The organism is Pseudomonas sp. MYb327 (assembly GCF_040438925.1).
Taxonomy (GTDB): domain Bacteria; phylum Pseudomonadota; class Gammaproteobacteria; order Pseudomonadales; family Pseudomonadaceae; genus Aquipseudomonas.
In genome coordinates, this window is the sequence record NZ_CP159258.1 from 4,528,870 (window position 1) to 4,585,946 (window position 57,077).

General features: G+C 60.2%; 51 protein-coding genes and 3 pseudogenes (2 of these 54 only partly in view). 39 read left to right on the forward strand and 15 right to left on the reverse strand.

What is annotated here, in order from left to right:
- From ABVN21_RS20440 to ABVN21_RS20470, 7 genes are all read left to right on the forward strand, one after another.
- Positions 1-719: the 3' portion of a DUF3426 domain-containing protein gene (locus tag ABVN21_RS20440; RefSeq protein ID WP_339554240.1), read on the forward strand. The gene continues 538 nt to the left of window position 1, outside the view; only the last 719 of its 1,257 coding nucleotides appear in the window; the start codon falls outside the window, past its left edge; its stop codon occupies positions 717-719.
- A 185-nt stretch (positions 720-904) separates the two neighbouring features.
- Entirely contained in the window at positions 905-1,915 is a 1,011-nt protein-coding gene (gene dusB, locus ABVN21_RS20445) for a tRNA dihydrouridine synthase DusB (RefSeq protein ID WP_034149713.1), read from the forward strand.
- Positions 1,912-2,232 (forward strand): DNA-binding transcriptional regulator Fis, encoded by a 321-nt coding sequence (fis, locus tag ABVN21_RS20450; RefSeq protein WP_015093301.1) that lies wholly within the window; start codon positions 1,912-1,914, stop codon positions 2,230-2,232. The genes dusB and fis overlap by 4 nt, the downstream gene beginning before the upstream one ends.
- A gap of 81 nt (positions 2,233-2,313) precedes the next feature.
- On the forward strand, positions 2,314-3,921 hold the full coding sequence (gene purH, locus ABVN21_RS20455) for a bifunctional phosphoribosylaminoimidazolecarboxamide formyltransferase/IMP cyclohydrolase (RefSeq protein WP_339554241.1): 1,608 nt from the start codon (positions 2,314-2,316) through the stop codon (positions 3,919-3,921).
- 153 nt (positions 3,922-4,074) lie between these two features.
- Entirely contained in the window at positions 4,075-5,370 is a 1,296-nt protein-coding gene (gene purD, locus ABVN21_RS20460; RefSeq protein WP_339554242.1) for a phosphoribosylamine--glycine ligase, read from the forward strand.
- Positions 5,371-5,468: 98 nt separating this feature from the next.
- Entirely contained in the window at positions 5,469-8,246 is a 2,778-nt protein-coding gene (locus ABVN21_RS20465) for a response regulator (protein WP_339554243.1), read from the forward strand.
- 63 nt (positions 8,247-8,309) lie between these two features.
- The gene (locus ABVN21_RS20470; protein WP_034149709.1) at positions 8,310-8,906 is read left to right on the forward strand and encodes a MarC family protein; all 597 of its coding nucleotides are present in this window, start codon (positions 8,310-8,312) and stop codon (positions 8,904-8,906) included.
- 53 nt (positions 8,907-8,959) lie between these two features.
- Here the strand turns inward: ABVN21_RS20470 and ABVN21_RS20475 are convergent, their stop codons facing one another.
- The 6 genes from ABVN21_RS20475 to ABVN21_RS20500 all read right to left on the reverse strand — a co-directional run bounded on the left by ABVN21_RS20475 (position 8,960) and on the right by ABVN21_RS20500 (position 15,354).
- Complete coding sequence (locus ABVN21_RS20475) at positions 8,960-9,751, reverse strand: hypothetical protein (protein WP_339554244.1); 792 nt, start codon at positions 9,749-9,751, stop codon at positions 8,960-8,962.
- 345 nt (positions 9,752-10,096) lie between these two features.
- Complete coding sequence (gene cobJ, locus ABVN21_RS20480; protein WP_339554245.1) at positions 10,097-11,800, reverse strand: precorrin-3B C(17)-methyltransferase; 1,704 nt, start codon at positions 11,798-11,800, stop codon at positions 10,097-10,099.
- Complete coding sequence (locus tag ABVN21_RS20485) at positions 11,800-12,531, reverse strand: precorrin-2 C(20)-methyltransferase (RefSeq protein ID WP_339554337.1); 732 nt, start codon at positions 12,529-12,531, stop codon at positions 11,800-11,802. Before ABVN21_RS20485 ends, cobJ begins: the two co-directional genes overlap by 1 nt.
- The gene (locus ABVN21_RS20490) at positions 12,531-13,157 is read right to left on the reverse strand and encodes a precorrin-8X methylmutase (RefSeq protein ID WP_339554246.1); all 627 of its coding nucleotides are present in this window, start codon (positions 13,155-13,157) and stop codon (positions 12,531-12,533) included. Before ABVN21_RS20490 ends, ABVN21_RS20485 begins: the two co-directional genes overlap by 1 nt.
- A complete protein-coding gene (cobG, locus tag ABVN21_RS20495) occupies positions 13,150-14,472 on the reverse strand; it encodes a precorrin-3B synthase (protein WP_339554247.1) in 1,323 nt (440 codons plus the stop codon). The genes ABVN21_RS20490 and cobG overlap by 8 nt, the downstream gene beginning before the upstream one ends.
- Before the next feature lie 129 nt (positions 14,473-14,601).
- Complete coding sequence (locus tag ABVN21_RS20500; protein WP_339554248.1) at positions 14,602-15,354, reverse strand: hypothetical protein; 753 nt, start codon at positions 15,352-15,354, stop codon at positions 14,602-14,604.
- A 159-nt stretch (positions 15,355-15,513) separates the two neighbouring features.
- On the opposite strand from ABVN21_RS20500, the gene cbiE reads away from it, so the two are divergent.
- From cbiE to ABVN21_RS20620, 24 genes and pseudogenes are all read left to right on the forward strand, one after another.
- Positions 15,514-16,725: a precorrin-6y C5,15-methyltransferase (decarboxylating) subunit CbiE gene (gene cbiE / locus ABVN21_RS20505; RefSeq protein ID WP_339554249.1), complete on the forward strand. Its 1,212-nt coding sequence runs from the start codon at positions 15,514-15,516 to the stop codon at positions 16,723-16,725.
- Positions 16,718-17,815, forward strand: a complete 1,098-nt coding sequence (locus tag ABVN21_RS20510; RefSeq protein ID WP_339554250.1) for a cobalt-precorrin-5B (C(1))-methyltransferase — start codon at positions 16,718-16,720, stop codon at positions 17,813-17,815. Before cbiE ends, ABVN21_RS20510 begins: the two co-directional genes overlap by 8 nt.
- Positions 17,812-18,540, forward strand: coding sequence for a cobalt-precorrin-6A reductase (locus ABVN21_RS20515; protein ID WP_339554251.1), 729 nt, complete (start codon positions 17,812-17,814; stop codon positions 18,538-18,540). Before ABVN21_RS20510 ends, ABVN21_RS20515 begins: the two co-directional genes overlap by 4 nt.
- 24 nt (positions 18,541-18,564) lie before the next feature.
- A pseudogene (locus ABVN21_RS20520) lies at positions 18,565-18,699 on the forward strand (addiction module antidote protein); the annotation flags it as partial.
- 98 nt (positions 18,700-18,797) lie between these two features.
- Positions 18,798-19,196 carry a DUF2946 domain-containing protein gene (locus tag ABVN21_RS20525; RefSeq protein WP_339554252.1) on the forward strand — a complete coding sequence of 133 codons (399 nt, stop codon included), beginning with the start codon at positions 18,798-18,800 and terminating at the stop codon, positions 19,194-19,196.
- 48 nt (positions 19,197-19,244) lie between these two features.
- Entirely contained in the window at positions 19,245-19,724 is a 480-nt protein-coding gene (locus ABVN21_RS20530; protein WP_339554253.1) for a copper chaperone PCu(A)C, read from the forward strand.
- 21 nt (positions 19,725-19,745) lie between these two features.
- Positions 19,746-20,198 carry a DUF2946 domain-containing protein gene (locus ABVN21_RS20535; protein WP_339554254.1) on the forward strand — a complete coding sequence of 151 codons (453 nt, stop codon included), beginning with the start codon at positions 19,746-19,748 and terminating at the stop codon, positions 20,196-20,198.
- Between the two features lie 83 nt (positions 20,199-20,281).
- On the forward strand, positions 20,282-22,387 hold the full coding sequence (locus ABVN21_RS20540; protein ID WP_339554255.1) for a TonB-dependent copper receptor: 2,106 nt from the start codon (positions 20,282-20,284) through the stop codon (positions 22,385-22,387).
- 109 nt (positions 22,388-22,496) lie between these two features.
- A complete protein-coding gene (locus ABVN21_RS20545; protein WP_339554256.1) occupies positions 22,497-23,876 on the forward strand; it encodes a PepSY domain-containing protein in 1,380 nt (459 codons plus the stop codon).
- A gap of 166 nt (positions 23,877-24,042) precedes the next feature.
- Entirely contained in the window at positions 24,043-24,831 is a 789-nt protein-coding gene (locus ABVN21_RS20550) for an ABC transporter ATP-binding protein (protein ID WP_339554257.1), read from the forward strand.
- The gene (locus ABVN21_RS20555) at positions 24,828-25,778 is read left to right on the forward strand and encodes an ABC transporter substrate-binding protein (protein ID WP_339554258.1); all 951 of its coding nucleotides are present in this window, start codon (positions 24,828-24,830) and stop codon (positions 25,776-25,778) included. The genes ABVN21_RS20550 and ABVN21_RS20555 overlap by 4 nt, the downstream gene beginning before the upstream one ends.
- On the forward strand, positions 25,775-26,785 hold the full coding sequence (locus tag ABVN21_RS20560) for an iron ABC transporter permease (protein ID WP_339554259.1): 1,011 nt from the start codon (positions 25,775-25,777) through the stop codon (positions 26,783-26,785). Before ABVN21_RS20555 ends, ABVN21_RS20560 begins: the two co-directional genes overlap by 4 nt.
- Positions 26,786-27,012: 227 nt before the next feature.
- Entirely contained in the window at positions 27,013-28,278 is a 1,266-nt protein-coding gene (urtA, locus tag ABVN21_RS20565) for an urea ABC transporter substrate-binding protein (protein ID WP_339554260.1), read from the forward strand.
- 124 nt (positions 28,279-28,402) lie between these two features.
- Positions 28,403-29,905 carry an urea ABC transporter permease subunit UrtB gene (urtB, locus tag ABVN21_RS20570; protein WP_339554261.1) on the forward strand — a complete coding sequence of 501 codons (1,503 nt, stop codon included), beginning with the start codon at positions 28,403-28,405 and terminating at the stop codon, positions 29,903-29,905.
- The gene (gene urtC, locus ABVN21_RS20575) at positions 29,905-30,984 is read left to right on the forward strand and encodes an urea ABC transporter permease subunit UrtC (RefSeq protein ID WP_339554262.1); all 1,080 of its coding nucleotides are present in this window, start codon (positions 29,905-29,907) and stop codon (positions 30,982-30,984) included. Before urtB ends, urtC begins: the two co-directional genes overlap by 1 nt.
- Positions 30,985-30,994: 10 nt before the next feature.
- On the forward strand, positions 30,995-31,867 hold the full coding sequence (gene urtD / locus ABVN21_RS20580) for an urea ABC transporter ATP-binding protein UrtD (protein WP_339554263.1): 873 nt from the start codon (positions 30,995-30,997) through the stop codon (positions 31,865-31,867).
- A 130-nt stretch (positions 31,868-31,997) separates the two neighbouring features.
- Positions 31,998-32,696, forward strand: a complete 699-nt coding sequence (urtE, locus tag ABVN21_RS20585; RefSeq protein WP_339554264.1) for an urea ABC transporter ATP-binding subunit UrtE — start codon at positions 31,998-32,000, stop codon at positions 32,694-32,696.
- A gap of 30 nt (positions 32,697-32,726) precedes the next feature.
- Positions 32,727-33,563: an urease accessory protein UreD gene (locus ABVN21_RS20590; RefSeq protein ID WP_339554265.1), complete on the forward strand. Its 837-nt coding sequence runs from the start codon at positions 32,727-32,729 to the stop codon at positions 33,561-33,563.
- Between the two features lie 155 nt (positions 33,564-33,718).
- Entirely contained in the window at positions 33,719-34,021 is a 303-nt protein-coding gene (gene ureA / locus ABVN21_RS20595; protein ID WP_007907366.1) for an urease subunit gamma, read from the forward strand.
- A gap of 9 nt (positions 34,022-34,030) precedes the next feature.
- Positions 34,031-34,564, forward strand: a complete 534-nt coding sequence (locus tag ABVN21_RS20600; protein ID WP_339554266.1) for an N-acetyltransferase family protein — start codon at positions 34,031-34,033, stop codon at positions 34,562-34,564.
- A gap of 4 nt (positions 34,565-34,568) precedes the next feature.
- Positions 34,569-35,102, forward strand: coding sequence for a GNAT family N-acetyltransferase (locus ABVN21_RS20605; RefSeq protein ID WP_339554267.1), 534 nt, complete (start codon positions 34,569-34,571; stop codon positions 35,100-35,102).
- On the forward strand, positions 35,102-35,407 hold the full coding sequence (locus ABVN21_RS20610; RefSeq protein ID WP_339554268.1) for an urease subunit beta: 306 nt from the start codon (positions 35,102-35,104) through the stop codon (positions 35,405-35,407). The genes ABVN21_RS20605 and ABVN21_RS20610 overlap by 1 nt, the downstream gene beginning before the upstream one ends.
- Positions 35,408-35,573: 166 nt before the next feature.
- Entirely contained in the window at positions 35,574-37,274 is a 1,701-nt protein-coding gene (gene ureC / locus ABVN21_RS20615) for an urease subunit alpha (protein WP_339554269.1), read from the forward strand.
- A 218-nt stretch (positions 37,275-37,492) separates the two neighbouring features.
- Positions 37,493-37,867, forward strand: a complete 375-nt coding sequence (locus ABVN21_RS20620; protein WP_339554338.1) for a DUF6124 family protein — start codon at positions 37,493-37,495, stop codon at positions 37,865-37,867.
- A gap of 149 nt (positions 37,868-38,016) precedes the next feature.
- Here the strand turns inward: ABVN21_RS20620 and ABVN21_RS20625 are convergent, their stop codons facing one another.
- The gene (locus ABVN21_RS20625; RefSeq protein ID WP_339554270.1) at positions 38,017-43,269 is read right to left on the reverse strand and encodes a DUF6543 domain-containing protein; all 5,253 of its coding nucleotides are present in this window, start codon (positions 43,267-43,269) and stop codon (positions 38,017-38,019) included.
- Positions 43,270-43,518: 249 nt separating this feature from the next.
- On the opposite strand from ABVN21_RS20625, the gene ABVN21_RS20630 reads away from it, so the two are divergent.
- Positions 43,519-44,646, forward strand: a complete 1,128-nt coding sequence (locus ABVN21_RS20630; protein WP_339554271.1) for a HAMP domain-containing sensor histidine kinase — start codon at positions 43,519-43,521, stop codon at positions 44,644-44,646.
- A gap of 94 nt (positions 44,647-44,740) precedes the next feature.
- Here the strand turns inward: ABVN21_RS20630 and ABVN21_RS20635 are convergent, their stop codons facing one another.
- Positions 44,741-45,046 carry a chaperone modulator CbpM gene (locus tag ABVN21_RS20635; protein ID WP_339554272.1) on the reverse strand — a complete coding sequence of 102 codons (306 nt, stop codon included), beginning with the start codon at positions 45,044-45,046 and terminating at the stop codon, positions 44,741-44,743.
- Between the two features lie 23 nt (positions 45,047-45,069).
- Positions 45,070-46,014, reverse strand: a complete 945-nt coding sequence (locus ABVN21_RS20640; protein ID WP_339554273.1) for a DnaJ C-terminal domain-containing protein — start codon at positions 46,012-46,014, stop codon at positions 45,070-45,072.
- Between the two features lie 297 nt (positions 46,015-46,311).
- On the opposite strand from ABVN21_RS20640, the gene ABVN21_RS20645 reads away from it, so the two are divergent.
- On the forward strand, positions 46,312-47,586 hold the full coding sequence (locus ABVN21_RS20645) for an Hsp70 family protein (protein WP_339554274.1): 1,275 nt from the start codon (positions 46,312-46,314) through the stop codon (positions 47,584-47,586).
- Positions 47,587-47,657: 71 nt separating this feature from the next.
- Here ABVN21_RS20645 and ABVN21_RS20650 read toward each other — a convergent pair whose 3' ends face one another.
- From ABVN21_RS20650 to ABVN21_RS20660, 3 genes are all read right to left on the reverse strand, one after another.
- Positions 47,658-48,671: a hypothetical protein gene (locus tag ABVN21_RS20650; protein ID WP_339554275.1), complete on the reverse strand. Its 1,014-nt coding sequence runs from the start codon at positions 48,669-48,671 to the stop codon at positions 47,658-47,660.
- A gap of 188 nt (positions 48,672-48,859) precedes the next feature.
- A complete protein-coding gene (locus ABVN21_RS20655; RefSeq protein ID WP_339554276.1) occupies positions 48,860-49,168 on the reverse strand; it encodes a PsiF family protein in 309 nt (102 codons plus the stop codon).
- A gap of 64 nt (positions 49,169-49,232) precedes the next feature.
- Positions 49,233-50,027: a helix-turn-helix transcriptional regulator gene (locus tag ABVN21_RS20660; protein ID WP_339554277.1), complete on the reverse strand. Its 795-nt coding sequence runs from the start codon at positions 50,025-50,027 to the stop codon at positions 49,233-49,235.
- A 97-nt stretch (positions 50,028-50,124) separates the two neighbouring features.
- On the opposite strand from ABVN21_RS20660, the gene ABVN21_RS20665 reads away from it, so the two are divergent.
- Positions 50,125-51,000, forward strand: coding sequence for a DMT family transporter (locus tag ABVN21_RS20665; protein WP_339554278.1), 876 nt, complete (start codon positions 50,125-50,127; stop codon positions 50,998-51,000).
- 44 nt (positions 51,001-51,044) lie between these two features.
- Here the strand turns inward: ABVN21_RS20665 and ABVN21_RS20670 are convergent, their stop codons facing one another.
- Together ABVN21_RS20670 and ABVN21_RS20675 are read right to left on the reverse strand one after the other, a co-directional pair.
- Positions 51,045-51,935: a triacylglycerol lipase gene (locus ABVN21_RS20670; RefSeq protein ID WP_339554279.1), complete on the reverse strand. Its 891-nt coding sequence runs from the start codon at positions 51,933-51,935 to the stop codon at positions 51,045-51,047.
- Between the two features lie 80 nt (positions 51,936-52,015).
- Positions 52,016-52,099: pseudogene (locus ABVN21_RS20675) on the reverse strand (FMN-dependent NADH-azoreductase); the annotation flags it as partial.
- Between the two features lie 32 nt (positions 52,100-52,131).
- On the opposite strand from ABVN21_RS20675, the pseudogene ABVN21_RS20680 reads away from it, so the two are divergent.
- Positions 52,132-52,230, forward strand: a pseudogene (locus ABVN21_RS20680) (LysR family transcriptional regulator); the annotation flags it as partial.
- Between the two features lie 99 nt (positions 52,231-52,329).
- On the opposite strand, the gene ABVN21_RS20685 reads toward ABVN21_RS20680, so the two are convergent.
- Positions 52,330-54,405: an AsmA family protein gene (locus ABVN21_RS20685; protein ID WP_339554280.1), complete on the reverse strand. Its 2,076-nt coding sequence runs from the start codon at positions 54,403-54,405 to the stop codon at positions 52,330-52,332.
- A 385-nt stretch (positions 54,406-54,790) separates the two neighbouring features.
- Here ABVN21_RS20685 and ABVN21_RS20690 point away from each other — a divergent pair, with 385 nt between their 5' ends.
- The 4 genes from ABVN21_RS20690 to ABVN21_RS20705 all read left to right on the forward strand — a co-directional run.
- Positions 54,791-55,129, forward strand: a complete 339-nt coding sequence (locus tag ABVN21_RS20690; protein ID WP_339554281.1) for a hypothetical protein — start codon at positions 54,791-54,793, stop codon at positions 55,127-55,129.
- 174 nt (positions 55,130-55,303) lie between these two features.
- Positions 55,304-55,936 (forward strand): TetR family transcriptional regulator, encoded by a 633-nt coding sequence (locus ABVN21_RS20695; protein ID WP_034149662.1) that lies wholly within the window; start codon positions 55,304-55,306, stop codon positions 55,934-55,936.
- A gap of 252 nt (positions 55,937-56,188) precedes the next feature.
- On the forward strand, positions 56,189-56,689 hold the full coding sequence (gene ureE, locus ABVN21_RS20700; RefSeq protein ID WP_339554282.1) for an urease accessory protein UreE: 501 nt from the start codon (positions 56,189-56,191) through the stop codon (positions 56,687-56,689).
- Positions 56,686-57,077, forward strand: the 5' portion of a protein-coding gene (locus tag ABVN21_RS20705; protein ID WP_339554283.1) for an urease accessory protein UreF. Its footprint extends 283 nt past the window's final position; 392 of the gene's 675 nt are visible here — the first part of the coding sequence; it begins with the start codon at positions 56,686-56,688; the stop codon falls past the right edge of the window. The genes ureE and ABVN21_RS20705 overlap by 4 nt, the downstream gene beginning before the upstream one ends.

Here is a 57,077-nt window from a genome sequence, read left to right on the forward strand (position 1 = left end):
CCATCGAGCTGGACGACGAAGAACAGCCGCCACAACTGCGTCTGCACGACCCGCTCGACACGCCACTTGCTCATGAACGTTTGTCGGCAACGACTGCCGATGAGATCGACGACGACCTGCCTTCGGTCGAGCCCTTGCGCAAACGGCGCGAACGCAACGAACCCGGCGTTCGCGCTGACGTATTGCAGGACCTGACCGACGATCCGCTGCAACTCGACTGGCAAAGACGCCGCTCGCCATGGGCCCGCCGGCTTTTCTGGCTGCTGTTGGTCCTGCTCGGCGCCGGTGCTCTGGCCGGTCAATACGTGGCATACCACTTCGACGAACTGGCGCGACAAGACCAATACCGCCCGTGGTTCCAGCAGCTTTGCCCGCAAATCGGCTGCACCGTGCCCTCTAAAGTCGACATCGCGAAAATCAAAAGCAGCAACCTGGTGGTCCGCAGCCATCCGGAATTCAGCGGTGCGCTGGTGGTCGACGCGATCATCTACAACCGCGCGCCCTTCTCCCAGCCGTTCCCGCTCCTGGAATTGCGCTTCGCCGACCTCAATGGCCATCTGATTGCCAGCCGCCGCTTCAAGCCCGGCGAGTATCTCAACGGCGACCTCGAAGGCATGGTGGAAATGCCGCCGCAAACGCCGATCCACATTGCACTGGATATTCTCGATCCAGGCGCCAAAGCCGTGAACTACAGCCTGAGCTTCCACTCTCCCGAGTGAAACGGTTCACCGCTCCTGCATCGACGACGGCTTTCTGGCCTCGTCCGCTCGAACCAAACCGCTGGCGATAACAGAATAACTGTTCAGATTTTGTTCAATTCAGCCTTTATCCAGTCATCGAGAGCGGGTATCATGCCAACCCTTTTTCGAACTCTCATGATCCGGCCCCACAACAGGGAAGTCCTATGTCGGCGGTACGCATCGGTCCATACACATTACACAACGGCTTGATTCTCGCCCCGATGGCGGGCGTCACCGACCAACCCTTTCGTCAGCTGTGCAAGCGATTGGGCGCGGGGCTAGTAGTCTCGGAAATGGTCACCAGCGACATGAGTTTGTGGAATACCCGCAAATCGCGCATGCGCATGATCCACGAAGGTGATCCCGAGCCGCGCTCGGTACAGATCGCCGGTGGTGACGCGCAGATGCTGGCGGATGCGGCCCGGGCCAACGTAGAACTGGGCGCGCAGATTATTGATATCAACATGGGCTGTCCGGCGAAGAAGGTCTGCAACAAGGCTGCAGGCTCCGCACTGTTGAAGGATGAAGCACTGGTCACCGAGATCCTGCAAGCCGTCGTGGCTGCGGTTGATGTGCCGGTGACCCTGAAGATCCGTACCGGCTGGGACCGGGACAACAAGAATGGTTTGACGGTGGCGAAGATCGCCGAACAGGCAGGCATTACGGCGTTGGCGGTCCATGGCCGCACCCGTGCCGATCTGTACACCGGTGAAGCCGAGTACGACACCATTGCCGCGATCAAGCAGGCGGTGTCGATGCCGGTCTTCGCCAATGGCGACATCGATTCGCCAGAAAAGGCCCGATACGTGCTCGACGCGACCGGTGCCGACGGCCTGCTGGTTGGCCGGGCTGCCCAGGGGCGGCCATGGATTTTTCGCGAGATCGACCATTTCCTGCGTACCGGCGAGAAACTCCCGGCGCTGGATTTGATCGAGGTGGAACGCATTCTGCTAGAGCATCTGGCTGCGCTGCACGCCTTTTATGGAGACGTGATGGGCGTACGCATTGCTCGAAAGCATGTGGGCTGGTATCTCGCAACCTTGCCGGGCGCCAGGGAGTTTCGCGCCCACTTCAATCGTTTGGAAGATACGGAAGCACAATGCGCCAACGTTCGGGGCTTCTTTGCCGGGCGTTACAAGAGCCTGACAGGGGACGGAGAGTGGGTGGCCGCATGACGATGATGACCGAGACTTTAGTGAGTGGAACAACACCCGTGAGCGACAACGTAAATTTGAAACAGCACCTCAATACCCCGAGCGAAGAAGGTCAGACCCTTCGCGGGAGTGTCGAGAAGGCGCTGCACAATTATTTCGCCCACCTTGAGGGCGCGGCCGTCACGGATGTGTACAACCTGGTGCTCTCCGAAGTCGAGGCTCCCCTGCTCGAATGCGTGATGAACTACGTCAAGGGCAACCAGACCAAGGCCAGCGAGATGCTCGGACTGAACCGGGGCACGCTGCGCAAGAAACTCAAGCAGTACGATTTGCTGTAAGCATTCAATCAAACCAGAAAGGCGCCCGCGTAAAACCGGTCGCCTTTTTTGCTGACTCCTTTGCTTTTGATGGAAATTGAAATGACCGACCAGACTACCCGCCTGCCGATCCGCCGCGCCTTGATCAGCGTTTCCGACAAGACCGGGATCCTTGAATTCGCCAAAGAACTTGAAGCCCTTGGCGTCGAGATCCTCTCCACTGGCGGGACGTTCAAGCTGCTGCAGGACAACGGCGTTGCCGCCGTGGAAGTCGCGGATTACACCGGTTTCGCGGAAATGATGGACGGTCGGGTGAAAACCCTGCATCCGAAAATCCACGGCGGGATCCTCGGTCGTCGCGGTATCGACGACGCCATCATGAACGAGCACGGCATCAAGCCGATCGATCTGGTTGCGGTCAACCTGTACCCGTTCGAAGCCACCATCAACAAGCCAGGCTGCGACCTGCCGACCGCCATCGAGAACATCGACATCGGCGGCCCGACCATGGTTCGTTCGGCAGCCAAGAACCACAAAGATGTGGCCATCGTGGTCAACGCCAGCGATTACGCCAGCGTCCTCGAAAACCTGAAAGCCGGCGGCCTGACCTACGCTCAGCGTTTCGACCTGATGCTCAAGGCCTTCGAACACACCGCCGCCTACGACGGCATGATCGCCAACTACATGGGCACCGTGAATCAGGCAGCTGACACCCTCAGCACCGAAGGTCGCAGCGAATTCCCGCGCACCTTCAACAGCCAGTTCATCAAGGCCCAGGAAATGCGCTACGGCGAGAACCCGCACCAGAGCGCGGCGTTCTACGTGGAAGCCAAGCCAGCCGAAGTGGGTATCGCCACCGCGACCCAGCTGCAAGGCAAAGAGCTTTCCTACAACAACGTGGCCGACACCGACGCCGCGCTGGAATGCGTGAAGAGCTTCGTCAAACCGGCCTGCGTGATCGTCAAGCACGCCAACCCGTGCGGGGTGGCCGTGAGCCCGGACACTGAGGGCGGCATCCGCAAGGCCTACGACCTGGCCTACGCCACCGACACCGAATCCGCCTTCGGCGGCATTATCGCCTTCAACCGCGAACTGGATGCTGAAACCGCCAAGGCCATCGTCGAGCGCCAGTTCGTCGAAGTGATCATCGCCCCGTCGGTCAGCGAAGAAGCCCGCGCCATCGTCGCCGCCAAAGCCAACGTGCGCCTGCTGGCCTGCGGTGAGTGGTCCGCTGACCGCGCCGCTGCCTGGGACTACAAGCGCGTCAACGGTGGCCTGCTGGTGCAGAGCCGCGACATCGGCATGATCAGCGCCGATGACCTGAAAGTCGTGACCAAACGCGCTCCGACCGAACAGGAAATCCACGACCTGATCTTCGCCTGGAAAGTCGCCAAGTACGTCAAGTCCAACGCCATCGTCTACGCCAAGAACCGCCAGACCATCGGTGTCGGCGCCGGTCAGATGAGCCGCGTGAATTCGGCGCGTATCGCTGCGATCAAGGCTGAACATGCTGGCTTGCAGGTAGCCGGTTCGGTGATGGCTTCCGACGCATTCTTTCCGTTCCGCGACGGCCTGGACAATGCGGCCAAGGCGGGCGTGACTGCCGTGATCCAACCGGGTGGTTCGATGCGTGATGCTGAAGTGATTGCTGCGGCCGACGAAGCAGGCATTGCCATGGTCTTCACCGGCATGCGTCACTTCCGTCACTAAGCACACGGTCCACTGTAGGAGCTGGCTTGCCAGCGATAGCCTCCCCTCGGTCTAACTGACAAACCGAGTTGCCTGCATCGCTGGCAAGCCAGCTCCTACAGAAAAGCGCCCCTACGGTGCTCAACAGAATTAGCGTCATCCGAGGTTTTTGAAATGAATGTTTTGATCATTGGCAGCGGTGGGCGTGAACACGCCCTGGCCTGGAAAGTGGCTCAGGATCCGCGAGTGCAAAAAGTTTTCGTGGCTCCGGGCAATGCCGGCACCGCCATCGAAGCCAAGTGCGAGAACGTCGCCATCGATGTACTGGCCCTTGAGCAACTGGCGGATTTTGCCGAGAAAAACGTTTCCCTGACCATCGTTGGTCCGGAAGTGCCACTGGTCGCCGGCGTCGTTGACCTGTTCCGCTCCCGTGGTCTGGATTGCTTTGGTCCGACGGCTGGCGCTGCTCAGCTGGAAGGTTCTAAAGCTTTCACCAAGGATTTCCTGGCACGCCACAAGATCCCGACCGCCGACTACCAGAATTTCACCGAGATTGAGCCGGCCCTGGCTTACCTGCGTGAAAAAGGCGCGCCGATCGTGATCAAGGCCGATGGCCTGGCCGCCGGTAAAGGCGTGATCGTTGCCATGACCCTGGCCGAAGCCGAAGACGCCGTACGCGACATGCTGGCGGGCAATGCCTTCGGCGACGCCGGTTCGCGCGTGGTCATCGAAGAGTTCCTGGACGGCGAAGAAGCCAGCTTCATCGTCATGGTCGACGGCAAGAATGTCTTGCCGATGGCCACCAGCCAGGACCACAAACGTGTCGGCGACGGCGACACCGGCCCGAACACTGGCGGCATGGGTGCCTATTCCCCGGCTCCGGTGGTCACCAACGAAGTACACCAGCGCGTCATGGATCTGGTGATCTGGCCGACCGTGCGCGGCATGGCCGAAGAAGGCAATGTCTACACCGGTTTCCTGTATGCCGGTCTGATGATCGACAAGGCTGGTAACCCAAAAGTCATCGAATTCAACTGCCGTTTCGGCGACCCTGAGACCCAACCCGTGATGCTGCGCTTGCAGTCGAGCCTGGTGCTCCTGGTCGAAGCCGCCCTGGCGCAGGCGCTGGACAAAGTTGAAGCGCAATGGGATCCACGCCCGAGCGTCGGCATCGTCCTGGCCGCTGGCGGCTATCCTGGTGACTACGCCAAAGGCGCGGCCATCAACGGTCTGGATGACGCCGCGGCACTGGAAGGCAAAGTCTTCCACGCCGGCACTGCACTCAAGGACGGTCAAGTCGTGACGGCCGGTGGTCGGGTGCTGTGCGCCACTGCCATGGGCGTCAGCGTCGATGCCGCGCAACAGCAGGCTTACAAACTGGCGGCCAAAATTGATTGGGAAGGCTGTTTCTATCGCAAGGACATTGGCTACCGCGCCATTGCCCGCGAACGTGGCGAAAGTCAGGAATAAGGTAATCATTCCGACAGGCAAGGGTCTCGACCCTTGCCTGACTATTCCGGCGCCGCGCATAGTTATATTCTGGCATTAACCTACGAAGGGATTTCGCCGTGCGCTGGCTCAGGATTGCCATAAGTTTAACCGTCACATTGCTGACCTTGCTCTGCATGCTCCCGGCCCAGGCCGCGCAAGGCAGTGGCTGGGCGGTATTGCTCGACGAACAGGGCGACCTGCAACTGAGCGACATCCGCTCCGCTCGCTACACCAATCAATTCAGCCCCATCGAACTCGACCGGCTTACCGCCGCCGAGCCCGATGGAGCGCTGTGGGTACGTTTTCGCCTCGCACCCGGCAAGCATGAACAGTTGCTGAGCGTGTTCGCACCCGACCTGTTGCATTTCAATATGTATGTGCTGGACGGCGACAAGCTGATCGAGCAGTCCAAAACCGGCAATCAGCAGCCCATGGTTGACCGCCCCCTGCCCAGCAGCGACTTCATGGTGCCGTTGCCGCAGAGCGACAAACCCCTCGACGTTTACTTGCGGCTGGTATCCGAACACCAGTTACGGCCTTACATCACCCTGCAACCAGCCGTCATGGTCGCGGCCAATCAGCATCAGGCACTGATCTACGGCCTGCTTCTGGGCTGCATCGGCATGCTGATCCTGCACAACCTCATCCGTTACGCCTACTCGCGCTCGCGCAGCAGTATGTGGCTGGCGGCGGCTGAAGGCTGCCTGATGCTCAGCTTGGTGCTGTTGCTGAACCTGGCAGGCCCCTGGCTGCCGGACTGGCAAGCCGTGCAAACACCGGGCGCCTATCTCGCCTTGTTGCTGACGGCACCCTGCGGCCTGATGTTCGCCCTGCGCTTCTTCGCGCCTCTTGGCCCGCACCCGCTGAACAGACTGATACAAGTCGACATCCTGCTGATCATGATCTGCAGTCTGTTACTGCTGTTCGTCAACACGCTGCCGCTGAACATCATTACCTACGCACTGGTCGCCCTTGCGGGACTGACGATGCTGTTCGTCAGCGCCTTTCACTGGCAAAAAGGCTATCGCCCGGCACGACTGTTCGTGGCAGCAATGGTGGTATTCAATCTCGGGACGCTGATCATCCTGCCGGCCCTGCTGGGGCTGACGCTGATTGAACCGCACGACCTGATAACCACGCTACTGGCGTTCATTTGCATCAGCGGCCTGCTGATGGGCATCGCCCTGAGCGAGCGCCAACGCAGCATCGCCGAAGACCGTTTCAGCATCAGTCGCGACCTGGCAGCCAGCAACGCCGAGATCAACGCCAAGGCCGAATTCCTGGCGAAGATCAGCCATGAAATACGCACCCCGATGAACGGCGTGCTGGGCATGACCGAGCTGCTGCTGGGCACGCCTCTTTCAGTCAAGCAGCGCGACTATGTGCAAACCATCCATAGCGCCGGCAACGAACTGCTGACACTGATCAACGAAATTCTCGACATCTCCAAGCTCGAATCCGGGCAGATCGAACTGGACGATGTGCAGTTCGATCTCAATGCGTTGATCGAAGACTGCCTGAGTATTTTCCGCGCCAAGGCCGAGCAGCAGAATGTCGAGCTGATCAGCTTCATCCAGCCGCAAGTACCGCGAGTCATCAGTGGCGACCCGACACGCCTGCGCCAGACGTTACTGAGCCTGCTGGAAAACGCCCTGAAGAAAACCGACGAAGGCGAAATCCTCATCGTCGTCGCGCTCGATGAACGCAGTGCCAAACCGCGCCTGCGCATCGCCGTGCAGGACAGCGGTGAGCCCATGGACGCCGAGGAGCGCGATGCGCTGATGCACGCTGAACTGCACAGCAAACACTTCCTGTCCGCGAACCGGTTGGGCGGCAATCTGGGGCTGGTGATCGCTCGTCAACTGATCCGCTTGATGCAAGGTGAATTCGGTATCAAGAGTGGCAACAATCAGGGCAGCACCTTGTGGCTGACCTTGCCGCTAGATCCTGATCGTCTCGAACACCCGACCTCCGACCTCGATGGTCCGTTGCAGGGCGCACGGGTGTTGGTGGTGGACGATAACGACACCTGTCGCAAGGTGCTGGTGCAACAGTGCAGCGCCTGGGGCCTTAACGTCAGCGCCGTGCCGTCCGGCAAGGAAGCCCTGGCGTTGCTGCGCACCAAGGCGCACCTGCGCGACTACTTCGACGTAGTCCTGCTGGACCAGAACATGCCCGGCATGACCGGCATGCAGCTGGCGGCCAAGATCAAGGAAGACCCGAGCCTGAACCACGACATCCTGCTGATCATGCTCACCGGCATCAGCAACGCGCCGAGCAAGATCATCGCGCGAAACTCGGGGATCAAGCGCATCCTCGCCAAGCCAGTCGCCGGCTACACGCTCAAGACTACCCTCGCCGACGAGTTGACCCAGCGCAACAAGGGGTTGGCCGTCATGCCGCATCTGCCATCCGGCCCGAGCCTGCCGGTCAAGGTTCCCAGCGATTTCCGCATTCTGGTGGCAGAGGACAACAGCATCTCGACCAAGGTAATCCGCGGCATGCTGGGCAAGCTCAATCTGCAACCGGACACCGCCAGCAATGGCGAGGAAGCCTTGCAGGCCATGAAGGCGCAACGTTACGACCTGGTCTTGATGGACTGCGAAATGCCGATCCTCGACGGTTTCTCCGCCACCCAGCAATTGCGTGCCTGGGAAGTCGGTAACCAACGGATTCGTACCCCGGTGGTGGCGTTGACTGCCCACATCCTGGCCGAGCATAAGGAACGCGCACGCCAGGCGGGTATGGACGGGCACATGGCCAAACCGGTCGAGCTGTCGCAGTTGCGTGAACTGATCGAACACTGGGTAGCCCAACGCGATCAGCAGAACCGCACGGCAACGCCCACGTCCTGAGCCGACAGACTCCGTAGCGCCTGATAGACTCCCCTCGACTTCCCTCGCCAGTGAGCCCGCACCATGCTCCACGTGTTGTTCAGCGTTTACCTGAAGATGCTGGTGCTCTACAGCCCATTCTTCGTGTTGTCCTGCTTCATCAGCCTGACTCGCGGTTATTCGCGTAAGGAACAGCGCAGGCTGGCCTGGAAAGTGGCCATCGCCACGCTGGTGTCCAGCGTCTTGCTGTACCTGTTCGGTCGAGTGATTTTCAGCGTCTTTGGTATCACCGTGGACGCGTTCCGCATCGGTGCCGGCAGCGTATTGTTCATTTCGGCGCTGGGCATGGCCCAAGGCAAGTCCGCCGTGCAGACCGACAACGTGCAGCAGGACGTGACCATCGTCCCGCTGACCATCCCGCTGACCGTCGGCCCCGGCACCATCGGCGCCTTACTGGTAATGGGCATCGGCCAGCCGCACTGGGACGACAAGCTCACCGCGATCCTGAGTATTGCCCTGGCCAGTTTCACGGTTGGCGTGGTGCTGTATCTGTCCAATCACATCGAACGCATTCTCGGCGACCAAGGGTTGCAGATTGTCAGCCGATTGATGGGGTTGTTCGTGTGTGCGTTGGCTGCGCAGATTATTTTCACGGGTGTGAAAGGGTATTTGGTTCCCTAGGGATGGCTGCGACGGAAAGCCAGAGGCAAATGCCTCTGGCCACCTAATTGTTCTCAGATCGGCGAATATTCGTAGAAAAGAGCTTCACGGAGGTCGTCAAGAAACTTGATGGTCTCAGCTTCTTTCCTCAAATCTTCCTCGTGAATAGTGAAGTACGCTTTACCTTGATAGATCTCAAAGTCAGAACTGTTCCACTCCACAAAAAGAACTCTATTGTGCTGTACCGATGAATTACAACTCACCGTACCCACGACCATCGACACTTCCGCTTCTTCATCTTGCTTACAGACAGATACGCCGAAGTTAATACCGTTGGCATCTGTAGCATGCTTCTCAAAAAGCTTTACAGCATCGGGTTGTTTCTTAAGTGCCTCAATGGTTTTGTCCGCTACGACTTTAAGCGCATTAGCGGCGGAGCCAGCCACCCCCCCGGCCACCGAATGGACAATGTCCAGAGCTACATTGTCCATCGTCAACTTGGCGCTACTCGACTTGTATTGAGTGAAAGCGCCGTGATATTCGGTCCAGCCCAGGGCGAACATCAGCTTTTTGAAAGTCTCGTAACGGGCGACTTTCTGGGTCTTACCCGGGTACAGGATCTTTGCAGAGATCGAGGCATACGCGTAGGTATTTTTTACAATACGCTTGTTACGCCGGCTCATCCCCTCCAGAAAACCAACAATGCCATCGCCCATGATTGCGGCATTCAGTTCATCCCGATCAATCGGCAGCTGCACTGCCGCGCGCATCTGAATCTTCGGACCTGCCAGCGCCAGCCTTGCTCTGCATTGCTCAAGGCACTGATCTAAATAGGCGTGCGCTTCTACATCATTCATCTTGCTCATTTAAAATTCCTTTTTATTTAACATCCACGACAGCCTTAATTAGCCACCCGATAAAATCTATCGCAGCCAACTAACACTTTCAAGACTTTAAAACGCAACCAAAAGATACTAACAAAATGAAATTAATTAACTTTGGTAAATGCACAATAACAAACATACAAACTTATGGATCAATCATTCACACTACAACAACCATCCAACCCCACATATAAATGAGCTGGAAAACTTCCAATACTCAAGCGAGAAATAAGCCACGCCCTTCGCCGCATTTATCAAGAGAACAAAAAAGCCACAGCAGCACGAGTAAACACTCTGCTGCCGTGGCTTTTTTATTGAGGCAAGACCTCAAGTGGCGGGTTTCTCTCCGTACCAGCGTGGCGTGTAGACCCAACTACCGCCACCTGCGCGTGCAAATTCGCAGGTAGTGGAGGAGCCCACCAGGACCATGGTGCGCATATCCACCTGGTCAGGAGTCAACTGGCCGAGTGTTGTCACTCGCAACGTCTGACCTGGACGACCAATATCTCGCCCCAGCACTACCGGAGTTTCAGGGGATCGATGTTCGGCGACGATCTCCAGTGCCCGGCCCAATTGCCATGGTCGCGAGCGCGAAATCGGGTTGTAGAACGCCAATGCCAGGTCTGCCTGAGCCGCCAGGTCCAGACGCTTCTCGATAATGGCCCACGGCTTGAGGTTGTCCGAGAGCGATAACACGCAGAAGTCGTGCCCTAACGGCGCACCGGCCTGAGCGGCTGTCGCCAGCGACGCGGAGACTCCCGGCAACATCTCCAGGTCGACGTTGTGCCAAGCGGCATCGTTGGACTCATGCAACGCTTCGAGCACTGCGGCGGCCATGGCGAACACACCCGGATCGCCGGACGAAACCACCACCACCGACCGCCCTTGCGCCGCCAGCTCAAAGGCGTGACGCGCGCGTTGCATCTCTTCACGGTTATCGGTGCAGTGCAGCACTTGATCCGAGCGGAACGGGCCGGCCATGCGCACGTAAGTTTCGTAGCCAAGTACATCGTTGGCACGAGCGAGCTCAGCCTTGACCGCCGGCACCATCAGTTCGGCGGCGCCAGGACCAAGACCGATGACCGCCAGACGCCCGCGAGGGCGTCCAATCAACATCGGGTCCAAAGGTTGTTCAGCAACCGCGATCGCAATGTTGTCATCGCCCACGATCGAAACAGGCTGGCCGACGGCATTGCTCGCCAACTGACCGAGCGAACCGGGATCGTTGGCAAAACGCAACGGCACACCCAGTTCCAGCGCCGCTTCGCGAAGCGCCGGGCTGGCCATGTCACACTCGGGAGCCAGCAGGCAGGCCACCGATTGCAGGGCAATTTGTGCCTCATGCAAAGCGCTGCGAATGGCACTCGGCAGATCGGCTACAGCAGCGCTAACGGCGATCAACACGTTGCGCGGATAGATCAGCAGTTCATTGGCCGCCGGCTCTCGCTCGGCATGGCCAACGTGCACAGCCAGCCGCGCCTGTTCATCCACAGGCAACTGCGCCTGCGCCAACCACGGTGCAGCGCCTTCGATGCGCAGCGTTTCGCCAGCCAGCAGATCGGAAACGAAACGCTTGCCCAGTTCCAGATCGCCCAAGGCATAGCCGCTGGGTGGGTTGAGCAGGCAGGTGCCGAACCGCAGTTCACCACTGGTGGTAATGGCGGGAGCCACCTCGAGATGAGCAGCAATCTCCCGCGCCAACACGTTCACACCACCCAGTCCGCCGAGCAGCGGCACGACCGCGCTGCCGTCTTCGGCGACGGCCAGCACCGGCGGCTCGGCGCCCTTCTCAAGCAGCAGGGGCGCCAGTGTGCGGATCACGATTCCGGCCGCGCACAACGCAATGATCGGCGTGTCTTGCTGATAGAGCTCGCGCAAGGTCGCACCGAACTCACGATAGATGAGGTCAGCACCCTCAACCCGTTCGGCCAGACCGTGGATCAGCGCATCCGGGTATAGCTGTTGAATCTTGCGTGCGGTCGCGAGGCTGCCATTGCCGAGAATGACAATCGCCGGAACTGGACGAGTCATCAGCCTTGCCACCTTTCGCCAGGTACGATGATCAGCGAGAAGTACGGCGAAGACATCGGCTCGACTTCATCCAGTGGAACGATCTTCTGGTTGGCCATGGTTGCGCGTTCGACGTACAGCGCGCGCTCGGCCAGACCGAGCTCTTCCAGGACCTGGCGAACCTTGGGAAAGTTGCGCCCCAGCTTCATGATCACCGCCGCATCGGCGTCAGCCAGGCGACGCTTGAGCTCTTCGTGGGGCAATACGCCGGACAACACCGACAGACTCTGATTGCGATACACCAGCGGCGCGCCGAGCACCGAAGCACCGCCGAGCATTGAGCACACGCCCGGCACGACTTCGGCGTCATAGCGCTCGGCCAGACGGTCATGCAGATACATGTAGGAGCCATAGAAGAACGGATCGCCTTCGCAGATCACCGCCACATCACGACCGGCATTCAGGTGCTCGGCCAGTTGTTCGCCGGCGGCGTCGTAGAAATCGCTGATCACCTGCTCATAGGACAGGGGCGCCGGCAGTACCTCGGTGGTCACCGGGTAAACCAGCGGCAGCAAGGTTTGTGCATCCTGCAAATGGGCTTCGATAATGCCGAAGGCGTTACCCTTTTTGCCCTTGGCGACGAAGTACGCCACCACCGGCGATTCGCGCAGCAGGCGCAGGGCTTTGACGGTGATCAGTTCAGGATCACCCGGGCCGACGCCAAGGCCGATCAAACGTCCTGGTTGCTGCATCATTCGATCTCCGTGGCGAGGGCGTTGACGGCGGCGGCGGCCATGGCGCTTCCGCCCAACCGGCCTTGCATGATGACGAAGGGCACGCCGCGACTGTCGGCCGCGAGCGCTGCCTTGGATTCGGCGGCACCGACGAAGCCCACCGGGAAACCGAGGATCAACGCCGGTTTCGGTGCGCCGGCGTCGAGCATTTCCAGCAGGTAGAACAGCGCGGTCGGCGCGTTGCCGATCACCACAACACTGCCTTCCAGATGCGGGCGCCACAGTTCCAGCGCGGCGGCAGAGCGGGTGTTGCCCAGCTCACGGGCCAATTCGGGAACGCTTTCATCGCGCAGGGTGCAGATCACCGCGTTGTTTGCCGGTAAGCGCGCACGAGTCACCCCTTCGGAGACCATCCGCGCATCACAGAGGATCGGCGCACCAGCGGCTAGCGCATCGCGCCCGGCCTTGCCCGCGCCTTCGGAAAACTGAAGACCGTCGATGGCATCGACCATGCCGCAGGCGTGAATCACCCGTACCGCGAGTTTTTCCAGATCGGCCGGGATTCGCGCGAGGTTGGCCTCGCCACGAATGATCGCGAAGGAGTTGCGATAGATCTCCTGACCGTCGCGGATGTAATCAAGCATCAAGGGGGCTCCGTGAGCGGGCGACGAGCAAGTCGCCGACCGCGTCGATAGTAAGGTTGCGTGCGTGCAGGGCACCGAAACCCGGTTGCGCTGCATCGTGAAAATAGAGGTCGTAATGACCGGGGGAAACGGCCAGCAGAGTGACCGGCGCGGTATGTGCGGCAGCACAGGCTCGCGAGCAACCGCTCAGGTGCACATTCAGGACCTGACCATGCCGTTGCAGCAGCCCTGCCAATTGCACGGCATCGCCCTTGGTATCGGCCAGGCCTTTGCCGCAGCCCGTCGAACCGGTGCAGGCGATCAACCGTGACATCGCTTGATCTGCTTCACATAACAGGCCCAACGCGCGCAGGCGGCGCATGACTTCAGCGGCATCCTCGTCGCGAACATTCGGCAGCAGCAAGCTTTGCCAGGGTGTGAAACGCAACGTTGCATCGCCGTAATCCTGTGCCACTCGGGCCACGCCACGCAGCATGGCGGCATCGAGCCGCCCCAACGGCGCTACGGCGCCGACATAGACATAACCGGATTGCGCCTGGGGATGCGCGCCAATGTGCAGGACGTTTGATTTCGATGAACGCTGCCAGTCTGCAACAGGGCTGAAGGGCACGCGCTCGGCCAGACGAGCGAGGAACACCGCAGCCGAAACCTTGGCCAGTAAATGACGCATGCGCGTTTGCTCGGGGCCCGCCAGCTCCAGGAACACCTCAAGCACCGCGACCACCAGAGCGTGACCGTCATCCAGACCGACAGAACCTGCAGGCAAATCGGTGGGACATCCCGCCAGCCCGAAAGCCAGCCGCAGCTCACCGTCCCGATGGACAGCCGACAACCACAGATCATGGGGGTGTTCGAGCATCGCCAGACTTTCGCCGCCGTCGAGTTGCACGGCGAATTTAGCGCTGAGCTCGTGAAAGGGCTCACGCTCCTGGAGGGTCGCAAGGATTCGCCGGGCCAGGTTTCGCGTATCGAACAGCATCTGCGGATCAATGCCCGCACTCGGACTCAACATCAGGTTACGCACATCGTCGCCTGCCGCATTCGAAGGGCCGAGGCCCGCCGCGATCAGACCTTCGATCAATGCGCCTTCGTCCTTGCCAATGCCTCGAATCTGCACATTTGCGCGGTTGGTCGCCTCGATCACTGAACGGGCATAACGTTGCGCACCGTCGGCAATGGCGTTGGCCTGCACGGCACTCAAGGCACCGCCAGCGAGTTTAATGCGGCAGATACCACCGTCTCTGGCCTGCACAATACGCAGCAACCCCGGACAAGCCGAGGGGCGTAAAGCGCGGGGGACAGGAAGTTTGTTCAAAGGGCGACCAGATCAAAAGTGAAAGCGCCTCCAACCGGAGGCGCGCCGTATTATGCCTGCTTTGCCGTGCAGCATCATAAGGCCGCGTGTCGCAAATGCTCAGACACGGGGTCCATCACGCAGGCGCTCTCACAGCCGCTCCGAGTAAAACTCGAAGATCGAATCAGCAATCAGGTCGAGCCGGTGTTGCAATTCCGGGCGGACCTGTTCAAACCTGGCTCGGTTCAGCGTTAACGGCACAGCACGATGCGTCAGCGTCACATTGCCCGCGCGCCAGTCCCAAAACAGAAAATCCTCGTGCTGAACTTGCGCCCTCAGTGAATAGTCATTCAAATCCACTAGCAATCGGCCCTGTTTGTCATATTGAGCCGGGGCAATCGCAAACTCCCTGCCGCGACGACTTTCTTTAGACAATGAAACAAGGGCAGACGTATTAACCAGCAGAGCATCAAACATATCCTTTGTGATTTGAGCCATTTGACTATTAACGCCCGAAATTCTATTCAAATAAGCCGAACTTAGCGTCCCGGAAAAATTACCGTAATGTTCCTCAACAACTTTTTCATCTTCATATTCCCAGCCCATGGTCCAAAGCGCGATGGCAAAGGCTGAAAACCAGCCTTGGGAGTCCGTTTCACGGTCGCGGGTCTGACTCGCATACCATTGCGCATACCTCACGCTAGTGTTGACGTCGCGCTTATCCTGACGTGATACGCCCCGCGCCGTGGTAATCAGGTTGCCGCCCAACAACGATCCCACGGCCCCAAGCTGATCCAGCGAGGATAAAACCTGGGCAGACTTTGTTTTGACAGGCACAAAGTCTTGTTCAAAGTGTTCGGAATAAGCCAACAAATCCAAAACATCCATTTCCGAAGTACGCATCTTTAAATCCTTTTAAAGTTAGTTAGGAAACATTCAGCCTATACAACTTCAAAACCACCAACCACCGATCAGGACGGCCAACTTAAAACATTCCATTACTCGCCTTCGCTTGCGACGCGTTATCATGCGCCGCTTTATACAGATGAATTGAGAGCATCCATGGCACGCTGGTTGACCGTGACAGGCATTGGTGAGGAAGGCTTCAAGGGTTTGGGCAGGAATGCCCGGCATGCGTTGCTAGCCGCGTCGAAGGTCTTCGGCAGCCAGCGCCAACTGGACCTGCTGCCGCCATGCATTCGTGCCGAACGTGTGCGCTGGCCGAGCCCGTTTTCCCTCGATACGCTGCTGGCCCTGCGCGGTGAACCGGTCTGCGTGCTCGCCAGTGGCGATCCGATGTTCTTCGGCGTCGGCGCCAGCCTCGCGCGACAACTGCCCAACGAAGAAATGTTGATCCTGCCAGCGCCTTCGTCCTGCTCCCTGGCCGCCGCACGGATGGGCTGGCCGTTGCAGGAAGTGGTCACACTCTCAGTGGTTGCACGGCCCGTCGCGGCGATTAATGCGCAGCTTTTCAGCGGCACTCGCCTGTTGGTCCTCAGCAACGACGGCCAAACCCCGGCGCTGATTGCCGAACTGTTGCGCGAACGCGGGTTCGGGCCGAGTCGCCTGAGCGTGCTGGAACATTTGGGCGGTGAAACCGAGCGACGCATCGACGGCGTCGCCAACGACTGGAACGACCAGGCAATCGCCGATCTCAACCTGATTGCCATCGAGTGCATCGCCGAGCCGAACACGCCGCGCCTCTCCCGACTCGCCGGCTTGCCGGACTCAGCGTTCAAACACGATGGCCAACTGACCAAACGCGATGTGCGCGCAATCACGCTTGCACGCCTGGCGCCGGTGCCCGGCGAACTGTTGTGGGATGTCGGCGCCGGCAGCGGTTCGATCGGCATCGAATGGATGCGCGCCCACCCGAGCTGCCGGGCGCTGGCCATCGAGGCTGATGAAGGACGGCAGCAGTTGATCGAGCACAACCGCGACGCACTTGGTGTGCCCGGCCTGCAACTGATTCGCGGCAGTGCGCCGCAGGCACTGGCCGGGCTCGAGCGTCCAGATGCGATTTTCATCGGCGGCGGAGTCACTCGCGAGGGTGTGCTCGACACTTGCTGGGCCGCACTCAAACCTGGCGGCCGGCTGATCGCCAACGCTGTCACGCTGCAAAGTGAAATAACCTTGATGACCTGGCGCGAACAATACGGTGGCGAGTTGACGCGCATCCATATCGCCCAGGCCCAACCGCTGGGCGACTTCGATACCTGGCGCCAGGCGTTGCCGATTACCTTGCTGGATGTGACGAAGCCTTTCGATGCGTGACGAAACCGCCGAACAACCCGCGCCACTGCGCAGCGGCCTGACCACGGGTAGTTGCGCCACGGCCACCAGCCTTGCGGCGGCGCGCCTGCTGCTCGCGGGTATCGTGGCCGACGCCGTGAAAATCGTCCTGCCCAAAGGCAAGCAGGTGCAAATGCGCCTGGAGTTCTGTCGCCTGATGGAGGGCGGCGCCGAGGCGGGCACGATCAAGGATGCCGGCGACGATCCCGACGTGACCCATGGTGCGTTGCTCTACTCCGAGGTGCGCCTGCGCAGCGAGCCCGGCGTCGGTTTCAATGCCGGTCGTGGTGTCGGCACGGTCACTCGACCGGGGCTGGTGCTGGCTGTGGGTGAACCGGCGATCAACCCCGTACCGCGCAAAATGATCACCGATCACCTGACCCTGCTTGCCAGCGAATTCGGCTACAGCGGCGGTTTCGAGGTCACGGTGAACGTCGAGGGTGGCGAGGCGCTGGCGCTGAAGACCATGAACCCGCGCCTGGGAATTCTCGGTGGGCTGTCGATCCTCGGCACCAGTGGCATCGTTCGACCCTTTTCCTGCGCGGCTTATATAGCGTCGATCCAGCAAGGCATCGACGTGGCCAAGACCAACGGCTACCTGCACATCGCCGCGTGCACCGGCAACGCCAGTGAAGACACCATGCGGCGGGTCTACAACTTTCCGGAAATCGCCCTGATCGAAATGGGCGATTTCGTCGGCGCGGTGCTCAAGCACCTACGCAAAGTACCAGTGGATAAACTCAGCATTTGCGGCGGCTTCGGCAAGATCAGCAAACTGGCGGCCGGGCACATGGACCTGCACAGTCGGCATTCCAGCATTGATCTGCCACAACTGGCCGAATGGGCCGCCGCGGCAGGTGCCGATGCGTCGTTGCAGCAGGACATCCGTGAAGCCAACACCAGTCAACAGGCGCTGGCCATGGCCAGTGCAGCCGGAATCGCCCTCGGCGATGCGGTGTGCCAGCACGCCCTGGACTTTGCCCGCAGCGTGGTGCCGTCGCAGGTCCAGGTTGAAGTGTTTGCCATCGATCGTCAGGGCGGGATTGTCGGCCATGCGGGGGTTTTTCATTGAAGCGCATTCTGTTGTTAGGGGGCGTGACCGAGGCGTTGGCGATTGCCCGCACTCTTGGGCCACAGCACATCTATAGCCTGGCCGGTGTCGGGCGAGTGCCGACGGATCTGACCTGTCAGGTTCGTGTGGGTGGTTACGGCGGTGCGGAAGGCCTGGCGCAGTTCATCCGCGATGAAGGGATTGACCTGCTGCTCGACGCCACCCATCCCTACGCCGCCCGGATCAGCCAAAACGCTGCGACGGCCGCTCGGTTGAGTGGCATCGCCTGTTGGGCGCTGCGACGTCCGGCGTGGCAGCCACAAGCCGGCGACGACTGGCGTGAAGTCGGCGATTGGGCCGAACTCATCGAAGCGCTGAGACCGTTCCGGCGTCCGCTGTTTACCCTTGGACGCGAGCCCTTGCAGCACCTGGACGAAATCCCCCCGGAACAATTCTGGACCTTACGCGCCCTGGACGTTTACCCCGGCAACGAACGCTGTGAAGTGATCGGCGCTCGCGGGCCGTTCCAGATCGACGATGAACGTGAACTGTTCGAGCGGCGGCAGATCGACGTCCTGATCAGCAAAAACAGCGGCAGCACCGCCACCGAACCGAAGTTGGAGGTGGCGCGGGAGCGGCGGGTGCCGGTGTTGGTGCTGAAGCGGCCGGTGTTGCCGGGGGTTGAGCGGGAGTTTGGATCGGTCCCAGAACTACTGGAAAATTTATCCCTGTCAGACCTTTCCTAAGGACTGCAGGAGCCTGCGAATTTCAAATTCGCCCGTGATGCCGGCTTAGGACGCGAAAGTCTGTACAAAGCGCTCAGCAGCACTGGCAATCCTGAATTCGCGACTATCATGAAGGTTATGAAGGCTCTTGGTCTGCGTTTGCATGCCACTGTTGTGTAATGTGCTGCGACACCAAACCGCACGCCGCTTTTTTACTTATCGGCCCTGATCAGGCTAAATAGCCCGCGCCTGATCGCCCACCCACCGGATTTTGTCCCATGTCCCGACAACGGCTCGCAATTGCCTGGATAGCCTGCTTCGCAGTGCTGTTCAACATGCTCGCCATGCCGATGTCCGGTGCGATGGCGCAGACGGCGAAGTCGCCTGCCGAACAGTTGTTGTGGGGCAGTTTCTGCTCTTCAAGCGGCACCAAAATGGTGGCGATTTCCCTAGGCGACATTGAGCAAAAAAACCCGCAAAACGACGATCATTCCAACATGCAGCATTGCTGGTGCTGCTCTGGTTCCGCACCGTTGGTAGCGTTGCCCGGCCATGAACCGCAGCTGTATTTCGCGAGCTACGAAGCCAATCGAGCCCTGCCCCCCGCGTCACTCAACACCCCGACACCGCGCCAGCAATGGCCGAGCCTCAATCCCCGCGCGTCCCCTCTGGTCTGATTCCTTCTCGCAATTGATCTGCGTTTTGAATCGCTCTGGAGAACTGCCATGTTGAACAAACTCATCGTTCTGGCCGCGTTGCTGCTGCCTGCCTGCTTTGCCAATGCCCATGAATACAAGGCTGGCGAACTGGAAATCGCTCACCCCTGGTCCCAGGAACTGCCGCCCAACGCGCCGACCGTCGCGGCGTACTTCGTGATCCACAACCAAGGCAAAACCGCTGACCGCCTGCTCAGCGTCGACACGCCCATTGCCGGCGAAGCTCAACTGCATGAGCACGTGATGCAAGGTGACATGATGAAAATGCAGCACGTGCCGAGCGTGCAAATTCCTGCCGGCGGCGAAGTAACCTTTGCGCCCATGGCTTACCACGTGATGCTGCTGAACCTGAAAGACCGCAGCCTGTTGAGCGACGGCAAGCGCTTCCCGCTGACCATGCATTTCGAGAAGGCCGGTGACGTGCAGGTCGAAGTGGCGGTGCAGAAGCAGGCGCCGCAAGACATGCAAAAGCATGCGCACGTCCAGTAATCGCCCGAGCTGAAGACGCCCATGCGCCCGCTTAGCGCCAGGTCATCCAGATCACGCCGTCAGCCATTGAGCCTGACGCGCGGTAGCTGGATCAGCCTGTTCGCCATGCTGATGATTTTTATCGGCCCGCTGATTTCTCAGTCGATGCCGATGGATTCGCGCACCTCGATGTCCATGAACATGTCAATGGACATGGACATGAACATGGATATGTCGGCGATGGAGCACGCCGACCACGGCGCGCAAGCCGACGCCGAGCACTGTCCGCCACAAACCGGTCATCACGCCGCCTGGGAAAAGTGCGGCTATTGCAGCCTGCTGTTCAATTGCCCGGCGCTCACCGGTGGCGCTTCATTCGCAGCGTTCGACACCCCGCCCGCCAACACTTTCACCACACCCTCCCCTCGCTTGGGCCATGCCCGGCAAACCTTCTTCCCCGGCGCCCGCACCCGTGCGCCACCCGTCGTCGCGTAAACACCCCAACTGATTTCACACGGTTGAAGAGACAGCTCCAGGCTGTCGGCCGTGTCGTTTACGACTGTTCGATGGAAATTGTCATGTCCAGGTTTTCTGCTGACTCACGCTTGAGCCCTGCCCAAGCCACTTCGACCCTGAACGAATCCGCGATTCGATTCAGACACGCTACCGCCGTCCTGTGCGGCGCCCTGCTGACGCCCTCAGCGCTGGCCGATGAACACACCGGCCACAGTGAAGAACTGAGCCCGACGGTGATCACCGCGATTGCACCGAGCTCGCCACTGACCATCGTTACCAACCCCAAGGAACCGCGCCAACCGGTGCCGGCCAGCGACGGCTCGGATTATCTGAAGACCATTCCGGGTTTCGCCCAGGTGCGCAATGGCGGCACCAATGGCGACCCAGTGCTGCGCGGCATGTTCGGCTCGCGGCTGAACATCCTCACCAACGGCGGCATGATGCTCGGCGCCTGCCCCGGCCGGATGGACGCGCCGACCTCGTACATCTCACCGGAAACCTACGACAAACTGACCGTGATCAAAGGTCCGCAAACTGTACTTTGGGGACCGGGCGCCTCAGCCGGCACCATCCTCTTCGACCGTGAACCGGAAAGCTTCGGCGAACTCGGCACCCGGGTGAATGCCAGCGTGCTGGCCGGTTCCAACGGTCGCTTCGACAAAGTGGTGGACGCCGCTGCTGGCGGCTCATTGGGCTATGTGCGGGTGATCGGCAACACGGCCCACGCCGACGATTACCAGGACGGCAACAACGACACCGTGGCCTCGCGCTATGACAAGTGGAACGGCGACGTGGCGCTGGGCTGGACCCCGGACACCGACACCCTGCTGGAATTGACGGCCGGCAAGGGCGATGGTGAGGCGCGTTACGCCGGGCGCGGCATGGACGGTTCGCAGTTCAAGCGCGAAAGCCTCGGCCTGCGCTTCGAAAAATCCAACCTCAGTGACGTGCTGGAAAAGCTCGAAGCGCAGGTTTACTACAACTACGCCGACCACGTAATGGACAACTACAGCCTGCGTACGCCATCCGGCACCGGGATGATGGCCGGGCCCATGGCGTCCAACGTCGACCGCCGCACCCTCGGTGCCCGCATCAAGGCGACCTGGCGCTGGACCGACGTGCAATTGATCAGCGGCATCGATGCGCAGACCAACGAACATCGCCAACGCAGCGCCATGGGCGTTGACACCTACAACGACGGCCCCTTCAAAAAAGACGCCGACTTCCACAACTACGGGGTATTCAGCGAACTGACCTGGTACGCCGCCGACCGTGACCGTCTCATCACCGGCGCACGCCTGGACCGCGCCTCGGCCAAGGACTTCCGGCAGACCACCGGCTCGGGAATGATGACCCGGCCGAACCCGACGGCCGACGATACTCGCGCAGACACGCTGCCCAGCGGTTTCATCCGCTTCGAGCACGACCTGGCCGACAGCCCGACCACGCTATACGCGGGCCTCGGACACACCCAGCGATTCCCCGATTACTGGGAGCTGTTTTCGCCCAACTCCGGGCCCGCCGGATCGGTGAATGCCTTCGATGCGATCAAGCCGGAAAAAACCACCCAGCTCGACGTCGGCCTGCAATACAAGACCCAAGACCTCGAAGCGTGGGCTTCGGCTTACGTCGGCCAGGTTCGCGATTACATTTTATTCAACTACACCACCACAACTTCCCAGGCCGAGAACATCGACGCTCGAATCATGGGCGGCGAACTGGGCGCAGCTTACAACCTGACAAGCAACTGGAAAGCCGATGCAACCCTGGCGTACGCCTGGGGCAAGAACAGCAGCGATGGCAAGGCGTTGCCGCAAATGCCGCCGCTGGACGCACGGTTCGGCCTGACCTACAGCGAAGACAATTGGAGCGCCGGCGCACTGTGGAGAGTGGTCGCCGCGCAAAACCGCATCGATCAGAACAAAGGCAATGTGGTGGGCAAGGACTTCGACAAGACACCGGGTTTCGCCGTGTTCTCGCTCAACGGCGCCTACCGGATCAACGACAACTGGAAGGTCAGCAGCGGCGTCGACAACCTGTTCGGCAAGGCCTACGCCGAACACCTGAACCTGGCAGGCAACGCCGGTTTCGGCTACCCGGCCGATGACCCGCAGGCCATCAAGGAACCGGGGCGCACCCTTTGGACCAAGATTGACATGAGTTTCTAACAGCTTCGCGGCGGCCCGCTCCCCTGTAGGAGCGAGCCTGCTCGCGATCGGTTGCGCGGCAACCGCCAACACACAACTAAAAGATCCAAGCCAATGCGGAGCACACGTGATGAAACAGCCCAAAGTGAACTTCTACAACCTGGCCTGGCGCTGGCATTTCTACGCAGGCCTGTTCGTAGCCCCCTTCATGGTGATGCTGGCCCTGACCGGCACTATTTACCTGTTCAAACCACAACTCGATTCGCTGATGTACAGCAGCCTGCTCAACGTCCCGGCCGGTCACCACACGGTTCCGGCCGACGACCTGCTCAAGCGAGTCAAGGACGCCTATCCACAAGGCACGATCAAACAGTACCTGCCGCCAGTCAACGCTGAACGCAGCGCCCAGTTCGTCGTGCTCAATGGCGGCAACGAGCTCAATGTGTTCGTTGACCCGTACCACGGCAACATCCTTGGCGAGCAAGACGCCAAGAAGAACCTGCAAGCCATCGCCCGAGCGATTCACGGTGAACTGATGATCGGCACCGTCGGTGACCGGCTGGTGGAACTGGCCGCCGGGTGGGGCGTAGTGCTGGTGGTTTCCGGGGTGTTCCTGTGGTGGCCGCGCGGACAGGCTGCCGGCATTTTATGGCCACGCCTGAGCAGTCGCGGGCGAGTGCTTTGGCGTGACTTGCACGCGGTCACCGGGTTCTGGGGCGCCTCCCTGCTGTTGGTGATGCTGCTCAGCGGCATGACCTGGACCGGGTTCTGGGGCCAGCAATACGCGGCTGTCTGGAACGTCTTTCCGGCGGCGATGTGGGACAACGTGCCGAAGTCCGACGTCGAGGCACGCAGCCTTAACAGCGCCACGCGCCAGACCGTGCCTTGGGCCATGGAAAATACGCCGATGCCGATGTCCGGCGATCACGCCGAACACATGGCCCACGGCGGTGCGCAAGCCGGTCCCGCCGCGCCGACCATCAGCCTGCAAGACGTGCAAAACATCGCTGTGCAACGCAAGGTTGAGCCGGGTTACAGCATCACCTTCCCGACCACCGACACCGGCGTGTTCACCATCGCAGTGTTCGCCGACGACCCGCGCAATGACGCCACGCTGCACATCGATCAGTACACCGGCAAGGTCCTCGCCGACGTGCGCTACGAACACTACGGCACCGTCGCCCGCGCCACGGAAATCGGCGTGATGCTGCACGAAGGCAAGATGTTCGGCACGCTCAACCAGATCATCGTGTTGCTGATCTGCCTGATGATCCTGCTCAGCGCCGTCAGCGGCGTGGTGATCTGGTGGAAGCGTCGCCCGCAAGGCAAGTTCGGCGTTCCGCCTCTGCGCCACGACCTGCCGAAATGGAAAACCGCGATGGTCATCATGTTCGCACTGGCCGTTGCGTTCCCGTTGGTGGGCGCTTCACTGGTGGTGGTCTGGGTGCTGGATCGTGTGCTGCTGTCGCGCTTCACCCGGCAAACTGAATCGGCCTCATCTTCATCTTGAGACACGCGAGATGCGCGGGACACAGAGCACTGTAGACTTCCCGCGCATCACCTTTGCCTTTTCGGGCCTCGTCGCTGGCAAGCCAGCTCCTACAAAACGTACACGAACCCTGTAGGAGCTGGCTTGCCAGCGATGGGGCCATCAGCTTCACCTCAAGAGCCACGGCATGACCTCGCTTCACCTCAAAAACATCACATGGTCCCCGCTGGGCCACGGCCACTGCCATCACCAGTTCCAACTGCATGATGCCTCGCTGCACGTGGCTCCCGGTGAATTTGTCGGCTTGATCGGCCCCAACGGCAGCGGCAAGACCAGCCTGCTGCGTTGTGCCTGGCGCTTCAGCAAACCGCACAGCGGCGAGGTCCGGCTCGACCACCAAAACGTCTGGACACAATCCTCACGCTGGTGCGCGCAACGCATCGCCGTGGTGTTGCAAGAGTTTCCGGATGCCTTCGGCCTGACAGTGGAGGAAGTGGTCGCTATGGGCCGCACGCCGCATAAAGGCCTGTTCGATGGCGACACGATCGAGGATCGAAGCCTCGCGACCCAGGCCCTGGAATCGGTCGGTCTTCGGGGGTTCGAGGACCACGCTTTCTCCACCCTCTCAGGCGGCGAAAAGCAGCGGGTAATCCTCGCCCGTGCCTTGGCCCAACAACCGCAATTACTGATTCTCGACGAGCCGACCAATCACCTCGATCCGCGCTATCAACTGGAGCTTTTGCAGTTGGTCAAGCGCTTGAAGATCGGCACCCTGGCGAGCATCCATGACCTGAACCTGGCCGCTGCGTTTTGTGATCGGCTGTACGTGATCAATCACGGTCGCATCGTTGCCAGTGGCACGCCGAAAGACGTTCTCAACGCCGCGCTGTTGCGCAATGTGTTCGGTGTCGAAGCGCTGATCGATGAACACCCTTTGCACGGCTACCCTCGAATTACCTGGATAACCCAACCATGAATCTGCTGCGCTCCGGTCTTTCCTTCGCCCTGTTGCTGGGCAGCGCCCAGGCATTTGCCGAGCCCACGAATTACCCTTTGACGGTCCAGAGCTGCAACCGTGAAGTGACCTTCCAGCAGGCGCCAAAACACGCGGTCAGCCACGACATCAACATGACCCAGATGATGCTCGCCCTCGGCCTCAAGTCGCAGATGGTCGGGTACAGCGGCGTCTCCGGCTGGAAGGCGGTGACGCCCGACATGCAGAGCATCCTCGACGGCCTGCCGGAGTTGGCGGCCAAGTACCCGTCGGTGGAAACCCTGCTCAACGCCAACGTCGATTTCTTCTTCGCCGGTTGGGACTACGGCATGCGCGTGGGCGGTGACCTCACGCCGCAAACCCTGCAGCCATTGGGCATCAACGTCTATGAGTTGACCGAATCCTGCGCGTTCGTGATGAAACGCCCGCCGGCCACACTGGAAGACACCTACAACGACCTGCGGAACCTCGGAAAGATCTTCGACGTGCAGGATCGCGCCAACGCCGTGATCGCCGGAATGCAGGCGAAAATTGCCGACATCCACAAAAATCTGCCGGCCGACAAACCCCGCGTGTTTCTCTACGACAGTGGCGAAGACCGGGCCATGACCTCGGGCCGCCTCGGCATGCCACAGGCCCTGATCGACGCCGCTGGCGGGCGCAACGTGCTCGACGATGTCGACGCGAGCTGGACCCGGGTTAATTGGGAAAACGTGGTCGAGCGCAATCCGCAGGTCATCGTGATCGTCGACTACGGCGAAGTCACTGCCCAACAGAAGATTCAATTTCTGCGCAGCAACAAGGCGCTGCAATCGGTGGACGCGATCAAACACCAGCGCTTCGTCGTCATTCCTTATGTGCAAGCGACGCCGGGGATCGATAACGTCTTGGCCGTCGAAACCCTGGCCAAGGGCTTCCACGGCGCATGATCAATCGTCGCTACGCCTGGCTACTGACGGTTCTGGGCGCGTTGTTGCTGGTGTCGTGCGTGGTGTCGCTGGGCTTCGGCCCGGCGCGGGTGCCGGTGGACGTGGTGTGGCGGATTCTTCTGTACAAGCTGTTCGGCTTCGGGATGCCGGACTGGAGCGCCGGACAGGAACACATCGTCTGGCTGATTCGCGTGCCACGCATGTTGCTCGGCGCGCTGGTGGGTGCCGGGCTGGCGTTGATCGGTGCGGTGCTGCAAGCCGTGACGCGCAACCCGCTGGCCGATCCGCACCTGCTAGGCGTGACCTCTGGCGCGACGTTGGGCGCGGTGATCGTGGTGCTGCACGTGGGCGAAATCGTCGGTCTGCTGACCTTGCCCATCGCGGCATTCATCGGCGCGCTGTTGAGCATGTTGGTGGTGCTGATGATCGCCAACCGCAGCGGTCGGCTGGACAGCGATCGCTTGCTGCTGTGCGGCGTGGCGGTGTCATTCGTGATGATGGCGATTGCCAACCTGCTGCTGTTTCTCGGTGACCACCGCGCCAGTTCGGCGGTGATGTTCTGGATGCTCGGCGGTCTTGGATTGGCGCGTTGGGAACTGCTCGCGGTGCCGGCCGCCAGCGTGCTGTTGGGGCTGGTGTTGTTGCTCGGCATGGCTCGGCCGCTGAACGCATTGATGGCGGGCGAGCAGACGGCGGTGACGCTGGGACTGAATGCGCGAACGGTGCGGCTGCGGGTGTTTGTGATCGCCTCGCTGATGACCGGGGTGCTGGTGTCCATCAGCGGCTCGATCGGTTTTGTCGGGCTGATGGTGCCGCACATTGCGCGGCGCTTGGTGGGGGCGGAGCACCGTAGATTGCTGCCCGTGTGCGTGTTGCTTGGCAGTATCTTTCTGGTGTGGGTCGATGTTGCTGCACGGACGTTGATCGCTCCAGAAGACCTTCCCATCGGTGTTGCCACTGCGGCGATTGGCGGGCTGTTCTTCATCGGCCTGATGCGCCGCCGCTGATTCACTGCATATCGAACTGTAGGAGCGAGCCTGCTCGCCCCAATCTGGCGCACCGCTTCGCACCAACGCGCCAGACGCGATCCTTCATGGTGCGTCGCCCAACCGTGCAAGCGCTCTAAACCGACATTTCCCTGCCTTTCCCCGACCGGGCACAGCCCTTGCAAAACACCCTTCAGTAGTCCGCATCTGCCAACCAAGAAAATTCATAAGTTCATGGAGATCGCACAATGAAGCGTCGCAGTTTGATCAAGGCTTTCACACTCACGGCAAGCATTGCCGCGATGGGCATGACCTGGACTGTCCAGGCCGCCGAGACCATCAAGGTCGGTATTCTGCATTCGTTGTCCGGGACCATGGCGATCTCCGAAACATCGCTCAAAGACATGGCGCTGATGACCATCGACGAGATCAACGCCAAGGGCGGCGTGAACGGCAAGATGCTGGAGCCGGTCGTCGTGGACCCGGCGTCGAACTGGCCGTTGTTCGCCGAGAAGGGCCGTCAGTTGCTGACCCAGGACAAGGTCGCCGTGGTGTTCGGTTGCTGGACCTCGGTGTCGCGCAAATCGGTGTTGCCGGTCTTCGAAGAGCTCAATGGCCTGCTGTTCTACCCGGTGCAGTACGAAGGTGAAGAGATGTCGCCGAACGTGTTCTACACCGGCGCCGCGCCGAACCAACAGGCGATCCCGGCCGTGGAATACTTGATGAGCGAAGAAGGTGGCGGCGCCAAGCGCTACTTCCTGCTCGGCACCGACTACGTCTACCCGCGCACCACCAACAAAATCCTGCGCTCGTTCCTGCACTCCAAAGGCGTGGCGGACAAGGACATCGAAGAGGTCTACACCCCGTTCGGTCACAGCGACTATCAAACCATCGTGGCCAACATCAAAAAATTCTCGGCCGGCGGCAAGACCGCCGTTATCTCCACCGTCAACGGCGACTCCAACGTACCGTTCTACAAAGAGCTGGCCAACCAGGGCCTGAAAGCCACCGACGTTCCAGTCGTGGCGTTCTCGGTGGGCGAAGAAGAACTGCGCGGCATCGATACCAAACCGCTGGTGGGCAACCTGGCGGCGTGGAACTACTTCGAATCGGTGGAGAACCCGGCGAACAAGAAATTCGTCGCCGACTGGAAAGCCTACGCGAAGAAACACAACTTGCCGGGCGCGGACAAAGCCGTGACCAACGACCCAATGGAAGCCACCTACGTCGGTATCCACATGTGGGCGCAAGCCGCGGAAAAAGCCAAGTCCACCGACGTCGACAAGGTCCGCGAAGCCTTGGGCGGCCAGACCTTTGCCGCGCCGTCCGGCTACACCCTGACCATGGACAAAACCAATCACCACTTGCACAAACCAGTGATGATCGGCGAGATCCAGGCTGACGGTCAGTTCAACGTTGTGTGGCAGACCGAAGGCCCGATCCGTGCCCAGCCGTGGAGCCCGTTCATTCCGGGTAACGACAAGAAGCCGGATTACGCGATGAAGAGCAACTAAGCCCGACACAACACCTTTGTAGGAGCCGGCTTGCTGGCGATCAGCATCACGCGGTCTGTCTGACAGACCGCCATCGCTGACAAGCCAGCTCCTGCAGGGTCCGTGCATGACCAGGATGTTCGACATGCCCACTGCCCTTTACCGCTTCATCCTCGCCATCGCGCTTTTGCTGCCGATGGCCACCCACGCCGGTGACGCCGAAGATTTCGTCGCCGCCAATCCCGTGCAGCAAGCAAAGCTTCTGGAAACCTGGGCCGCGCAGCCCGATCCGGCCCGCATCGAATTGATCAACGCTCTGCAACAAGGCGAGTTGACCGTCGATGGTCAAGCCAAAACCCTGCGCCTGAACAACCGCCTGCGGGGTCTGATCGACACCGCTCTGGCCAGCCACCAATTGCTCGCCGCCGACGCCAAAATCCGTCTGGCCGCTGCGCAGCAATTGCAGAAAAGCGCCAAACCCGCGCAGCTGAAATTTCTCGACCAGCAACTGGCTGGCGAACAAGACGAAACCGTCCACGCCGCCCTGAGCCTGGCCCTGGCCAACCTGCAACTGGTGGACGGCGACCCGGCCGTGCGCCTTGCCGCGGTGCGCCTGCTCGGTGAAACCGGCGACCCGCTGGCGCGCACCCGCCTCGAAAGTTTGTTGGAGCCAGGTGTCGAAGCCGATGTCACGGTGCGCACCGCCGCCGAAACCAGCCTCGCCCAGGTCAAGCGCAAACTGCTGGTTGGCGAAGTCCTCGGGCAAGCCTTCAGCGGCATGTCTCTCGGTTCGATCCTGCTGCTCGCTGCGTTGGGTCTGGCGATCACCTTCGGTCTGCTTGGCGTAATCAACATGGCCCATGGCGAGATGCTGATGCTCGGCGCCTACTCGACCTACGTGGTGCAGTTGATGTTCCAGCGCTTCGCTCCGCAGGCCATCGAGTTCTATCCGTTGATCGCCTTGCCGGTCGCGTTTTTCGTCACTGCGGCAATCGGCATGGCGCTTGAGCGCACGGTGATTCGCCACCTTTACGGGCGTCCGCTGGAAACCCTGCTCGCCACCTGGGGCATCAGCCTGATGCTGATTCAGCTTGTTCGATTGGTATTCGGCGCGCAGAACGTCGAAGTCGCCAACCCCGCGTGGCTGTCGGGCGGGATTCAAGTACTGCCCAATCTCGTGCTGCCGTACAACCGCATCGTCATCATCGCGTTCGCGCTGTTTGTCGTCGTGCTGACCTGGCTGCTGCTGAACAAGACGCGCCTGGGTTTGAACGTGCGCGCCGTCACCCAGAACCGCAACATGGCCGCCTGCTGCGGTGTGCCCACCGGGCGCGTGGACATGCTCGCCTTCGGCCTTGGTTCGGGCATCGCCGGCCTCGGCGGCGTGGCCCTGAGCCAGATCGGCAACGTCGGCCCGGACCTCGGCCAGAGCTACATCATCGACTCGTTCCTGGTGGTGGTGCTCGGCGGTGTCGGGCAACTGGCCGGTAGCGTGCTCGCTGCCTTCGGCCTCGGCATCGCCAACAAGATTCTCGAACCGCAAATCGGTGCCGTACTCGGCAAGATCCTCATCCTCGCGCTGATCATTCTGTTCATCCAGAAACGTCCGCAAGGCCTCTTCGCACTGAAAGGACGGGTGATCGACTGATGAACCAGCCTCTACTGATTACGGCCACGCAAAAGGCCGGCCCCAAAATCACGATTGCCGTGGGCGCGGTGATTCTCGCCCTGTTGCTGGCATTGCCATTGCTCTCGCTGTTATCGCCGGTCAGCGTGTTTCACGTCTCGGCCTACACCCTGACGCTGGTGGGCAAGATTCTCTGCTACGCCATTGTCGCCCTGGCGCTGGACCTGGTCTGGGGTTACGCCGGCCTGCTGTCTCTGGGCCACGGTTTGTTCTTCGCCCTCGGCGGTTATGCGATGGGCATGTACCTGATGCGCCAGGCTTCGGGGGATGGTTTGCCGGCGTTCATGACGTTCCTGTCGTGGACCGAATTGCCGTGGTTCTGGACCGGCACCAGCAGCTTCCTCTGGACCCTGTGCCTGGTGGTACTGGCGCCGGGGTTGCTGGCGTTGGTGTTCGGTTTTTTCGCCTTCCGTTCGCGGATCAAGGGCGTGTATTTCTCGATCATGACCCAAGCCCTGACCTTCGCCGGGATGCTCCTGTTTTTCCGCAATGAAACCGGGTTTGGCGGCAATAACGGCTTCACTAACTTCCGCACGATTCTCGGCTTTGGCATTACCGAACCGGGCACTCGCGCAGTGCTGTTTTTCGCCACGGTGCTGTTGCTGGTGGCGAGCCTGTTTATCGGTTGGCGTCTGGCGCAAAGCAAGTTCGGCCGGGTGTTGACCGCGCTGCGCGATGCGGAAAACCGCTTGATGTTCTGCGGCTACGATCCTCGCGGATTCAAGCTGTTTGTCTGGGTCTTGAGTGCGGTGTTGTGCGGATTGGCCGGCGCGTTGTACGTGCCGCAAGTCGGGATCATCAACCCGAGTGAAATGTCGCCGACCAACTCGATCGAAGCCGCCGTTTGGGTAGCCCTTGGTGGACGCGGCACGCTGATCGGCCCCTTGCTTGGCGCTGGCGTGGTCAACGGCATGAAGAGCTGGTTTACCGTGGCGTTCCCGGAATACTGGCTGTTCTTCCTCGGTGCATTGTTCATCGTCGTGACCCTGTACCTGCCCAAGGGCGTGATCGGTTTGCTGAAAAAGAACGGCGAACAATGAGGCTTGTAAAATGAGAACCACTCCGACCGCTGAATTCATGCTCGAACCGGCGTTCTTTCCGCCGCTGGAACCCAACCGCGATGCCGGCACCAGTCGCGATGCCGTCGGCCTCGGCCAGCGTGCCGGCAAGGGCCTGAACACCCGCCACGGCACGATCCTGACCCTGGAAGACATCAGCGTCAGCTTCGACGGTTTCAAGGCGCTGAATGATCTGAACCTGTACATCGGCGTCGGCGAACTGCGCTGCATCATCGGCCCCAACGGTGCGGGCAAGACCACGCTGATGGACGTGATCACCGGCAAGACTCGCCCGAGCCACGGCAAGGCCTGGTTCGGCGAAACCCTGGACCTGACGCAGATGAGCGAAGTGCAGATCGCCCAGGCCGGCATCGGTCGCAAGTTCCAGAAGCCGACGGTGTTTGAAGCGTTGAGCGTGTTCGAGAACCTGGAACTGGCACAGAAAACCGACAAGTCGGTGTGGGCCAGCCTGCGGGCACGGCTCAATGGTGAACAAAAGGATCGCATCGCCGAAGTGCTCGACACCATTCGCCTGACGACCTCGGTCAATCGCCCTGCCGGTTTGCTTTCCCACGGTCAGAAGCAGTTTCTGGAAATCGGCATGCTGCTGATGCAGGACCCGCAACTGCTGTTGCTCGACGAACCGGTGGCGGGCATGACCGACGCCGAAACCGAATTCACCGCCGAGCTGTTCAAGACCCTGGCCGGCAAGCATTCGCTGATGGTGGTGGAACACGACATGGGCTTCGTCGGCTCCATCGCCGACCACGTCACCGTGTTGCACCAGGGCAGCGTATTGGCTGAAGGGTCGCTGGAGCAGGTGCAGGATAACGAGCGGGTGATCGAGGTTTATCTCGGTCGCTGAGATTTGCCAATGCAAAACCTGTAGGAGCTGGCTTGCCAGCGATAGCGGTGGGTCAGGCGATATTGATGTTGGCTGATACGCCGCCATCGCCAGCAAGCCGGCTCCTACGGAGGTTGAGAGGAGTTTGGAAATGCTGCAAGTCGACAAACTGCACCAGTATTACGGCGGGAGCCACATCCTGCGAGGCCTGACGTTCGACGTGAAGGTCGGTGAAGTCACTTGCCTGCTCGGGCGCAACGGTGTGGGCAAGACCACTCTGCTCAAGTGCCTGATGGGTTTGCTCCCGGCCAAAGAAGGCGCCGTGAATTGGGAAGGCAAGCCAATCACCACGTTCAAGCCGCACCAACGGGTGCATGCCGGGATCGCCTACGTGCCCCAGGGCCGGGAAATTTTCGGGCGCCTGACCGTGGAAGAAAATCTGCTGATGGGCCTGTCGCGCTTTCCCGGCTCGCAAGCCAAGGAAGTGCCGGCGTTCATCTACGAGTTGTTCCCGGTGTTGCTGCAAATGAAGCAACGCCGTGGCGGGGACTTGTCCGGTGGTCAGCAACAGCAACTGGCCATTGGTCGAGCCTTGGCCAGCCGCCCACGTTTGCTGATCCTCGACGAGCCCACTGAAGGTATCCAGCCGTCGGTGATCAAGGAGATCGGCGCGGTGATCAAGAAGCTTGCCGCTCGCGGTGACATGGCGATTTTGCTGGTGGAGCAGTTTTACGACTTCGCCGCTGAACTCGCCGATCAATACCTGGTGATGTCCCGGGGCGAGATTGTGCAACAAGGTCGCGGCGAAAATATGGAAGCCGAGGGTGTGCGCGGTCTGGTTACGATTTAATCTGTAGCGACCTAACGATAATTAGAAACCATGAATTTACCTGCCTCCATTTTATTCACGCCCAGTTGGCACGCCGAGCTCGAACTGGCTTACGCCCGGTTCGGCGACAGTACGCGCCCGGTTCAACGCCGTCACCTCGGCCCGCTTCGGGTGCAGAAGCATTTGTATGCCGAAGGGCCGCAAGTCTGCCAGCACATCATCGTCCACCCGCCCGGCGGGATTGCCGGCGGTGATCGCCTGGACATTTGCGCCAGTGTCGGCCCCGATGCCTGGGCGCAGATCACCAGCCCGGGTGCGGCCAAGTGGTATCGCGCGGCCGGCCCCGCTTATCAGCAGTTGAAATTGCAGGTGGCGGCGGGTGCGACACTGGAATGGTTGCCGCAAGAAACCATCATTTTCAGCGCCGCCCAGGCTGAGCTCAGCACCTCCATCGACCTTGAAGGCGATGCGCGATTGTTCTATTGGGACGTCGTGGCCCTCGGGCGTCCGGCCAGTGGTGAGCGTTTCGACCTCGGGCATTTTCAGGCCCAATTGGATATCCGCCGCGATGGCCAGTTGCTCTGGCACGAACGTCAGCGCATTGTCGGGGGCGATGGTTTGCTCGATTCGCCGATTGGCCTGGACGGGCAACCGGTGTTTGCCACCCTGTTGGTGACCGGAGAAATCGACAGTGACCTGCTGGAGCGTTGCCGTTCATTACCCAACGATGTGCGCGGAGATCTGACGCAATTACCGGGGCTGTTGGTCGCCCGGTGCCTGGCCAGTGAGGCGTTGTTAGCCCGTGGCTGGCTGATTGATTTATGGAGGTTGCTGCGCCCGACACTGCTTGGCCGCGAAGCCATGCCACCGCGAATCTGGAACACCTGAACACAATCCCCCCTGTAGGAGCCGGCTTGCTGGCGATCGCGGTGGGTCAGGCAATATCGATGTCGGTAGATACGCCGCCATCGCCAGCAAGCCGGCTCCTACAGGTGATGTATTAACAGTTCCGAATTTTTTATCTGCCCAGATGGATTCCAACGATGGACCTGACCCCACGTGAAAAAGACAAGCTGCTGATCTTCACCGCCGGCCTCGTGGCTGAGCGGCGCTTGGCCCGCGGCGTGAAACTCAATTACCCCGAAGCCATGGCCTACATCTCCGCGGCGCTGCTCGAAGGCGCCCGTGACGGCCAGACCGTGGCCGAGTTGATGCACTTCGGCACCACCCTGCTCAGCCGCGAACAAGTGATGGAAGGCATCCCGGAAATGATCCCGGAGATTCAGGTCGAAGCGACGTTTCCCGACGGCACCAAACTGGTCACCGTCCACCAACCCATCGCCTGAGGCCGCGCCATGACTTACCACATCCGCGATGCCGTGCACGCCGACCTGCCGGCGATCCGCGACATCTACAACGACGCCGTGCTCAACACCACGGCGATCTGGAACGAACAAGCCGTGGACCTGGGCAACCGCCAGGCCTGGTTCAGCGCCCGGCAAGCCCAGGGCTACCCGATCCTGGTAATCGTCAACGCCGACCAGCACGTGCTGGGCTACGCTTCATTCGGCGACTGGCGGCCGTTCGACGGTTTCCGCCACACCGTCGAACACTCGGTTTACGTGCGCAGCGACCAACGCGGCAATGGCCTAGGCCCGCGCTTGATGGACGCCTTGGTCGAACGCGCCAGAGACTGCGGCAAGCATGTGATGGTCGCTGCAATCGAGAGCGGCAACGCGGCCTCCATTCGTCTGCACGAACGCATCGGTTTCGTGACCACCGGGCAGATGCCCCAGGTCGGCACCAAGTTCGGTCGCTGGCTGGACCTGACCTTTATGCAACTGACCCTCAATCCTGGCGCCGAACCTCCGACCGCCAACAAGGAGTGACCCCATGAACCCCGCCCAACTGCGACGCGTCAACGTTGAAAGCTTTGCGCACTACCGTCAGGGTTTGATTGACCTGCTGCTCGATGCTGTCGGTTATGGCGCCAGCGTCGGATTCATGGCCGACCTGGACGCAACTCAGGCCCGCGCCTACTTCGATGACGTTCAGGACAACCTGAACAAGGGCAACGTGCTGCTGTGGGTGGTGGTCAAGGACGAACAAGTGCAGGCCAGTGTGCAACTGACCCTGTGCCAGAAAGCTAACGGTCTGAACCGTGCCGAAGTGCAGAAGCTGCTGGTACGCGAGCACGCGCGTCGTCGCGGACTGGGCCAGCAGTTGATGAGCGCCCTGGAACAGGCGGCCCTGCAACACAAGCGCGGCATGCTTTACCTGGACACCGAAGCAGGTTCACCGGCGGAAGATTTCTACAAGGCACTGGGTTACACCCGCGCCGGTGAAATCCCCGACTACGCCTGCGACCCGAGCGGCCTCTACAAGCCGACCGCCCTCTATTACAAAGTTCTCCAAGGAGCCCATTGATGATTCCCGGTGAATACCAGATCCAGCCCGGCGACATCGAACTCAACGTTGGCCGTCGCACCCTCAGCCTGAAGGTGGCCAACAGCGGCGACCGGCCGATTCAAGTCGGCTCGCATTACCACTTTTTCGAAACCAACGACGCCCTGACTTTCGACCGCGCCGCCAGTCGCGGCATGCGCCTGAACATCCCCGCCGGGACCGCCGTGCGTTTTGAGCCGGGGCAAAGCCGCGATGTCGAGTTGGTCGATCTGGCCGGGCATCGCCGAGTGTTCGGGTTTGCCGGGCGGATCATGGGTGATCTTTAAGTTATTCCGCGTCAGTACCGGCCCCATCGCCAGCAAGCCGGCTCCTACCTGGGATCGTATTTCACCGCTACTTCCGCGTTGGAATGCGCCCCTGTAGGAGCTGGCTTGCCAGCGATAGCGAGCTACGCGAGCGGTTCCAAATTCAATTGAATCTCAAGGCGAACGAATGAAGATTTCCCGTCAGGCCTACGCCGACATGTTCGGCCCCACCGTCGGTGACAAGGTCCGTCTGGCCGACACCGAACTGTGGATCGAAGTGGAAAAAGACTTCACCACCTACGGCGAAGAAGTGAAATTCGGCGGCGGCAAAGTCATCCGCGATGGTCAGGGCCAGAGCCAATTGCTCGCTGCCGAAGTGGTCGATACGGTGATCACCAACGCACTGATCATTGATCACTGGGGCATCGTCAAGGCTGACGTCGGCCTCAAGGACGGACGCATCGCCGGCATCGGCAAGGCGGGCAATCCGGACGTGCAACCGAACGTCACCATCGCCATCGGCGCCAGCACCGAAGTCATCGCCGGTGAAGGCATGATCCTCACCGCCGGTGGTATCGACACCCACATCCACTTCATCTGCCCGCAGCAGATCGAAGAAGCGCTGATGAGCGGCGTCACCACCATGATCGGCGGCGGCACCGGCCCGGCCACGGGTACCAACGCAACGACCTGCACCTCTGGCCCGTGGCACCTGGCGCGCATGCTTCAAGCCGCCGATGCCTTCCCGATGAACATCGGCCTTACCGGCAAAGGCAACGCGAGCCTGCCGGAGCCGCTGATCGAACAGGTCAAGGCCGGCGCCATTGGCCTCAAGCTGCACGAAGACTGGGGCACCACGCCGGCGAGCATCGACAACTGCCTAAGCGTCGCCGATCAGTACGACGTGCAGGTGGCGATCCACACCGACACCCTCAACGAATCGGGCTTCGTCGAAACCACCCTCGCCGCGTTCAAGGGCCGCACCATCCACACCTACCACACCGAAGGCGCGGGCGGCGGTCATGCGCCGGACATCATCAAGGCCTGCGGTTTTGCCAACGTGCTGCCGAGCTCGACCAACCCGACCCGGCCGTTCACGCGCAACACCATCGACGAGCACCTGGACATGTTGATGGTCTGCCACCACCTCGACCCGAGCATTGCCGAAGACGTGGCCTTCGCCGAAAGCCGCATCCGCCGCGAAACCATTGCCGCCGAAGACATCCTCCACGACCTCGGCGCGTTCTCGATGATCAGCTCCGACAGCCAGGCCATGGGCCGCGTCGGCGAAGTCATCACCCGCACCTGGCAAACCGCCGACAAGATGAAAAAACAGCGCGGCCCGTTGCCCGGTGACGGTGAAGGCAACGACAACTTCCGCGCCAAACGCTACATCGCCAAGTACACCATCAACCCGGCGATCACCCATGGCATCAGCCATGAAGTGGGCTCGGTGGAAGTGGGTAAATGGGCGGACCTGGTGCTGTGGCGCCCGGCGTTTTTCGGGGTCAAACCGACGCTGATCCTCAAGGGCGGCGCCATCGCGGCCAGCCTGATGGGCGACGCCAACGCCTCGATTCCAACGCCGCAACCGGTGCATTACCGCCCGATGTTCGCGAGTTATGGCGGCTCGCTGCACGCCACCAGCATGACCTTCATCAGCCAGGCTGCGCAGGAGGCCGGGTTGCCGGAAGCGCTGGGTTTGAAGAAAAAAATCGCCGTGGTCAAAGGCTGCCGCGACGTGCAGAAAACCGACCTGATCCACAACGATTACCTGCCGAACATTGACGTCGATCCGCAGACCTATCAGGTCAAGGCTGACGGCGTATTGCTGTGGTGCGAACCGGCGGAAACCTTGCCGATGGCGCAGCGGTATTTTCTGTTCTGAGTTTTAGCGTTTGCCCAAAGAAAAACCCGATGGCTGGTGACAGTCATCGGGTTTTTTTAAACAAGCACTGTCGCGCGCCGTTTAACCTGCGCGATGAAACGTTTAGAAACGATGAAAAACCCCGAAAAACCGAGGAAGCATCCGACGTCTTTTTAAGGTTGGCCGTCGGAAGTGAGACGAGTAGCGTGGCAGCTCCAGACTTACCACGGAGACTCACCATGCCCAATGTCACCGACTCACCCGCTGGATCAGAAGCTGAATTCACCAACGCCTACCTCTCCACCGCTTCCAAAAAAATCCACCCCGCTGTCGACCGCGCCCTGGACTTTTACCTGAATCCAACCACGCCTGAGTTAGCCACTGCACATACGCCCAGCACCATTTTTTTGGTTGCACCGGACATCGACAACGAAACGCTATTGGCCCATGCCTGTGAATCGTTGGCATCAGCGAGCGTGATGGCGAGCGAGTTTGCCGGGATGCTCGAAGGCGCGAGCCGTAACGCCATGCTGGCACTTCAGCAAGTGATCATGCTCAGTGAACTGGCGGTGAACCGGGTGCTGGATAACGTTGGCCCGCCACACCGTGCATGAGTCCAGTCCCGAAACAGGTTCACCCTTGTTTCAACCTGCCCCCATGTGGCGAGGGAGCTTGCTCCCTCACTACGACGACCACTCACCATCCGTCATACGATTCAAAAAAGCCTCGAACACAGGATTCGAGGCGTTGATCCTGGTCGTAATTATTGACCTGGGATCACCCTGGCTCGCTGCAAGCGCGTACGCACTATCGCTTGTTGAGTGATCGATCTCAGTTTTTCTCGGGTCTGCTGATCGATGTCCGTCAACGCCTGGGTGTATTGCTCGTCAGTCATGACCTGCCCCCCGGCGAAAGCGTTTTCCTCTCTGCCCAACTCGCGACAAAGCGCTTTGATTTCCACCTCCAAAGCAGACTTGGCGGCCGGTTCGACGGCCTTGTTTCGTCGTTGCAGCGCATCCTGCAAATCCGTCGTGGCGTCGACCTGTCGCTTCAGAACGTTCAGTTCTTCGCCGTACGAAGACTCGAGCCAGGCTTTCCACACAGGCTGTTCGAGGATTCGATCTGCGAGCAAGTCGCCTTCCTCCAACGCCACAATCCGCAGAAACGCCGCTTCGATCATTTCCTTGCTGACCCCGGCGATCTTGCGGAACTGCATACCTCGTGCTTGCCAAGGCAGATCGAGACGTTGTGCCAGATCAGTCATGTAGGCCAGGTGGACTTCCACTTCATCGATGGTGCCGGTGACATTGCCCTGCCTGTCGATCCGCCGGAAGCTTTCGCCCGCTGCCAACCGCGACGCCACCCGCTGCCGGGCAATGGCGCCGAGCTCATTGAGCCGCGACTTGCCTTGCGCCAACTCCAGCAACCGCGCCTCGATCAGGTCTGCGCTGCCCAGTGCATGGGCCTCATGAATCAGCACCTGCATGCCCATGGCATTGAACAGTTGCGTGCCGCCATCCACGCATTCGGTGGGCGTCGCGGCTTCGTTGAACAGTTTGACCCGCAGTTCACTGTTCTCGGACATGGCCTCGATCATCCGCCAGACCTTGGCCGTCAGGTCCACCTGATAGGCGCCACCCGCCGTGAAGTCGGCGGACATCGTGAGCTTGCGGATTTCATTGAAGAACGGCACCGAGTCGAACTCATCCTCGACCGCGTTCCAGGCTTCCTGCTTCTCCTGCCATTGCCGCTCCGTCATGCCTGCCGACCATTCGGCACTGTCCATCGTGCCTCGGGGCGGGTACGGGCGCTCGGGATCCATGCCAAGGGATTCGGTGTACATCTTCAGGGTGTCGAGGTTGTCCGGCGAGATCCAGCGCGGTTCCCGGCTGATGACGGTACGCGCCAGCAACTCGGCGCGAAACGAACCGGGCGCGACTTCCGGTATCTGGCTGATCGGGTTGTGACGCAAATCGAGATAAATACTGCGAGGCCGTGATTGGGAGAACAGCCCGACAGGCCAGCCTTCCAGGCCTGTTTCGTTCAGCAACAGCACTTGCAACCACGGCATGCGGCTGATGTTGGGGGTGAGTTTCAACGGATTGCCACGCAGCCCTAAAGACTGCAACTGGGTCAGATTTTTCAATCGGTCGACCGCCATTACATCCAGCTCTATGCGGTTGTCATTGAGAAACAGGTCGGTGAGATGGTTCATGTCACTGATCACCTGCGGGACGGCGGTCAGCAGGTTGTCTTGCAGGTTGAGATAGCGCACTCGGCGAAACGAATCCAGGAAAGGCATGTGCGTGTCACGCAGTGCGCCATTGCGCAGGCTCACTTGGGTGACATGGTCGAAGTTGGCTTCCAGTTTTGGCAGCGTCTCCAGTAACAGGCGCAGATTGGCAACGTTATCCAGCATCAACGCTTGGGGGCGGATCACTCCGGCGGCGGCTACGCCTTCTGGCCCGGTACGCTGCCAGCACTGCCGGATCGCTTTGCAGACCAGGTCGCGCGCTCGCCACTCCGAAATGCCCGAGGGTGTAAAACGGAACGAAGTGGTCGGTGAGTCCATCCAGCGGCGCAGTGATCGGTTGAGTTGATTGAACTCAGCCTCAAGTGCGGCCACCCGTTGATGGGCCAAACCACCGTTACGATGGAACTCCGTCAACAGTGTGTCGACCTGCTCTGCGGTGCAGCCTGGATACAGCGATCGCAGCCGCCAGTGCAGATCCGACCCGGGCGGCACTTGCTGCGCGAAACCTTGCATACCTCCCCGCAGGCGCATGACTTGTGGATCGTAAGCCGGTTTGAGCACGGGGTTTTCACGCACGATCGGCTCGAATGACTGACGGTCCAGTGGCTGTGCCTTTACCGCTTGCTCAAGCCCAGAGGCGTCGTGGATTTCGAAGCCCAGGGCAACGCGCTGCGAGTCAGGCAATGCGTGCAATACCGCCGCGTATAACGTGTCGGCACCGTGCAGTTGTTGATCGCGCGTATCCCGCGCCTCGTATCGACCGTCCTCGCCCCTGATCAGCACTTTGCGCGTCGGTGCATCCACTGGGCCGATGCTGTCGCTCAACGCGCCGTCGAAAGAATATTGACGAATTTCCAGGCGCAAATCCGCTGGCCATCCCGGCAGTTTTGCCAGAGAGTGCAGTTCCAGTCGTAGCGTGTCGGGGTTGTGCAGTTCGTCGATATACAGGCCCTCGTAGGCCCGTGCCAGTCGCAGTTGATGTGCGGCCTCGCGCGCCTGTTCTGCCAGCCTCAGGGATACGCGTTTTTTCGCGGTGAGGTGCTGCACGTCAGAGGGGTGCGCATGCGCCAGCAATTCTTCGGCCATGCGGGTCGAGAGCTCCGCCCCGTCGCTTTTGAGCAGGCTCACCGAAGGATCGGTCGAACGCTCGCGCCGTGCATACAACCCATCGAACAGACGCCGTTTGTTTTGCCGCGCCTGCGCCGCCAATTGTTCGCGCAACGCTTCGATACGCCGCTGCGGATCACCGGAGAACCACTGGCCGAGCAGCTCACGAAGTGACGGTTCGTCCAGGAACCCGACCACTCGCCCAGGCAAGGCACCGCCAAGCAGTTCCTGCCGGGTGATCTGCAAGGTATCGACCGGCGGCGCATCGGCATAGCCGTCCTTGATCGACGAACCGGACAGCCCCGGCCCCTCGAATACTTCGATGGCTTTACCCTCAGGCCAACCCGGTAGCTCCGTCATGAATCGCGGGATAAACCCGGCCCACTCTTCACCGATTAGGTTGACCAGAATCTGTTCAGCGCAGGCTTCAGCATCGGCGTACGCGGTAAAGCGTTTGAGCGTGTCGACCAGCATCGCGGGCGGGGTTTCATGCTCGACGTGAAGCCGGCGCAGCGCATTCTCGTGCACGCCACTGACGGTCAACACCTGACCCAGGCTTTCATCGGAAAACCTGTCTACCGAAGCCCCCAGGCGCCTGAGCAATTGGCGACTGTCCCATTCAAGGGGTTGATCGAGTTCAGTCTTCCAGCTGCCGGCACCGTTATGTTCCAACCGCGGTTGGTAGGCGTCGGCACGGGTTGGATGCTGAAGGCCATGCTGCCCGGTGTTTGGATCCTGCTTGACGGCGTAACACTTCTCCTCGAGCCGCAGCACGTCCTTGTCTTGATGCCGATAAAGGCCCTTTTCGTTGACCGGTGCGTCCAGCGGCAAGGCAAGCGAATGCTCATAGGGACGCAGATCCGGGTTCCACAACCGCTCCCTGCCGCGTACCTCTACCGGTTTGAGGCCCTCGACGAATGGCGAGACCTTGATCGGCGTCAGCCTGCCGGCAGGCAGCACGTGCACGGCGCTCATGAGCGCCAACTGAGCAAAGTTGATCAGTACGCCGTTGAAGTAGGCTGAAGCCTCTTGTTTATCACCCTTGCTCCAGTCTTCGACCCCTTCTGCCACTTCGGCGAGCATTTGCGCGACCATGATGCCCAGCATCGCTTCACCGAGACCGGGCACCAGCATCGCGGCGAAATTGAACACGTTCCAGCCGATCGACAGGTAGCTGGTCAGGCGCTTGAAACGCGCTGCCGCATCTTCATCGTCGGTCGGCACGGCAATGAGCCTGGCATCGGCGATGGCCTTGTCGCGGCGCTCATGAAACAGCGTTACCCACAGGTCACCAGGGATGCGATTGGTGATAGGTTCTGCGTTGGGGTTCTCTACCGCGGTCTCCCGCCACCACGGGCCCATGTCGAGCGGTTCGCGCTGATGCCAGGTAAAGGTCGTGAAACGTTCGTTGACCCGGGTGAAGAACAGACCTTTGTCCTTCTGTGCCACGAACCGGCTAAAGAAGGCCTGGTACTCGGTATCGCGCAACTGGCCGATCAGCGTCTTCATGAACTCGGTCAGCGACGAGTATTCCTTCAAGGGGTGAACAGGGTCATCCGGGATGTAGGCGATCAACGGGCCGGACAAAAAACTCTGCTGATAAATATCCTCCCGGCGCAACCGCTCATCGTTCATGCCCCGCGGGCCATTGGCGAAGAACGCCTGTAGCAACTTGAACTGGTCGTACTCTTTACCGGGTAACACGGGAATACGCTGCGACCATTCGCTCCAGAATTTCAGCGAGTCAGGGGTCAATGCATCGATGGTTTTCTTCAATTCCGATGGGTCGGCTGTCGCACTGAACAGCACGATGCCGGTCAGCCTGAAGCCCATCAGTGATAAACGATGGCTGTGCAAAGGCTGGTCATGAAACATGATGTTGGGCTTGTTTTCCCGCAGGAGCCCGAGCTTGCTGTAGGCGTAGGCGCTGATATCGCCCTTTAGATGGGCGATCAGCGCTGCCACCTGAAAAGCGGCCTTTTCGCTGGCCACCGAGTCTTGCTGTAACGTCTGCTGCGCTTCCACGGCGCTGGGCAGCAGGACGGATTTGATGTGCCGCTGATATTGCCCGCCGATGTCCAGGCTTCGGCACATCGTCGCAAAACGTGTCAGGGCAATCGATGGCTCAAGCACAACGGCGCCGCCCTTGACCTTGCGGTAGATACCGGAGCTGTCGCGCCACGCGTCTTCAGCGGTTTCGGCCTCTTCAAAATTGTGTAGCGCCGCTTCCAATAGCGTGGAATGCCGAACGCGACTGGCCCCGGTATCGATGACAAAGGCAATGTTGCTGGGCACAGCCAGTTGCACGCTGAACGTGTCGACGTTCTCGACCGTATTGAAATTCGTTTTCAATGCCGTGCTCAGGATGGGCTCGGCGAAGGCATTGATGTCGTTTTGCAAGTCGCCCAGGGTCTTGTCCAGAACGCCTTGCAATCGGCCCTGTTCTTCAATCAATTCCTTGAGGTACTGGCGGTCCATTTCCCGCGCAGCGCTGTACCACTCGGGGAACTTGGGCCTTTGTGTTTCAAGAGTTTGCAGCCTCGCTGTCGAGGCCTTTTTTATCGCGTCGGGTATGACGGCCAGTACACGATCGTAATGAACGCCGTTGCTTTGAGCGGGCGTTTCCAGCGAGTTGCTTCCATGCAATTCAGACACTGTTCAATCACCTTGATGACAGGATGGGAGCCCACAGCCTTATGCACCCGCCCCTGAAAAAAAAGCCCAAATATCCGTTTAGCCAACGCGCTGGAAAGGCCTTTAAGGTTCGAAAAACAGGGAGCGTTCAATAGATATGTACCGCCAGAAACGCCGCCGCTTATGCCGCTGCATAAGCGGTCGTGTTTTTCCCGCCAAAGGGGCTACTATTCGAATCGTTTCCCTCCGATTCATGCTCAGGTAACTGCCATGCGCCTATCCGAATTCATCGCCTGTAACGTAAATCGCATCGTCGATGAGTGGGAGCAGTTCGCTAAAACCATTACCCCTGCTGCCGAATCCATGGACAGCGCCGCCTTGCGCGACCACGCAAAGTCGATCCTGCTGGCCGCCTCGCGGGACATGACCAAACCGCAAACGCCCAGTGAGCAAGCAGCCAAGGCCAAGGGTGAAGGCCCGGAAAAAACCCCGAGCCTGGACGAAGCCGGCGCCAGTCACGGTGAATTGCGCCATAACGTAGGGTTTGACCTGGTGCAGATGACCAGCGAATTTCGCCACCTGCGCGCTTGCGTGATTCGCCTGTGGGTCGACAGCCTTGAATCCCCCGACATGGCCTATTTCCAGGACATGATCCGCTTCAACGAAGCCATCGACGAAGCCCTGGCCGAATCCACGGCGGCCTATGCCGAGCAGGTCAATCACTCGCGGGACATTTTCCTGGCGATCCTCGGCCACGACCTGCGCGCGCCGCTGCAAGCGGTGAGCATGTCCATCGAACTGCTCCTGCGTAAAACCACGCTGCAGGGCGAGGCCCTGACCTGTGCGACCCACATCCAGCGGGGCACGCGACATATGGCGGTGATGGTCGGTGATTTGCTGGAGCTGGTGCGCAGTCGCCTGGGCAAGAGCCTGCCGATCGAGCCGACGCCCATGGATCTGGCCGAAGTTGCCCATGCGGCGATCGCCGATGCCTGCGCCGGTAATCCTGAGTGCGATCCGACCCTGAAAATACTCGGCGACGTGCATGGTGTCTGGGATCCGAGACGTATCGCCCAGTTGTTACAGAATCTGATCGGTAACGCCTTGCAGCATGGGTCGAATAAACGTGATGTCATGGTGACGCTAAAAGGCGGGCCGGACGCGGTTCACCTGATGGTGCATAACTTCGGCATACCGATTTCCGAAGACTCCATCGCGACGATCTTCGACCCCTTGGTGCGTAGCGCGGACGAAGAACTCGGCCAGCCTTCGACCAGCCTCGGGTTGGGGTTGTTTATCGTCAAGGAAGTGGTGAATGCCCATCAGGGCACAATTGAAGTCACTTCGAATGAAGAGGACGGTACGTTGTTTACGGTAGTGTTGCCCCGGAAGGTGTAACGCCTTTACGGCCGGTGGGCTGTTGTGAAGAAAATGCATTTGGGGCGAGAGAGCTTGCTCCCTCGCCACAGGTTCAGCGTCAGGCTTCGAAAAATTATTCCAGCACCAACCGCCCCAGCCGCTGCTTGAGCATCCGATTCTCCGCCCGCAATTGCTGGACCTCTTCGAGCAGGTCCAGCGCCAGCGCAACCCCTTCCCACTCCAACTCCAAATCGCGCCGCAGCTTGGCGGCGCGTTTGGCCAGGGTCAGTTCGTAATCGGTGAAACGCCAATCCTTGGGCACGGAGCCCTGAGGTTCGAGGATGCCGTGTTCGACAATTTCGATCACGTAGACGTCCGACAGGTCGGTCGCCTCACAGAATTCTGCCAGGTCCAGTTGAACGATCAGGGGGTTGCTCATGATGGGCTACTCCGTCTCTGGGATCAGAAATTTTCTCTTGGGTCGAATGCGGCTTTTTTCGCCAGTTCCTGCCATAAGGCCTTGATGTCGTCGTCCGATTTTTTCGGCATGACCGCCTTCAGCTGCACAAACAGATAACCGCGCTCACCGGCCTTGTTCAGCAGGCCATGGCCCTTGGCGCGCATGCGCTGGCCATTCTGGCTGCCGGCAGGAACCTTGAGGTTGATCTTGCCGGTCAGGGTCGGCACGGCGACCTCGGTGCCCAGCGCCAGCTCCCACGGCGCCAGCGGCAGCGTGATGATCAGGTTCTCGCCTTCGACATCGAATTTCGGGTGCGGCGCAAAACGTATCGTCAGGTACAGGTCACCATTGGCGCCACCACCGACACCCGGCGCGCCCTGGCCCTTGAGGCGGATGCGCTCGCCGTCGGTCACGCCGGCGGGGATCTTGACGTTCAGGCTTTTCGGGGTGTTGCTGACGTGCTGGCCGGCCGCATTGTATTGCGGTACCTGGAAGGTGACCTTCTTCGATTCGTTCGAGAGGGTCTCTTCGAGAAAAATCCCCAGTTCCATTTCCACGTCTTGCCCTCTACGCCCCGTACTGCGGCGCGACTCTCCACCACCAAAACCAGGGCCACGGTTACCGAAGATCGAACTGAAGAAGTCCGAAAAATCGCCGGTGTCCTGGCCACCGCCACCGAAACCGCCACGGCTCTGCCAGCCCGGTGGTCCCTGGAACGGTTGGCCATGCTGGCCGTAACGGCGCAAGTCGTCGTATTCGGCGCGTTTGTCGGCGCTTTTCAGCGCCTCATAGGCCTCGGAGGCGTCCTTGAACTTGGCCTCGGCGTCCTTTTCCTTGCTGACATCGGGGTGGTATTTGCGCGCGAGCTTGCGATAGGCGGCCTTGATCGCCTTGTCGTCTGCCGTCGGCTCCACACCGAGAATCTTGTAATAGTCTTTGAAGTCCATCGCGGGAATCACCATCCGTTATCGAAATCGCGCCACCTGCCACAGCATGCACTTTATTGCAGCACAGGATTTGACCGATCTCAGGGTTGTGACCGGGTAGCGCATCAGAAGTTTATCGGCAGCGGATGGGGCTTCTTGCGGTCGCCCCGTAGCTGTCCGGTTGATGCAGGGTAGTTTGGGGGTGATGAGGCATCTTTCAAGGCGCCGAAAGGCAAGATTTAGCGGATAGTCGGCCTTCGATTCTGTGCCGCTCTGACATACACTGCGCGGCCGTTTTTTAACCGGAACCTGAAAGACATGAAAAACGCATCTCCAGCCCGTGCCTGCGGCATCGACTTCGGCACGTCCAACTCCACCGTCGGCTGGCTGCGTCCCGGCGTGGAAACGCTGATCGCGCTGGAGGACGACAAGATCACCCTGCCTTCGGTGGTGTTCTTCAACATGGAAGAGCGCCGCCCGGTGTACGGCCGCCTGGCGCTGCACGAGTACCTGGAAGGCTACGAAGGCCGGCTGATGCGCTCGCTCAAGAGCCTGCTGGGCTCCAAGCTGATCAAGCACGACACCAGCGTCCTCGGCACGGCGATGCCGTTCAAGGACCTGCTCGGGCTGTTCATCGGTCAGTTGAAGAAGCGCGCCGAAACCACCGCCGGTCGGGAATTCGAAGAAGTGGTGCTGGGTCGTCCGGTTTTCTTTGTCGATGACGACGAAATGGCCGACCAGGAAGCGGAAAACACTTTGGTCGATGTGGCCCGCGCCATTGGCTTCAAAGACGTGTCGTTCCAGTACGAACCGATTGCGGCGGCGTTCGACTACGAGTCGACCATCGAAAAGGAAGAGCTGGTGCTGATCGTCGACATCGGCGGTGGTACGTCCGACTTCTCGCTGGTGCGCCTCTCCCCGGAACGTCGCAACCACGACAACCGCCACGACGACATCCTCGCCACCGGCGGCGTGCACATCGGCGGGACCGACTTCGACAAGCAACTGAGCCTGCAAGGCCTGATGCCGCTGTTCGGCTACGGCAGCCGCATGAAGAGCGGCGCCTACATGCCCACCAGCCACCACATGAACCTGGCGACCTGGCACACCATCAACTCGGTGTACTCGCAAAAGTCGACCCTGGCCCTGGGTAGCATGCGTTACGACATCGAAGACACCGGCGGCATCGATCGCCTGTTCAAGCTGATCGAACAACGTGCCGGGCACTGGTTGGCGATGGAAGTGGAAGAGACCAAGATCCAGCTGACCCACGCCGACAGCCGTCACGTGCCGCTGGACCGTATCGAAGCCGGCCTGAGTGTGGAGCTGAGCCGTGCGCTGTTCGAATCGGCCATCGACAATCTGCTGGAACGGGTACGCAACAGCGTGACCCAACTGCTGGCTGACGCTGACGTGCGGGTCGATCAGGTGGATACGGTGTTCTTCACCGGTGGTTCGAGCGGGATTCCGGCGCTGCGCAACAGCGTGTCGGCGATGCTGCCGAATGCGCGGCATGTGGAAGGGAATATCTTTGGCAGCATCGGCAGTGGTTTGGCGATTGAGGCAGCCAAGCGTTACGGCCCGATGAACTGATCCAAAACCGAGGTTGCTCCCATCGCTAGCAGGCTAGCGATGGCTTCAGATCAAGCAACACATCTCTCGGATCAAACCATCCCCACTTGCTTCAACTCGCTCTTCAGGTACGCGTAATAAATCGGCCCCGCCACCACCCCCGGCAGGCCGAACGCGGCTTCGAACACCAGCATCGCCAGCAGCAACTCCCACGACTTGGCACTGATCTGCCCGCCGACAATGCGCGCGTTGAGGAAGTATTCGAGCTTGTGGATAAAAATCAGGTAACCCAACGCCGCCAACGCCACCCAGATTGACAGCGACAGGCCGACGATGGTGATCAGGGTGTTCGACATCAGGTTGCCGATCACTGGCAACAGGCCGAGCAGGAAGGTCAGCACGATCAGGGTTTTGGTCAGCGGCAGCTTGATACCGAACATCGGCAGAATCACCGCCAGGAAAATCCCGGTGAAGAAGGTGTTGAGCAGGGAAATCTTGATCTGCGCGAATACGATGTTGCGAAACGCCTGAACCAGCAGGTGCAGACGATCAAACAACGCGGCGGCCAGCGGCTTGCGTTTGGTCAGGTCGGGAATGCGCTGCAGGGCGATGATCGCGCCGAGCACCATCCCGATCAGCAGCGTCACAAACATGTGCGCCGCGTCCTTGCCCACCAGTTGCAAATCGCTGAGGTGTTTGCTGACCCATTCGCCAATCGCCACGCGAAACTCTGCGGCACTGGCCGGCAGGTAGGCATCGATGAACGGCGGCAGTTGCCCGCGTGCGCGGTCGACCACGCCCATGAACTTGTCGAGGGAAGCGCCGGGGTTTTCGGCCTCGTGCAGCAGGAAGCTGATGGCGCCGGCGAAGATCAGCGACAGGACGCTGACAATCAGAGTTCCCAGCAACGCCACCGCCAGCCAGCGCGCACGCCGACCTTCGATCAATCGCTGAAGCTGCGGAGTGAGCATGTTGACCAGTTCGAACACCAACAACCCGGCCAACAGACTCGGTAGCAAGCGCAACGGAAGCACCAGCAGCAGTCCGCCGAAGATGATGACCCAGCTGATGACCAGCAAAACATGACGCTGAGAAAACGTTGGCATACAGCCTCAAAACGAACGGCGTAAAAGGATTGGCAGTCTGCCAGCGTTCGGGTGACAGCACTAGGGATTGTGTGGGTCGACCTTGGTCGGGGGCTCAGGCTTTTTTTGCAGCGTCTTGAACCGCCTCATCGCTAGCAGGCTAGCGATGAGGCCCTCACTGGCCCCCCCCCACAAATTCCGCTGAATGTTCATTTCTTCTTCAGACAATCACTCATGAACACCTTGCGCTCGTCACCCTTGAGGGCCTTGGTGGTGGCGTCGGCATTGCAGGTTTTCATTTTTTCCTGCTGCGGCGTCAAGGTCGTCGGGGCATCGGTTGCCGCCGGCGTGGCTTTCAGGCAATTGCTCATGAAGAGTTTTCGCTCATCGCCCTTGAGGCTTTTGGCGCTGGCGTCGGCGTTGCAGGTGGTCATCTTGTTCTGTTGTTCCGTGGCGGCGAAACCCTGGGAGCAGAGCAGCAACCCGATCATCAACAAAGGGACACGCAGAAACTTCATGGAGTTTTCTCCTGGGCGCCGTACCGGCGGGAACGGCCATGTTTTGCAGTGTAGACAACAGCTGTTACACCTTCCTTGTTTGTAGATGGCTCCGTCGATATTGCTCCGGCGTGCACCCGGCCTGGCGCTGGAACATCGCGATAAACGCCGAGCCGGTGCTGTAGCCCATGTCGAAGGCGACTTCCTGAATGCTGCGATGGCTGTCCAGTGCTTCAATCGCCGCAAGAAACCGCAAGCGCTGGCGCCACTCGCCAAAACTCATGCCCAACTCGCGGACAAACTGCCGCGCCAGGGTGCGTTCACTGACATGAATGTGCGTCGCCCAATCCGCCAGCGGCCGGTTATCCCCAGGCTCGGCTTGCAGGGCTTCGAGTATGCCAAGTAGCCCCGGACTGCTGGCATAGGGCAGATAACACTCTTGCACTGGCGCCAGTTGCAGTTGATCCACCAGCACCTGGGCCAGACGCTTGTCCGCCTCCTGCTCAGGAATCTTCACGTCGCGGGTGGCAAAATCCTTGAGGATGGCCTTGAGGATGTCGCTGATGGCCAGGGTGCAGGCCTGTTGCGGCAAGTCACGGCATAACGCAGGTGCAAGACAGACCGCGCGGTAATTGATTGGCTGGTTGCTGTAGAAGCTGTGTTCCGTCTCGGGCGGGACCCATACCGCATATTGCGGTGGCGACATGAAACGTCTGTTGCCGATTTCCATGTGCAACACACCGTTGGCCGAATACTCCAGCGTGCCCCAGGGGTGCCGGTGCGCCGAAGCGTATTCGTGCGTGTCGAAGTCGGCGTAGCGGAAGTACACCGGGGCCGGCAGTTCGCTGAAATCCAGCAGGTCGATGTGTTTACTGGTCATGCTGTCCGTATTCAGGGGCCGGTTGTCTGGATCGAAGTATAGGCTTGTATTCAGACAGGGGATAATTGCCCCTCATTAACGTTCTGGTTTTTCCCTGATGCAATACGCGTATCCCCTGCTGGCCATTTTCATATGGGCCGGCAACACCGTGATCACCAAAATGTCAGCCGGGGCGATCTTCCCCGCCGAGATCGGCTTCTACCGCTGGCTGCTCGCCGGACTGTTGTTCTCGCCCTTCATGCTTAAACCGGTGATCGCCCATTGGCCGATGATCCGCCCGAACCTCGGCAAGATTTTCATCCTCGGCGTGCTGGGCATGGCGGTCTATCAGAGCCTGGCGTATTTCGCTGCGAGCCTGACCTCGGCCACCAACATGGGCATCATCCTGTCGCTGATGCCATTGATGTCCCTGGCCATGGCGATCATCAGCCTCGGTCAACGCCTGACTATCGGCGCCCTGGCCGGTGCAGTGCTGTCGTTCGCCGGGGTATTGGTAGTCGTCTCGTCCGGCAGCCTTGGTGTACTACTGGAACATGGGGTGAACCTGGGCGACGCGATGATGCTGATCGCCACACTGGCTTATGCGATCTACAGCACCCTGCTGAAAAAATGGCAGCTGCGCTTGCCGCCGCTAGTGTTGCTGTATTTGCAGGTGTTGGTGGCGGTGGTGGTGCTGTTTCCGCTGTTCCTTGCCTCGCAGAAAACCGGCCTGACCCTACAAAATATTCCACTGGTGCTGTACGCCTGTTTGCTGGCTTCGATGGTCGCGCCGTTGGCGTGGATGCAGGCCGTAGTGCGTCTGGGGCCGAGCCGAACCACGTTGTTTTTCAATTTGCTGCCGTTGATTACCGCGCTGATTGCGGCGGTGGTGTTGCATGAGCAGTTGGCGATGTACCACTTGGTGGGCGGGATGTTGACGTTGGGTGGGGTGATTCTCTCCGAGCGCTGGACGACCGTATTCGGTCGCACTTAATTCTTTTGTGGCGAGGGAGCTCGCTCCCTCGCCACAGGGGCAATCTAAAGCCCTGCCGCTTTCAACCGCGCCGCATGCTCGACAAATAACCGAATCGGCTCCGCCCCTTTGCCCACCAACCCCAGCGACTGATTGACGATGTCGAAGTGATCCAGCGGATACTCGTCACCAATCACCGTCCCCAGGTGCGAGCTATACCGCCCGACCATCCCGTCACAATGCCCGGCTTCGCGGACGAAGGTCTTGGCAAACAACCGGCAACTGCGGTTGGTGCCATCGAGCACGTTGCGTCCGCTATCCGTCTTGCCCGGCTGCAAGGTGCCGGACCACGAGTAATACCGCACACCATTGACCTCTTCCGGCCCCTGCCCGCCCCAAGTCTCGGGCAACCCTTGTGGGTATCGCTGATTGAACAGCGCCACCCCTTCGGTGGTGAGTGAGTGATGGGACGCATGAACATCCACGGGAAATTTGGGCCCGCGATAACCGGTTTCCAACAGGCTCATCAGGGCAGCGATCATCCGCAGCAAAAAGGTCAGCAGCCGGCCTGTGGCGCTGTCATGGGGATAATGTTTGTGCAGATAGTCCGCCAGTTCCGAGCCATGATTCGGCCCTGCCACCGACGTCACCGACGCCACCCAATCCGGGCGCTTGGCGGCAGCATACCGGGCCGTCAGCGAACCTTGGCTGTGGCCGATCAGGTTGACCTTTTCCGCCCCGGTCTCGCGCAGAATCTCCTCAATACGCGCCAGCAGCTGCTCGCCTCGCACCTCGCTGGAGTTGAGCGGCGAAACCTGCACCGCGAACACCACTGCACCACCCTGGCGCAGCGCCGAAATGATCCCGTACCAGTACGGATAAAGCACCAAACGAACAAACCCGAGCATTCCCGGGACCAATACCATCGGATAACGCGTGGCGGAACCTTGCGACATGGGCGGACATCCTTGTGATCGGTGAGGTAACGCAAGGCTGGATGCAAGACATCCGCCAAGCATCACCAGCGAACGTGACAACGGTGCGACAGCCGCGACTGCGGGTGACGAGCCTGCCAAGCCGAAAGAAACACCTCGGCCAAACGCCGCGAATGAGAACTCAATGTTCGCCTCGTTGCCGCTGACCGCCTGCACGCCGACGCTGATCAGCGTGCGCTGGCACAACTCCAAGCTCTATGCCCACGGCTGGGAGGCCGGGTGTTCGCGGTCCGGCGAGAACTGGTTGCGACCTGCAGCGTTTATCGGCCGCCATCGCGGGCAAGCCGCTCCCACAAGTACGGCGATCCCCTGTGGGAGCGGGCTTGCCCGCGATGGCGTCAGCACAGACGCCCGATTATCGGGTGGGTTTGACGGTTACTGGCGCCTTGCCCGCCTTCATCTGTTCCAGCAGCGGCGCACACTGGTTCGGCTCGCCCCCGCTCGGTGCCACCAACGCCAGCAAACCTGCCGCCGGCGCGGCAATCACGCCGAGCGCCACCATCCCGGCCCCGCGCAACATCAATGGCACCGCCTTCACACCCGCATCAGGCTTGATGAACTTACCCCGCACGTACAGTGGCGAACGCAATGAAATCAAGCGCCAGCCTTTGGATTCCGGGGTGATGGTCAGGTCCAGTTGTTCTGTCGCCATGTTCACGGTGCCATCGATGTAGACGATCGCGTTCTCGGTATCGAAGACAAACAACCGGGTGCTAGCCAGACCGCTTTTGATATCTAAGTCAGCGGCGGCGCAGTTGATCTTCACTTCTTTGTCACCAAAAATCCGCCCGACTACATAGTTGCCGACGTTCAGACCGGCCAGCTCCATCAACTCGCGACTGATGGCGCCGTCGTTGATCAGCATTTTCAGATTGCCATTGGCGCTGCCCAGCAATTTCGCCACTGAGTTACCGCGACCGCTGATGTCGGCATCGCCATTGAGCTCGCCGAAACTGGTTTTCATCGGTTCAAAGGTCGGGAACAACTGTTTGAGCTTGAAACCGCGCGCGGTGAGTTTGGCCTTGCCTTCCAGGGGATCGGTGTGACCGTCCAGGCGAATTTGAGCATCCAGCTTGCCCCCGGCTACGCCGAAGCGCAGCGGCTCGAGGCTGAGCACGCCATCGGTGAGCACCAGGTGCGTGTAAAGATCATTGAATGGCAGTTTTTCGCTGTGGACGATGCGTTTGCCGGTGAACTCGACATCAGCGTCCATATCGCGCCAGCGCTCGGTCTTGAACTCTTCGACCGGCAAAACCTTGTCCGCCGGTTGCTTGCTCTCGCCGCCACGGGCCTTTTGCTTGGCGTTTGAGTCGGCGCCGATCAGTGGCGCCAGGTCGGCAAACAGAAGTTGATTGGACAGCAACGAACCACTGAGTTTTGGCCTCGGCTGACTGGCAACGTAGGCCAGGTTGCCATGGATATCGCTGGAGCCGATCTTGCCGTTGAACTCTTCATAGCGGAACACCGCGCCCCCCGGCTCATGCAACTTGGCAATCAGGTGACCGTCGGTGGCATAGGGCGGTGTGTCCGGCAGGATCACGCCGGTCAGCGGGTAGAGATTGCCCAGGCTGGTACCGGCCAGTTTCAGGCGCAGGTCCAGAGCGCCGAGGTTCAGCGGATCGGTCAGGGTGCCAGCGAGCTGGACGCTGGTGTCGGCAATCTGCACTTGAGCCTGCAACGGAAACGGCGTGGCGGAATCCTGCAAGGCCAACAAGCCGCCGATCTTGCCCTGCCCCGTGAGTTTCTGGCCGCGATACTGACCTTTGACCTTCAACGCGAAAGCGTAGTCCTGGGGCGCATTGCCCTTCTCCTGCACGGTTTTCGCGGCTTTGTCACCGACGATATCGCTGAACGGGATCGGCTTGCCGAGCGGGTCGATCAGCAGGTCGAGTTGAGTCTTCAAGCTTTGATCGTCGAGGGTGACGTGGCCCTTATCGAAGCCGATCGCGCCGATGTCCACTACCCACGGAGAAGGTTCGGCGTTCGGGTCTTTCGGATCGAACTTGAACGTCCAGTTGGCGCGACCGTCAGCAAGGCGTTGCAGCTCGGCATTGGGTTCGGTGAGGTCGATGCGCGGGATCACCACGCGCTGAGCCAGCAAGGCCAGCGGCGAGATACGCAGCTCGACGCGTTTGAGCGTGGCCATCTGTGGCGTTTTCGACCAGTCCGGATTGCCCAGGCTCAAGTCTTCGGCCACCACATGCGGCCACGGCACCCAGGATCGCCAGCCGCCCTCGCCGATCTCGCGGCGCCAGACCACTGCCAGGTTGCCGTTGATGGCGAATGGGCGGTGCAGTTCCTCGGAAACCTTGGCGTTGAGGGGTGGTTTGATTCGGTTCCAATCGAAGAACACGATGACCAGCACCAGCACCGCCAACAAGACAACAAGGCTGGTGAAGGTCCAGGCGAGAACTTTACGAGTGCGCGTCATTGCACAGGGCTCCTGATACGACTGAACGCCTCGACCGCGACGCCCATGAAAACGCTGGGCCAGAACCGGCCCGCTATGACATCTACGACTGGCAAACGGCCCGCAGGTTTAATCGAAAAACCGTTTTTGACGTAATTGACCGGTCGAATTCGCCTTTCCCCTCTCTCTAGCGTTACCGGCTCCGCACTTTTGCGAGGCGCGAGTGAGTCGAAAATACCCATCTCCGTGCAAAAGCAGCGGCCAGAAACGCCCGGTTTACAAGGGCTGCAGAGAACAATCAATTCCGTTGATTATTAACATTGCGTTTATGAACTTTTATATCGACTTATCGAGAGTAGCATTGCCCTCGTACCCAATTTATTGCCCTCCTACGGAGCACCCCATCATGAAACGCCAACTTCTACTTAGCCTTACCCTTTCATTGCTGGCCAGCAGCGCTTTTGCTCTGCCAGCGGCTGAACAGGCCACCCCGCAAGTTAAAGACTCTCACTCGGTATTCAGCCAAACCGTCGCCGCCGATGGTTCCGACCGCACCCCTGGTCAAACGCTGGCCGAAGGTGGTAACGACCGCCTGAAAGAAAAAAACCTGATCACTGAAGACGGCTACGACCAGACTCCACAAGGTAAAACTGTTGCTGCTGACGGTTCTGATCGCACCCCAGGCCAAACCCTCGCCGAAGGCGGTGGTGATCGTGTAATCGAACGCAACAGCGCTACGAGCTAAGCCCATGGCGGCCCTGAAAAAAAGCCCAATCACCGGATTGGGCTTTTGATTTTCTGGCTGTTTACTTAATAGAAGCCGCGCCATTCCCCCGCTTATTCCCCCATCGTCGTTCGACGCCGGCAAAGCCGATTTGCTAGAGTGCGCCGCTGTCCTACTTCAGAAAACGCCCCTGCGATGCTGCCCCGCGCCGAACAGAAACAACAGACCCGAAACGCCCTGATGGACGCTGCCCGCCATTTGATGGAAGGCGGCCGAGGATTCGGCAGCCTGAGCCTGCGCGAAGTGGCGAAAACGGCCGGGATCGTCCCTACCGGTTTCTACCGGCATTTCGCCGATATGGATCAGTTGGGCCTGGTGCTGGTGAGTGAAGTCGGCCAGACCTTCCGCGAAACCATCCGCCTGGTGCGACACAACGAGTTCGTGATGGGCGGCATCATTGATGCGTCGGTGCGGATCTTTCTCGACGTGGTATCGGCCAACCGTTCGCAATTTCTGTTTCTCGCCCGCGAACAGTACGGCGGCTCGTTGCCGGTGCGGCTGGCCATCGGCCGTCTGCGCGAAAACATCAGCTCGGACCTGGCGGCCGATTTGTCGTTGATGCCGAAACTGCAACACCTGGACATCGCCGGCCTGAGTGTCATGGCGGACCTGATCGTCAAAAGCGTTTTCGCTACATTGCCGGACATCATCGACCCGCCGGCCGAGGCGTTGCCTGAGCATTTGACACCCCAGGCGAAGATTACCCAGCAGCTGCGGTTTATCTTTATTGGGTTGAAGCATTGGCAAGGGCTCGGCAGTACCGAGTGATGCCCTAAAAGATCGCAGCCTGCGCCAGCTCCTACACAGATTCAGTAATTCTGTAGGAGCTGGCGCAGGCAGCGATCTTTTTTTGTGCGCCGCAATTTGGTGCACATTAAAAACTCTACGCACCAACATCACCCAAAACCCGCGCCCGACCTAACCTCATCCTACCTTTCCCACAGGCATTTCCTACAATTCCCCGCGATTGGCAAGGCCCTTGCTCTAGCCTGAGCATTGTCCATTGCTGGAAGTTTTCTGATGCTGGTGATTCATCGCAGAATCGACCCTCAACCCGTCTGGGCCGCCGAGTTGCACCTGACCTTCGAAGCCCGGAGCAAGAGTCGTTTGCGCTGTTTCAGTGCCGAGGGCGAAGACGTCGGTTTGTTTTTGGAGCGCGGGCAACCGCCACTGCATGACGGCGAATGCCTGCAAGCCGAAGACGGGCGCATCGTGCGCGTTTGCGCCCGACCCGAACAACTGTTGCACGTCACCTGCGCCAATGCCTTCGAACTGACCCGCGCCGCCTATCACTTGGGCAATCGCCACGTCGCCCTGCAAGTCGGCGATGGCTGGTTGCGCCTGCTCGATGATTACGTGCTCAAGGCCATGCTCGAGCAACTGGGCGCCACCACCGAACACATCGAAGCCCCGTTCCAGCCGGAACACGGCGCTTACGGCGGCGGTCATCACCACTCGCGCCACGGCGATGAAGATTTCAACTACCCGCCAAAATTGCACCAGTTCGGCGTGCGTCCATGAACCCGGCCTGGGCGCTATTGCGTCTGGCCAGTCCGCAATTGCCGATTGGCGGCTACAGCTATTCCCAGGGCCTGGAGATGGCGGTGGAGAACGGTCGCGTGCACGACCCCGACAGCGCGCGGCGCTGGATCAGCGATCAATTGCTGCTGAACCTGGCGCGCTTCGAGGCTCCGCTGCTGCTCGCCCATTGCGTGGCCGCCGCCGAGGAAAACTGGAGCGAACTGCTGCAGCGCTGCGAAGATCACCGCGCCAGCCGGGAAACCCGCGAGCTGCATCAGGAGAGCCGCCAGATGGGCTATTCCCTGCAACAACTGCTCAACGGTTTGCCGGAACTGGACGCGCCGGCCCGCGCCTTCCTCGAACAACGCCCGGAACCGCATCTGGCCCT

Excerpts from the sequence above, each read along its gene's own strand:
- ureA (WP_007907366.1), top strand. The coding sequence starts at position 33,719 with ATGGACCTGACCCCACGTGAAAAAGACAAGCTGCTGATCTTCACCGCC.
- ABVN21_RS20500 (WP_339554248.1), bottom strand. The coding sequence starts at position 15,354 with ATGCGTACTTCGGAAATGGATGTTTTGGATTTGTTGGCTTATTCCGAA.
- ABVN21_RS20670 (WP_339554279.1), bottom strand. The coding sequence starts at position 51,935 with ATGTCGCAAGGTTCCGCCACGCGTTATCCGATGGTATTGGTCCCGGGA.
- ABVN21_RS20555 (WP_339554258.1), top strand. The coding sequence starts at position 24,828 with ATGAATCTGCTGCGCTCCGGTCTTTCCTTCGCCCTGTTGCTGGGCAGC.
- ureE (WP_339554282.1), top strand. The coding sequence starts at position 56,189 with ATGCTGGTGATTCATCGCAGAATCGACCCTCAACCCGTCTGGGCCGCC.
- ABVN21_RS20470 (WP_034149709.1), top strand. The coding sequence starts at position 8,310 with ATGCTCCACGTGTTGTTCAGCGTTTACCTGAAGATGCTGGTGCTCTAC.
- fis (WP_015093301.1), top strand. The coding sequence starts at position 1,912 with ATGACGATGATGACCGAGACTTTAGTGAGTGGAACAACACCCGTGAGC.
- ABVN21_RS20535 (WP_339554254.1), top strand. The coding sequence starts at position 19,746 with ATGCGCCCGCTTAGCGCCAGGTCATCCAGATCACGCCGTCAGCCATTG.
- ABVN21_RS20655 (WP_339554276.1), bottom strand. The coding sequence starts at position 49,168 with ATGAAGTTTCTGCGTGTCCCTTTGTTGATGATCGGGTTGCTGCTCTGC.
- urtC (WP_339554262.1), top strand. The coding sequence starts at position 29,905 with ATGAACCAGCCTCTACTGATTACGGCCACGCAAAAGGCCGGCCCCAAA.
- ABVN21_RS20605 (WP_339554267.1), top strand. The coding sequence starts at position 34,569 with ATGAACCCCGCCCAACTGCGACGCGTCAACGTTGAAAGCTTTGCGCAC.
- ureC (WP_339554269.1), top strand. The coding sequence starts at position 35,574 with ATGAAGATTTCCCGTCAGGCCTACGCCGACATGTTCGGCCCCACCGTC.
- cobJ (WP_339554245.1), bottom strand. The coding sequence starts at position 11,800 with ATGACTCGTCCAGTTCCGGCGATTGTCATTCTCGGCAATGGCAGCCTC.
- ABVN21_RS20550 (WP_339554257.1), top strand. The coding sequence starts at position 24,043 with ATGACCTCGCTTCACCTCAAAAACATCACATGGTCCCCGCTGGGCCAC.
- ABVN21_RS20660 (WP_339554277.1), bottom strand. The coding sequence starts at position 50,027 with ATGACCAGTAAACACATCGACCTGCTGGATTTCAGCGAACTGCCGGCC.
- ABVN21_RS20610 (WP_339554268.1), top strand. The coding sequence starts at position 35,102 with ATGATTCCCGGTGAATACCAGATCCAGCCCGGCGACATCGAACTCAAC.
- dusB (WP_034149713.1), top strand. The coding sequence starts at position 905 with ATGTCGGCGGTACGCATCGGTCCATACACATTACACAACGGCTTGATT.
- ABVN21_RS20475 (WP_339554244.1), bottom strand. The coding sequence starts at position 9,751 with ATGAGCAAGATGAATGATGTAGAAGCGCACGCCTATTTAGATCAGTGC.
- ABVN21_RS20630 (WP_339554271.1), top strand. The coding sequence starts at position 43,519 with ATGCGCCTATCCGAATTCATCGCCTGTAACGTAAATCGCATCGTCGAT.
- ABVN21_RS20695 (WP_034149662.1), top strand. The coding sequence starts at position 55,304 with ATGCTGCCCCGCGCCGAACAGAAACAACAGACCCGAAACGCCCTGATG.
- ABVN21_RS20490 (WP_339554246.1), bottom strand. The coding sequence starts at position 13,157 with ATGCTTGATTACATCCGCGACGGTCAGGAGATCTATCGCAACTCCTTC.
- urtA (WP_339554260.1), top strand. The coding sequence starts at position 27,013 with ATGAAGCGTCGCAGTTTGATCAAGGCTTTCACACTCACGGCAAGCATT.
- ABVN21_RS20540 (WP_339554255.1), top strand. The coding sequence starts at position 20,282 with ATGTCCAGGTTTTCTGCTGACTCACGCTTGAGCCCTGCCCAAGCCACT.
- ABVN21_RS20690 (WP_339554281.1), top strand. The coding sequence starts at position 54,791 with ATGAAACGCCAACTTCTACTTAGCCTTACCCTTTCATTGCTGGCCAGC.
- cbiE (WP_339554249.1), top strand. The coding sequence starts at position 15,514 with ATGGCACGCTGGTTGACCGTGACAGGCATTGGTGAGGAAGGCTTCAAG.
- ABVN21_RS20665 (WP_339554278.1), top strand. The coding sequence starts at position 50,125 with ATGCAATACGCGTATCCCCTGCTGGCCATTTTCATATGGGCCGGCAAC.
- urtD (WP_339554263.1), top strand. The coding sequence starts at position 30,995 with ATGAGAACCACTCCGACCGCTGAATTCATGCTCGAACCGGCGTTCTTT.
- urtB (WP_339554261.1), top strand. The coding sequence starts at position 28,403 with ATGCCCACTGCCCTTTACCGCTTCATCCTCGCCATCGCGCTTTTGCTG.
- ABVN21_RS20600 (WP_339554266.1), top strand. The coding sequence starts at position 34,031 with ATGACTTACCACATCCGCGATGCCGTGCACGCCGACCTGCCGGCGATC.
- purH (WP_339554241.1), top strand. The coding sequence starts at position 2,314 with ATGACCGACCAGACTACCCGCCTGCCGATCCGCCGCGCCTTGATCAGC.
- ABVN21_RS20620 (WP_339554338.1), top strand. The coding sequence starts at position 37,493 with ATGCCCAATGTCACCGACTCACCCGCTGGATCAGAAGCTGAATTCACC.
- purD (WP_339554242.1), top strand. The coding sequence starts at position 4,075 with ATGAATGTTTTGATCATTGGCAGCGGTGGGCGTGAACACGCCCTGGCC.
- ABVN21_RS20590 (WP_339554265.1), top strand. The coding sequence starts at position 32,727 with ATGAATTTACCTGCCTCCATTTTATTCACGCCCAGTTGGCACGCCGAG.
- urtE (WP_339554264.1), top strand. The coding sequence starts at position 31,998 with ATGCTGCAAGTCGACAAACTGCACCAGTATTACGGCGGGAGCCACATC.
- ABVN21_RS20640 (WP_339554273.1), bottom strand. The coding sequence starts at position 46,014 with ATGGACTTCAAAGACTATTACAAGATTCTCGGTGTGGAGCCGACGGCA.
- ABVN21_RS20650 (WP_339554275.1), bottom strand. The coding sequence starts at position 48,671 with ATGCCAACGTTTTCTCAGCGTCATGTTTTGCTGGTCATCAGCTGGGTC.
- ABVN21_RS20525 (WP_339554252.1), top strand. The coding sequence starts at position 18,798 with ATGTCCCGACAACGGCTCGCAATTGCCTGGATAGCCTGCTTCGCAGTG.
- ABVN21_RS20560 (WP_339554259.1), top strand. The coding sequence starts at position 25,775 with ATGATCAATCGTCGCTACGCCTGGCTACTGACGGTTCTGGGCGCGTTG.
- ABVN21_RS20510 (WP_339554250.1), top strand. The coding sequence starts at position 16,718 with ATGCGTGACGAAACCGCCGAACAACCCGCGCCACTGCGCAGCGGCCTG.
- ABVN21_RS20685 (WP_339554280.1), bottom strand. The coding sequence starts at position 54,405 with ATGACGCGCACTCGTAAAGTTCTCGCCTGGACCTTCACCAGCCTTGTT.
- ABVN21_RS20635 (WP_339554272.1), bottom strand. The coding sequence starts at position 45,046 with ATGAGCAACCCCCTGATCGTTCAACTGGACCTGGCAGAATTCTGTGAG.
- ABVN21_RS20645 (WP_339554274.1), top strand. The coding sequence starts at position 46,312 with ATGAAAAACGCATCTCCAGCCCGTGCCTGCGGCATCGACTTCGGCACG.
- ABVN21_RS20530 (WP_339554253.1), top strand. The coding sequence starts at position 19,245 with ATGTTGAACAAACTCATCGTTCTGGCCGCGTTGCTGCTGCCTGCCTGC.
- ABVN21_RS20545 (WP_339554256.1), top strand. The coding sequence starts at position 22,497 with ATGAAACAGCCCAAAGTGAACTTCTACAACCTGGCCTGGCGCTGGCAT.
- ABVN21_RS20485 (WP_339554337.1), bottom strand. The coding sequence starts at position 12,531 with ATGCAGCAACCAGGACGTTTGATCGGCCTTGGCGTCGGCCCGGGTGAT.